Source organism: Bacillus sp. CZDM1 (genome assembly GCF_055502545.1).
In genome coordinates this window covers 115343-171695 of sequence record NZ_JBUESO010000008.1, presented here as the reverse complement: position 1 = coordinate 171695, position 56353 = coordinate 115343, and the positions used below count along the sequence as shown (strand labels likewise).

Annotated in this window: 60 protein-coding genes and 1 riboswitch (2 of these 61 cut by a window edge); of the genes, 21 read left to right on the top strand and 39 right to left on the bottom strand. The window is 37.4% G+C overall.

Going from position 1 to position 56353, the window contains the following annotated elements; all coding sequences use genetic code 11:
- Positions 1 to 466, top strand: the 3' portion of a protein-coding gene (locus ACY3XC_RS18885; protein ID WP_464869899.1) for a DegV family protein. The gene continues 395 nt to the left of window position 1, outside the view; only the last 466 of its 861 coding nucleotides appear in the window; its start codon lies off the left edge, out of view; it ends in the stop codon at positions 464 to 466.
- Between the two features lie 32 nt (positions 467 to 498).
- Here ACY3XC_RS18885 and ACY3XC_RS18880 read toward each other — a convergent pair whose 3' ends face one another.
- Together ACY3XC_RS18880 and ACY3XC_RS18875 are read right to left on the bottom strand one after the other, a co-directional pair.
- Positions 499 to 630: a DUF3941 domain-containing protein gene (locus tag ACY3XC_RS18880; RefSeq protein WP_081810752.1), complete on the bottom strand. Its 132-nt coding sequence runs from the start codon at positions 628 to 630 to the stop codon at positions 499 to 501.
- 70 nt (positions 631 to 700) lie between these two features.
- Positions 701 to 1564, bottom strand: coding sequence for a CvfB family protein (locus tag ACY3XC_RS18875; RefSeq protein ID WP_179158299.1), 864 nt, complete (start codon positions 1562 to 1564; stop codon positions 701 to 703).
- Positions 1565 to 1700: 136 nt separating this feature from the next.
- Between ACY3XC_RS18875 and ACY3XC_RS18870 the strand changes: the two genes are divergently transcribed.
- Entirely contained in the window at positions 1701 to 2192 is a 492-nt protein-coding gene (locus tag ACY3XC_RS18870) for a YajQ family cyclic di-GMP-binding protein (protein ID WP_179158298.1), read from the top strand.
- A gap of 137 nt (positions 2193 to 2329) precedes the next feature.
- Positions 2330 to 3205 carry an SDR family oxidoreductase gene (locus tag ACY3XC_RS18865; RefSeq protein ID WP_179158297.1) on the top strand — a complete coding sequence of 292 codons (876 nt, stop codon included), beginning with the start codon at positions 2330 to 2332 and terminating at the stop codon, positions 3203 to 3205.
- Between the two features lie 55 nt (positions 3206 to 3260).
- Here the strand turns inward: ACY3XC_RS18865 and ACY3XC_RS18860 are convergent, their stop codons facing one another.
- Both ACY3XC_RS18860 and asnB read right to left on the bottom strand, forming a co-directional pair.
- On the bottom strand, positions 3261 to 4742 hold the full coding sequence (locus tag ACY3XC_RS18860) for an alpha-amylase family glycosyl hydrolase (protein ID WP_464869898.1): 1482 nt from the start codon (positions 4740 to 4742) through the stop codon (positions 3261 to 3263).
- Between the two features lie 62 nt (positions 4743 to 4804).
- Positions 4805 to 6655 carry an asparagine synthase (glutamine-hydrolyzing) gene (gene asnB, locus ACY3XC_RS18855; protein ID WP_464869897.1) on the bottom strand — a complete coding sequence of 617 codons (1851 nt, stop codon included), beginning with the start codon at positions 6653 to 6655 and terminating at the stop codon, positions 4805 to 4807.
- Between the two features lie 164 nt (positions 6656 to 6819).
- Here asnB and ACY3XC_RS18850 point away from each other — a divergent pair, with 164 nt between their 5' ends.
- A complete protein-coding gene (locus tag ACY3XC_RS18850) occupies positions 6820 to 7383 on the top strand; it encodes a DUF2777 domain-containing protein (protein ID WP_464869896.1) in 564 nt (187 codons plus the stop codon).
- A gap of 52 nt (positions 7384 to 7435) precedes the next feature.
- On the opposite strand, the gene ACY3XC_RS18845 is transcribed toward ACY3XC_RS18850, so the two are convergent.
- On the bottom strand, positions 7436 to 8464 hold the full coding sequence (locus tag ACY3XC_RS18845) for a ThiF family adenylyltransferase (RefSeq protein WP_464869895.1): 1029 nt from the start codon (positions 8462 to 8464) through the stop codon (positions 7436 to 7438).
- Positions 8465 to 8685: 221 nt separating this feature from the next.
- On the opposite strand from ACY3XC_RS18845, the gene ACY3XC_RS18840 reads away from it, so the two are divergent.
- Entirely contained in the window at positions 8686 to 10515 is a 1830-nt protein-coding gene (locus ACY3XC_RS18840; protein WP_464869894.1) for an aldehyde ferredoxin oxidoreductase family protein, read from the top strand.
- Between the two features lie 56 nt (positions 10516 to 10571).
- Here the strand turns inward: ACY3XC_RS18840 and ACY3XC_RS18835 are convergent, their stop codons facing one another.
- The 4 genes from ACY3XC_RS18835 to ACY3XC_RS18820 all read right to left on the bottom strand — a co-directional run bounded on the left by ACY3XC_RS18835 (position 10572) and on the right by ACY3XC_RS18820 (position 12289).
- Positions 10572 to 10844: a MoaD-like domain-containing protein gene (locus ACY3XC_RS18835; protein ID WP_464869893.1), complete on the bottom strand. Its 273-nt coding sequence runs from the start codon at positions 10842 to 10844 to the stop codon at positions 10572 to 10574.
- Between the two features lies 1 nt (position 10845).
- A complete protein-coding gene (locus ACY3XC_RS18830; RefSeq protein WP_179158290.1) occupies positions 10846 to 11118 on the bottom strand; it encodes a ubiquitin-like small modifier protein 1 in 273 nt (90 codons plus the stop codon).
- Positions 11119 to 11237: 119 nt separating this feature from the next.
- The gene (locus ACY3XC_RS18825; RefSeq protein ID WP_179158289.1) at positions 11238 to 11597 is read right to left on the bottom strand and encodes a YisL family protein; all 360 of its coding nucleotides are present in this window, start codon (positions 11595 to 11597) and stop codon (positions 11238 to 11240) included.
- A gap of 83 nt (positions 11598 to 11680) precedes the next feature.
- Positions 11681 to 12289, bottom strand: coding sequence for an ATPase, T2SS/T4P/T4SS family (locus ACY3XC_RS18820; protein ID WP_464869892.1), 609 nt, complete (start codon positions 12287 to 12289; stop codon positions 11681 to 11683).
- A 205-nt stretch (positions 12290 to 12494) separates the two neighbouring features.
- A riboswitch (cyclic di-GMP riboswitch) is annotated at positions 12495 to 12581 on the bottom strand.
- 247 nt (positions 12582 to 12828) lie between these two features.
- Here ACY3XC_RS18820 and ACY3XC_RS18815 point away from each other — a divergent pair.
- Genes ACY3XC_RS18815 through ACY3XC_RS18790 form a run of 6 tightly spaced genes read left to right on the top strand, consistent with a single transcriptional unit; the run spans position 12829 to position 14780 of the window.
- Positions 12829 to 13053: a spore germination protein gene (locus tag ACY3XC_RS18815; RefSeq protein WP_063253175.1), complete on the top strand. Its 225-nt coding sequence runs from the start codon at positions 12829 to 12831 to the stop codon at positions 13051 to 13053.
- Between the two features lie 18 nt (positions 13054 to 13071).
- Positions 13072 to 13311, top strand: coding sequence for a spore germination protein GerPB (locus tag ACY3XC_RS18810; RefSeq protein WP_179158287.1), 240 nt, complete (start codon positions 13072 to 13074; stop codon positions 13309 to 13311).
- A gap of 9 nt (positions 13312 to 13320) precedes the next feature.
- Positions 13321 to 13941 (top strand): spore germination protein GerPC, encoded by a 621-nt coding sequence (gerPC, locus tag ACY3XC_RS18805; protein ID WP_179158286.1) that lies wholly within the window; start codon positions 13321 to 13323, stop codon positions 13939 to 13941.
- Positions 13931 to 14101 carry a spore gernimation protein GerPD gene (locus tag ACY3XC_RS18800; RefSeq protein WP_179158285.1) on the top strand — a complete coding sequence of 57 codons (171 nt, stop codon included), beginning with the start codon at positions 13931 to 13933 and terminating at the stop codon, positions 14099 to 14101. Before gerPC ends, ACY3XC_RS18800 begins: the two co-directional genes overlap by 11 nt.
- 14 nt (positions 14102 to 14115) lie before the next feature.
- Positions 14116 to 14502, top strand: coding sequence for a spore germination protein GerPE (locus ACY3XC_RS18795; protein ID WP_464869891.1), 387 nt, complete (start codon positions 14116 to 14118; stop codon positions 14500 to 14502).
- A gap of 59 nt (positions 14503 to 14561) precedes the next feature.
- Positions 14562 to 14780: a spore germination protein gene (locus ACY3XC_RS18790; RefSeq protein ID WP_464869890.1), complete on the top strand. Its 219-nt coding sequence runs from the start codon at positions 14562 to 14564 to the stop codon at positions 14778 to 14780.
- A 41-nt stretch (positions 14781 to 14821) separates the two neighbouring features.
- Here the strand turns inward: ACY3XC_RS18790 and addA are convergent, their stop codons facing one another.
- The 4 genes from addA to ACY3XC_RS18770 form a co-directional block, all read right to left on the bottom strand.
- Positions 14822 to 18589 (bottom strand): helicase-exonuclease AddAB subunit AddA, encoded by a 3768-nt coding sequence (gene addA / locus ACY3XC_RS18785; protein ID WP_464869889.1) that lies wholly within the window; start codon positions 18587 to 18589, stop codon positions 14822 to 14824.
- The gene (gene addB, locus ACY3XC_RS18780; RefSeq protein ID WP_464869888.1) at positions 18582 to 22076 is read right to left on the bottom strand and encodes a helicase-exonuclease AddAB subunit AddB; all 3495 of its coding nucleotides are present in this window, start codon (positions 22074 to 22076) and stop codon (positions 18582 to 18584) included. Before addB ends, addA begins: the two co-directional genes overlap by 8 nt.
- Before the next feature lie 170 nt (positions 22077 to 22246).
- Complete coding sequence (gene lepB, locus ACY3XC_RS18775) at positions 22247 to 22801, bottom strand: signal peptidase I (protein ID WP_179158487.1); 555 nt, start codon at positions 22799 to 22801, stop codon at positions 22247 to 22249.
- Between the two features lie 5 nt (positions 22802 to 22806).
- Positions 22807 to 23460, bottom strand: coding sequence for a TVP38/TMEM64 family protein (locus ACY3XC_RS18770; protein ID WP_464869887.1), 654 nt, complete (start codon positions 23458 to 23460; stop codon positions 22807 to 22809).
- Between the two features lie 384 nt (positions 23461 to 23844).
- On the opposite strand from ACY3XC_RS18770, the gene ACY3XC_RS18765 reads away from it, so the two are divergent.
- On the top strand, positions 23845 to 24210 hold the full coding sequence (locus tag ACY3XC_RS18765; RefSeq protein ID WP_179158278.1) for a YhjD family protein: 366 nt from the start codon (positions 23845 to 23847) through the stop codon (positions 24208 to 24210).
- Between the two features lie 4 nt (positions 24211 to 24214).
- Here the strand turns inward: ACY3XC_RS18765 and ACY3XC_RS18760 are convergent, their stop codons facing one another.
- The gene (locus tag ACY3XC_RS18760) at positions 24215 to 24787 is read right to left on the bottom strand and encodes a competence protein ComK (RefSeq protein ID WP_256989042.1); all 573 of its coding nucleotides are present in this window, start codon (positions 24785 to 24787) and stop codon (positions 24215 to 24217) included.
- Positions 24788 to 24975: 188 nt separating this feature from the next.
- Between ACY3XC_RS18760 and ACY3XC_RS18755 the strand changes: the two genes are divergently transcribed.
- Positions 24976 to 25209, top strand: coding sequence for an IDEAL domain-containing protein (locus ACY3XC_RS18755; RefSeq protein WP_464869886.1), 234 nt, complete (start codon positions 24976 to 24978; stop codon positions 25207 to 25209).
- Positions 25210 to 25271: 62 nt separating this feature from the next.
- On the opposite strand, the gene ACY3XC_RS18750 is transcribed toward ACY3XC_RS18755, so the two are convergent.
- The 10 genes from ACY3XC_RS18750 to hemE form a co-directional block, all read right to left on the bottom strand.
- Positions 25272 to 26543 carry a M48 family metallopeptidase gene (locus ACY3XC_RS18750; protein WP_464869885.1) on the bottom strand — a complete coding sequence of 424 codons (1272 nt, stop codon included), beginning with the start codon at positions 26541 to 26543 and terminating at the stop codon, positions 25272 to 25274.
- Between the two features lie 93 nt (positions 26544 to 26636).
- Positions 26637 to 26945, bottom strand: a complete 309-nt coding sequence (locus ACY3XC_RS18745) for an AzlD domain-containing protein (RefSeq protein ID WP_179158275.1) — start codon at positions 26943 to 26945, stop codon at positions 26637 to 26639.
- Positions 26935 to 27666: an AzlC family ABC transporter permease gene (locus tag ACY3XC_RS18740; RefSeq protein WP_179158274.1), complete on the bottom strand. Its 732-nt coding sequence runs from the start codon at positions 27664 to 27666 to the stop codon at positions 26935 to 26937. Before ACY3XC_RS18740 ends, ACY3XC_RS18745 begins: the two co-directional genes overlap by 11 nt.
- A gap of 120 nt (positions 27667 to 27786) precedes the next feature.
- A complete protein-coding gene (locus ACY3XC_RS18735; protein WP_464869884.1) occupies positions 27787 to 29343 on the bottom strand; it encodes a fatty acid--CoA ligase family protein in 1557 nt (518 codons plus the stop codon).
- A gap of 165 nt (positions 29344 to 29508) precedes the next feature.
- Positions 29509 to 30729 carry an ATP-grasp domain-containing protein gene (locus ACY3XC_RS18730; protein ID WP_464869883.1) on the bottom strand — a complete coding sequence of 407 codons (1221 nt, stop codon included), beginning with the start codon at positions 30727 to 30729 and terminating at the stop codon, positions 29509 to 29511.
- Positions 30730 to 30912: 183 nt separating this feature from the next.
- On the bottom strand, positions 30913 to 31899 hold the full coding sequence (locus ACY3XC_RS18725; protein WP_464869882.1) for a lipoate--protein ligase: 987 nt from the start codon (positions 31897 to 31899) through the stop codon (positions 30913 to 30915).
- Between the two features lie 16 nt (positions 31900 to 31915).
- Positions 31916 to 32650 carry an MBL fold metallo-hydrolase gene (locus tag ACY3XC_RS18720; RefSeq protein WP_464869881.1) on the bottom strand — a complete coding sequence of 245 codons (735 nt, stop codon included), beginning with the start codon at positions 32648 to 32650 and terminating at the stop codon, positions 31916 to 31918.
- Between the two features lie 53 nt (positions 32651 to 32703).
- On the bottom strand, positions 32704 to 34125 hold the full coding sequence (gene hemY / locus ACY3XC_RS18715; RefSeq protein ID WP_464869880.1) for a protoporphyrinogen oxidase: 1422 nt from the start codon (positions 34123 to 34125) through the stop codon (positions 32704 to 32706).
- A gap of 33 nt (positions 34126 to 34158) precedes the next feature.
- Complete coding sequence (gene hemH / locus ACY3XC_RS18710) at positions 34159 to 35091, bottom strand: ferrochelatase (RefSeq protein ID WP_464869879.1); 933 nt, start codon at positions 35089 to 35091, stop codon at positions 34159 to 34161.
- A gap of 180 nt (positions 35092 to 35271) precedes the next feature.
- Complete coding sequence (gene hemE, locus ACY3XC_RS18705; RefSeq protein WP_464869878.1) at positions 35272 to 36318, bottom strand: uroporphyrinogen decarboxylase; 1047 nt, start codon at positions 36316 to 36318, stop codon at positions 35272 to 35274.
- A 278-nt stretch (positions 36319 to 36596) separates the two neighbouring features.
- Here hemE and ACY3XC_RS18700 point away from each other — a divergent pair, with 278 nt between their 5' ends.
- Complete coding sequence (locus ACY3XC_RS18700; protein ID WP_464869877.1) at positions 36597 to 37994, top strand: hypothetical protein; 1398 nt, start codon at positions 36597 to 36599, stop codon at positions 37992 to 37994.
- 26 nt (positions 37995 to 38020) lie between these two features.
- Here the strand turns inward: ACY3XC_RS18700 and ACY3XC_RS18695 are convergent, their stop codons facing one another.
- A complete protein-coding gene (locus ACY3XC_RS18695) occupies positions 38021 to 38653 on the bottom strand; it encodes a phosphatase PAP2 family protein (protein WP_464869876.1) in 633 nt (210 codons plus the stop codon).
- 135 nt (positions 38654 to 38788) lie between these two features.
- Between ACY3XC_RS18695 and ACY3XC_RS18690 the strand changes: the two genes are divergently transcribed.
- Positions 38789 to 39967 carry a M20 family metallopeptidase gene (locus ACY3XC_RS18690; RefSeq protein ID WP_464869875.1) on the top strand — a complete coding sequence of 393 codons (1179 nt, stop codon included), beginning with the start codon at positions 38789 to 38791 and terminating at the stop codon, positions 39965 to 39967.
- 21 nt (positions 39968 to 39988) lie between these two features.
- Here the strand turns inward: ACY3XC_RS18690 and ACY3XC_RS18685 are convergent, their stop codons facing one another.
- From ACY3XC_RS18685 to ACY3XC_RS18675, 3 genes are read right to left on the bottom strand one after another with little or no spacing between them, the layout of a single operon-like run.
- On the bottom strand, positions 39989 to 40711 hold the full coding sequence (locus ACY3XC_RS18685) for an EcsC family protein (RefSeq protein WP_179158263.1): 723 nt from the start codon (positions 40709 to 40711) through the stop codon (positions 39989 to 39991).
- A gap of 48 nt (positions 40712 to 40759) precedes the next feature.
- Positions 40760 to 41971, bottom strand: coding sequence for an ABC transporter permease (locus tag ACY3XC_RS18680; RefSeq protein ID WP_464869874.1), 1212 nt, complete (start codon positions 41969 to 41971; stop codon positions 40760 to 40762).
- Entirely contained in the window at positions 41964 to 42704 is a 741-nt protein-coding gene (locus ACY3XC_RS18675; RefSeq protein ID WP_179158261.1) for an ABC transporter ATP-binding protein, read from the bottom strand. The genes ACY3XC_RS18680 and ACY3XC_RS18675 overlap by 8 nt, the downstream gene beginning before the upstream one ends.
- A gap of 592 nt (positions 42705 to 43296) precedes the next feature.
- Here ACY3XC_RS18675 and ACY3XC_RS18670 point away from each other — a divergent pair.
- Both ACY3XC_RS18670 and ACY3XC_RS18665 read left to right on the top strand, forming a co-directional pair.
- A complete protein-coding gene (locus tag ACY3XC_RS18670) occupies positions 43297 to 43716 on the top strand; it encodes an HIT family protein (protein WP_464869873.1) in 420 nt (139 codons plus the stop codon).
- Positions 43717 to 43856: 140 nt separating this feature from the next.
- Entirely contained in the window at positions 43857 to 44384 is a 528-nt protein-coding gene (locus ACY3XC_RS18665) for a tryptophan transporter (protein WP_464869872.1), read from the top strand.
- 61 nt (positions 44385 to 44445) lie between these two features.
- Here the strand turns inward: ACY3XC_RS18665 and ACY3XC_RS18660 are convergent, their stop codons facing one another.
- Positions 44446 to 44634 carry a hypothetical protein gene (locus ACY3XC_RS18660; protein ID WP_179158258.1) on the bottom strand — a complete coding sequence of 63 codons (189 nt, stop codon included), beginning with the start codon at positions 44632 to 44634 and terminating at the stop codon, positions 44446 to 44448.
- Between the two features lie 266 nt (positions 44635 to 44900).
- On the opposite strand from ACY3XC_RS18660, the gene ACY3XC_RS18655 reads away from it, so the two are divergent.
- On the top strand, positions 44901 to 45476 hold the full coding sequence (locus tag ACY3XC_RS18655) for an HTH-type transcriptional regulator Hpr (RefSeq protein ID WP_179158257.1): 576 nt from the start codon (positions 44901 to 44903) through the stop codon (positions 45474 to 45476).
- 3 nt (positions 45477 to 45479) lie between these two features.
- Here the strand turns inward: ACY3XC_RS18655 and ACY3XC_RS18650 are convergent, their stop codons facing one another.
- Complete coding sequence (locus ACY3XC_RS18650; protein ID WP_464869871.1) at positions 45480 to 45818, bottom strand: DUF1878 family protein; 339 nt, start codon at positions 45816 to 45818, stop codon at positions 45480 to 45482.
- Positions 45819 to 46052: 234 nt separating this feature from the next.
- On the opposite strand from ACY3XC_RS18650, the gene ACY3XC_RS18645 reads away from it, so the two are divergent.
- Positions 46053 to 46232: a hypothetical protein gene (locus ACY3XC_RS18645; protein WP_179158255.1), complete on the top strand. Its 180-nt coding sequence runs from the start codon at positions 46053 to 46055 to the stop codon at positions 46230 to 46232.
- 82 nt (positions 46233 to 46314) lie between these two features.
- On the opposite strand, the gene ACY3XC_RS18640 is transcribed toward ACY3XC_RS18645, so the two are convergent.
- Both ACY3XC_RS18640 and ACY3XC_RS18635 read right to left on the bottom strand, forming a co-directional pair.
- Positions 46315 to 46446: a YjcZ family sporulation protein gene (locus tag ACY3XC_RS18640; protein ID WP_218781143.1), complete on the bottom strand. Its 132-nt coding sequence runs from the start codon at positions 46444 to 46446 to the stop codon at positions 46315 to 46317.
- Between the two features lie 16 nt (positions 46447 to 46462).
- Positions 46463 to 46552, bottom strand: a complete 90-nt coding sequence (locus ACY3XC_RS18635; RefSeq protein ID WP_179158254.1) for a YjcZ family sporulation protein — start codon at positions 46550 to 46552, stop codon at positions 46463 to 46465.
- A 328-nt stretch (positions 46553 to 46880) separates the two neighbouring features.
- Here ACY3XC_RS18635 and ACY3XC_RS18630 point away from each other — a divergent pair, with 328 nt between their 5' ends.
- The gene (locus tag ACY3XC_RS18630) at positions 46881 to 47744 is read left to right on the top strand and encodes a peptidylprolyl isomerase (RefSeq protein ID WP_179158253.1); all 864 of its coding nucleotides are present in this window, start codon (positions 46881 to 46883) and stop codon (positions 47742 to 47744) included.
- 45 nt (positions 47745 to 47789) lie between these two features.
- Here ACY3XC_RS18630 and ACY3XC_RS18625 read toward each other — a convergent pair whose 3' ends face one another.
- The 6 genes from ACY3XC_RS18625 to ACY3XC_RS18600 form a co-directional block, all read right to left on the bottom strand.
- Complete coding sequence (locus tag ACY3XC_RS18625) at positions 47790 to 47978, bottom strand: sporulation YhaL family protein (RefSeq protein ID WP_179158252.1); 189 nt, start codon at positions 47976 to 47978, stop codon at positions 47790 to 47792.
- 105 nt (positions 47979 to 48083) lie between these two features.
- The gene (gene yhaM, locus ACY3XC_RS18620; protein ID WP_179158251.1) at positions 48084 to 49028 is read right to left on the bottom strand and encodes a 3'-5' exoribonuclease YhaM; all 945 of its coding nucleotides are present in this window, start codon (positions 49026 to 49028) and stop codon (positions 48084 to 48086) included.
- A gap of 42 nt (positions 49029 to 49070) precedes the next feature.
- Complete coding sequence (locus tag ACY3XC_RS18615; protein ID WP_464869870.1) at positions 49071 to 52076, bottom strand: ATP-binding protein; 3006 nt, start codon at positions 52074 to 52076, stop codon at positions 49071 to 49073.
- Between the two features lie 12 nt (positions 52077 to 52088).
- Complete coding sequence (locus ACY3XC_RS18610; RefSeq protein WP_464869869.1) at positions 52089 to 53306, bottom strand: metallophosphoesterase family protein; 1218 nt, start codon at positions 53304 to 53306, stop codon at positions 52089 to 52091.
- Between the two features lie 112 nt (positions 53307 to 53418).
- On the bottom strand, positions 53419 to 54672 hold the full coding sequence (locus ACY3XC_RS18605; protein WP_464869868.1) for an ABC transporter permease: 1254 nt from the start codon (positions 54670 to 54672) through the stop codon (positions 53419 to 53421).
- Entirely contained in the window at positions 54665 to 55564 is a 900-nt protein-coding gene (locus tag ACY3XC_RS18600; RefSeq protein WP_464869867.1) for an ABC transporter ATP-binding protein, read from the bottom strand. The genes ACY3XC_RS18605 and ACY3XC_RS18600 overlap by 8 nt, the downstream gene beginning before the upstream one ends.
- A 114-nt stretch (positions 55565 to 55678) precedes the next feature.
- On the opposite strand from ACY3XC_RS18600, the gene ACY3XC_RS18595 reads away from it, so the two are divergent.
- Positions 55679 to 55864 carry a YhzD family protein gene (locus ACY3XC_RS18595; RefSeq protein WP_464869866.1) on the top strand — a complete coding sequence of 62 codons (186 nt, stop codon included), beginning with the start codon at positions 55679 to 55681 and terminating at the stop codon, positions 55862 to 55864.
- Positions 55865 to 55910: 46 nt separating this feature from the next.
- On the opposite strand, the gene ACY3XC_RS18590 is transcribed toward ACY3XC_RS18595, so the two are convergent.
- On the bottom strand, positions 55911 to 56353 hold the 3' portion of the coding sequence (locus ACY3XC_RS18590; RefSeq protein WP_464869865.1) for an enoyl-CoA hydratase. It continues 349 nt past the right edge of the window; 443 of the gene's 792 nt are visible here — the last part of the coding sequence; its start codon lies off the right edge, out of view; it ends in the stop codon at positions 55911 to 55913.

The following is a 56353-nucleotide window of genomic DNA, read 5'->3' as shown; positions in this document are numbered from 1 at the left end:
AGCAGCAAGGCTTGCAGCTGAAAATGTCTCAAAGGAAGAAATTTTAAATGATGTGTTATTTCGCAGTCAGCATATGGAGCATTTGTTTACAGTAGAGGACTTAGATTATTTAGCTAAAGGCGGTCGTGTATCGAAAGCTTCGGCTTTTTTGGGTGGATTACTGAATATAAAACCTATTTTGAATGTAGACGATGGAAAACTCGTTCCAATTGAAAAAATACGAGGAAAAAAGAAGGTTTTTCGTCGAATACTTGATATCATGAGAGAACGCAGTGACAACTTTAATGATCAAGTTGTCGGAATAAGTCACGCTGATACTGTAGAGACAGCCTCCGAAGTGAAAGCAATGATTGAGGAGGAATTAAATCCAAAAGAGGTTTTCATCTCTTCTATCGGCTCAGCAGTTGGTGCCCACACAGGTCCAGGCACAATTGCCATTTTCTTTTTAAATAAACTGCCATCATAATAAAAATAAGCGGGAAAACTCCCGCTTATTTCTTATTTATGGTCCGTTTTTTTCGAATATTGATTTTTACCTGCTTGGCGATTTTTTTCTCGCATCATGTTTTTCTCATGTCTTAATGCATTATTGTCTTGTGCTTTTTTATCATTATCTGATGTATGCGGCATATAAATACCCCTTTCAAAATTCCTTCAGTGGTTAGTTTCCGTCATTTTGAATTAGAGTATGTATCATATACTAATCTTTTTTCAAGTAGGTCCAGCTTCCTTCTTGATATACTCGACCGTCTTTCATTAGTTTTCCAAGTGCACGCTTAAAAGCACCTTTACTTAACTGAAAACGTTCTTGTATCTCCTCTGGCATACTTTTATCATTAAATGGCATGGCACCATTTCTGCTCATTAAATACTCATAGACACGTTCAGCTTCGAGATCCTGTGATTCCTGTTTCCTCGGCAGTAAAGAAACATTCACTGTCCCATCTTCCTTAACATCGATAATTCGCCCTTCTGCCATTTGCCCTAACCGCGGCTCTTTTTGTCTTTGAGACTCATGAATAAAGCCTTTATAGCCTTCAATGGTATAGATCCAGCTGCCAACCTTTGCTGTCCGATAGATATGCCCTTGAATATTTTTGTTAAAATCAGCCCTAGTCGCCTTTGTTGAAATTGATTCAATGACAGGGTCAGTTGCTAGCTTTGCATATAAAAGATAATTGTTATTTACCCTTAAGGTAACATAAACCAAATCCCCTGCCATAGGCCAGACTGATTTATGGACTGGAAGATCATCAATCCCTAATAATAAATCTTTTTTAATCCCAATATCCAAAAACACCCCAACATGAGGGTTGGAATCTACTACTTTAAGCCAAGCGTATTTGCCAATCGCTACTTCAGGTATGGTTGTAGAAGCAGACGTCCTGCCTTCGGAGTCAACATAAAGAAAAACCTCAACGGATTCATCTTCTTCATATTCTCGGTCAGCCTCATTTATATGCAGCAAAACATCTTCATTTCCATCTGTTAAAAAATAGCCGAAGTCGGCTTTTCGTGCTACCGTTAAAGTAACGGTTTGACCTATAAGTTCTTGTAAAGACATCTTAACTCACCTTTTCTCTCCTATAGTTGTCCATAGGGTTGTTTGACTTGCTATATTTTACTATAATGTAGCCATAAAGGGAAACTTTAGCAGGATTACATACCGTTATTAAAAATATATTGGAGGTATTATTACTATGGCCAAAGATGAATCATTTGATATTGTATCCAAAGTAGAATTTACTGAAGTCAATAATGCAATTACTGCAACAATGAAGGAAATTAAAACCCGTTATGATTTTAAAGGCAGTAAAAGTGAGGTTACACTAGATAAAGAAGAACTTGTTCTAGTTTCAGATGATGAATTTAAGATGGACCAGTTAAAAGACGTCTTGCTTGGCAGGTTAATCAAAAGAGGGGTTCCTGTGAAGAATCTTGATTATGGCAAAATGGAAAAAGCATCTGGGGGGACTGTTCGTCAAAGAGCAAAGCTGGTTCAAGGAATTGATAAAGAAAATGCAAAAAAAATTAATACGATTATTAAAAATAGCGGTCTTAAGGTAAAAAGCCAAATTCAAGACGATCAAGTCAGGGTTAGCGGTAAAAACCGTGATGATTTACAAAAGATTATTTCATTGGTACGAGAAGCAGACCTAACGGTCGATGTTCAATTTCTTAATTACAGATAATAACTCTCTAAAAGGTGAAAAGGAGATCTCTTTTCACTAGGTGAAAAGGAATTATTTCTTTTCACCTTTTTTATTTGCTCATATTTTCTTACATATTCCTCAAACTAAAATGGTAAATATCCTTGGAGGTAAAATAAATGACCAACAATAATCAACAACATCAAAAGAAGGCTTTCCCACCACAGCATCAGAATCATCAGCCTGGCATTGAAAGTGAAATGAATCCTCGTCCAATTTCAGTTGATTCGAACTATAAAAGTGCTGGGAAACTAGCTGGTAAAACAGCCATTATTACTGGGGGGGATAGTGGAATTGGTAAATCAGTAGCCATTTATTTTGCAAAAGAAGGGGCAGATGTTGCCATCTCCTACTTAGAGGAGCACCAGGATGCAGAAGAAACAAAAGCACTAGTTGAAGCAGAAGGCCGTAAATGCCTGCTCTTTTCCGGCGATATTGGCAATGAAGATTTTTGTAAGGATATTGTTAATCAAACAAAAGACCAATTTGGAAAAATTGATATTTTAGTCAACAATGCAGCAGAGCAGCATCCTCAACAGAGTCTGCTAAATATCACTTCTGCTCAGCTTGAAAAAACCTTCCGAACCAATATTTTTTCCTATTTCTATATGTCTAAAATGGTACTGCCTTACCTGAAACAAGGTGCCGCTATTATCAATACAACCTCTATCACTGCCTATGCTGGACATGAACAATTATTAGATTACTCTGCTACAAAAGGTGCCATCGTGACCTTTACACGTTCACTGGCAAAATCACTTGCACCACAAGGAATTAGAGTTAACGGTGTCGCACCGGGTCCGATATGGACACCGCTCATTCCCTCAACATTCACTGAAGACCAAGTCGTAAGCTTTGGAACCGATACCCCAATGGGCAGAGCAGGGCAACCCTATGAACTTGCCCCAAGTTATGTATATCTGGCGTCTGATGATTCTTCCTATGTAAGCGGCCAAATCATCCATGTTAACGGTGGAAAAATCATTAATGGATAGGGGATTCCCTTAGAAAAAATGCGATGCTTCCATTTAGGAGCATCGCGTTTTTTCGTTATTCTTTTCTTCTTTTCCTTACTTTTATTATGAATATAGTGAATAAGATGTAGACAACTACTAGTGAACCAATTAGTGTCAGATTAATTCCGCTCTTATTGGCTAACACATAAATCTCTGCCTCATCCCGGTCAATAATGAGATCATATTGGTTATCATCATTACTCCTGACCAGGTCTCCATTAAGCATACCGCGCAGTTCTTTTCCACCTTCAATATGTTCCTTGTTTAACGTCACATTTTGAGATTCACTTGTATTATTAATGGCAATAATCGCGGTTTCATCTTGGTAGACGCGTTTATAAACAGCCATTCCATTTTTTTCATAAAGCATCTCCATACTTCCCCTCGTCAAGGAAGGAAGCTGATTTCTTACTTCGCCGAGCTTTGTAATATAATCAATAAGTTCCTTTTCTGTCCTAAAATTCATTGGCTGCCGATTATCTGGAATCTCTCCGCCGTTTAAAGCAATTTCACTGCCATAAAAGACAACAGGGATTCCAGGAGTAGAATAAATATAGGTTAATGCAGTCCTCCAGCGAGCTCCTGGAAAATGTTTATTCTTTACGATATCATTCGTAAACCTCGTAGTCATTTCATTATCAAAAAATTGTGGCTGTAATTCAGGCTTTTGAACCTTATTTTCATTCAGCTCGCTAAAAGCTCGATTGGTCGTAGCGAAAACATTCCTTAACTGTTCACTATGTTGATAATCGGTAAGACTGTCAATGCCTGCATTCTTATATTTATCAGGATCAACATTACTGTTAAGAGAAGTAATCCCTAATAGAAAAAAGTTATCCTTTTCCTTTTTTACTTCATTTGAAAAATCACTCCAAAAGGCTTCGGGTACATGATTTACCTCAGGGAGTGTATACCCGTCTATATCCGTCTCATTTATCCACCACTTAGCCGCATCGATTAAATAAGCTTTTACCTCAGGGTTGTCCTGATTAAGATCAGGCAAAGCATTAGAATTACTACTATCACTTTTCTCATTAAACCAATTTTGCTTTGTTTCATCTTTCACCCAGGGGTGTTCTGTGGAGACATTATTGGTTACAAAATCAATGAGTACCTTCATATCACGTTGATGTGCTTCTTGCACAAGTTTCTTAAATGTCTTTAGAGAGCCAAAATGCTCATCAGGCTGATAAAAGTCATTTACCCAATAGCCATGATACCCACCAGCAGTATTATCGAATATGGATGTTAGCCGGATTGCTGTGAATCCCATGTCCTTAAGATAATCGAGCTTATCAATGACTCCCTGAAAATCTCCGCCATTATAGGCTAAAGGGTCTAAAGTATTAACATCAATATCATTCTTCGTATTAGCATTAAAAAAACGATCCACCATTATGGAATATACAGTTTCATCCTGCCATTCCCGGGTCTTCCCCACTGCGGCCCCGTAAGCTGGCACGCTTGAAAAAATAAAAATACAAAATAAAATGAGTGTAATCAAGGTTTTTTTCATCTTCAATCCCCTTCCATACACTCATTTTAATCTAATAAAGTTGTGAAACCAACTATAAACGTCTAGGCATTTACTATATTAATATTGTAATCTTTAAACCAAATATCTAATTGAATAAAATAGGCCAATAGCTGTGGTCCTGACATTAACTGACCAAACCATGGCTCTTTGAAGGAATTACCTCCGGATTCCACCAGTTCATTTAGTAAAGTTCGATTGAATAATTCGTATAGTACCGAGGACTTATCTGTTAATATCTCCTTCAATTGATGTTGAACAGCACGTGTATATTCTGGATTATGGGTTTTTGGATACGGACTTTTCTTACGATAGAGTACTTCATCAGGAATAATTCCTTCAAATGCTTTTCTTAAAATTCCCTTTTCCCTGCCATGAACCATTTTTATATCCCACGGTATGTTCCAGACGTATTCCACAAGACGATGGTCCGCAAAAGGGACTCTGACTTCTAGACTTGCTCCCATACTCATTCTATCTTTACGGTCAAGGAGCGTTGTCATAAAATGTGTCATATTAATATAAAAAAGCTCCCGCCGTTTTGCTTCTTCGATGCTTTCTCCATCCAATTTAGGAGTTTCCTGAACGGCTTGCTTATACTTTTCAATCACGTAATCCGTTAATTTAAGTCTTTGCTGCCAATCCGCTCTTAATAAGTTATTTCTTTCATTAACCGAACGCATCCAAGGGAAACCTGGTCTCTCTAAATCTTCCTTGCGGTGAAACCAAGGGTAACCGCCAAAAATCTCATCCGCACATTCCCCAGAAAGACTAACAACAAAGTCCTTTTTTATTTCCTTACAAAACCAAAGCAAGGAGGAATCAATGTCAGCCATACCAGGACAGTCACGAACATGAACCGCTTCTGTTAAGTCTTTCACTAATTGCTCCTGAGAAATGGTTTTAAAATGGTGCTTTGTATCAAACTCGCTTGTCACAATTTTAATCCACTTCTCATCCGCATTTGGCTGGAATTCGTTTGCTTTGAAAAAGCGGTCGTTTCCTTCATAGTCAATAGAATACGTATGAAGCTGACCTTTACCTTGGTTCTTAAAGCCTTGTGCAGCAATAGCGGTAATAATACTTGAATCAAGCCCGCCTGATAAGAAGGTAGAAAGCGGAACATCGGATACAAGCTGTCTTGTTACAGCATCTGTTACCAAATAACGTACTTTTTCAGCTGTTTCTTCTACACTATCCCTGTGCACATCACTCTTTACATTCCAATAGCGCCAAATCTTTAAGCCCTTTTTTGAAAATGTCATGGCGTGTGCCGGCCGCAGCTCCTTAATGCCTTTAAAAATTCCAGATCCTGGAGTCCTTGAAGGTCCTAAACCAAAAATTTCAGCAAGCCCCTCATATTCTAGCTCTGTTTTCATTCCAGGGTTCGCAAGAATTGCCTTTATTTCCGAAGCAAATACAATCCCATTATTTAATTCTGTAAAAAACAATGGTTTAACTCCTAATCGATCCCGTCCAATAAAAAGCTGCTCTCTCTTTTGGTCCCAAATAGCAAAAGCATAGATACCATTTAAATGATTTACGCACTCTTCTGCCCATTCTATATAGGCATTTAACAGAACTTCTGTATCAGAATGACCTTTGAAAGAATATCCTTTAGTAAGGAGAATTTTGCGGATATCTTCAGTATTGTACAACTCCCCATTGTAACAAATTGTATATTGTATACCATCTTTTTGTTTAGTCATTGGCTGTCTTCCCCCTTCAGGGTCCACAACTATCAGCCGCTTATGACCAAAGCCAACATGAGTTTTCAGCCAAAGGTTAGTCTCATCTGGCCCCCTTTTCGCAAGGGTATTTGCCATTTTTTCCAATGTATCTTTTTCACTCTTAATATCTATTGTAAAATCAACCCACCCTGTTACTCCGCACATAATAAACTCTCCTCTCTCCAGTTTATAAGCTGGATAAACGTTACATGTTTTATAGTATTCAGCCCAATTTATTTGGTAAATTGTCCAAATTAAAGATAAACAAGTTATAAAATCTCATAAAGATGTCTACAAAGAAAATGAAGTATTAGGCACGGAGGTTAAACATGAATCGACAACAAAGAACGAAACTTTTGGATTTTCAACTGAGGGCCTATAACGAAGGAACAGTTGAACAAATAAGTGATCAATGGATATTTTTTGATCAAGAAACAGAAGAAGCAGCAATGCTGGATGACTTTCTTCAACAAGAGATTGAAATATTTCGCGTTAATCGATGGAAGAAAGGAATTTTAATTGAAACTGGGAAGATACGAAGTGGAAATGAGGTCATTATGCTTCGTGACCATGATTTGGTTAGAATAAGGAAGCATTTAATCTACTCGTTGGAAAGACTTTTAGAGGGAATGAATGATGACGCCTTTTTTCAATTTGTCACAACATTAAACTCGTTAGATTTTTCTATATATGATTGTATCTATTGTTACAATCACCTATCTTTCTTATCAGATGAAAAACGTAGAGATGGGGTAAATTTTATTGTTTTCGATAACCAGGAACAAATCTGTAATGTGCAGCATCATTTTTGTTATTTTGAAAAAGTCAATGATCGGTTTGAATTCACCTTAAATACCGGAAAACGATTGGTTATCGAAAAGATGATCTCTTAATAATTAAAGGTGTGTTTTCATAAAGAAGAAAACACACCTAATTTTTATTTAGTTAGTTTCCTATATATTTTGAATAGAGGGATTTTGCTTTTACGATGTCATTTGTTCCATGGACAAGAACTCTACCATCCTTGAATACGACGATTATTGTTTCTGGATCAGGAGAGAACCGAAGTAAAAATTGGTTTCCGGTAACTTTTCCATTCTTTTTTAAGTGTTCACTAAGTTTTGTTAAGTCTCGTTCGCGCTTTTCTCTAAAATAGATTTGCACGGTATCTCGACCGCAAAGAGAACTATAAGCTTCTTGAAGGGCTGACGAACGATCTAGAAAGTCATATTGATGGTGTACACATGCAGGACATTGTGGATTTTTCCCTGCACTTATATCCATTGAAAAAAAGGTAGTATCCCATATATCAATTTGCTCAAGGTTAGAACTTGTGGAGGCTCCTATTAATAGTTTAATTGCTTCCATTGCTTGAAAGGAACCAATTATATCTGTTATTGGTGACAGAACACCAATCGTGTCACAGGTTTCACCCCTGCCAGCTGGCACATGTGGAAATAGACAGCGATAGCACGGAGTAATTCCAGGTTTAATAACGGCAAACATTCCTCTTGAGCTGACGGCTGCCCCATGGACCCAAGGAATCCCATACTTAACAGCAACATCATTGATTAAGTAACGGGTCACAAAATTATCCGTACCATCAACAATGACATCAAACCCTTCTAATAATTCCTCTGCATTATCAAGGTTTAAATCTGTGATAACGGCGTCAACAGTAACAGTAGAGTTAATCGTTTTCAGCCTCTTCCCCGCTGCAACTGCCTTTGGAAGATTTAGATTAACATCTTCTTCGTTAAAAAGTGATTGACGCTGCAGATTGGAAAGGTCAACTACATCTCTATCAATTAACCTTATGTATCCCACACCCGATCGGACCAAATGATTGGCACATACTGTTCCGAGTGCTCCAACACCGACAATAGCCACCTTGCTTTTCAGCAATTTCACCTGTCCCTCTTTCCCTATTCCTGAAAAAAGAATTTGTCTTCCGTATCGTCCTAAATCGTCCATATGTGATCCTCTTTTCTATATTAGTAATACATACTAACGAGTCACGTAATCTACGTTAATTTTAATTTAAATTTAGAAAACTTTAAATATTAAATATATAAAAATAATTGTATAATAGGAATTGGGTTTATTTATTAATTTTGAGAGGAATATCCTATTAATAATTTTTACTATAAATAGGAGATAAACTTCAATTTATTAATGAAAGAGAGGGAAAAACATTGAATTTAGGTGGTTTCTTAAACAAAGAAGTGGTAGTTGATTTAACAGCAGGTACGATTAATTACAGACCTATTAACGAAGAAGCTGCTACAAAGTACATTGGCGGCCGAGGTCTTGGAGTTAAGTATGTACTTGATAACGGTCCTGAAGTGGAGCCATTATCGCCTGAAAACATGCTTTGTATCATGACTGGTCCTGTAACGGGCTCACGTTCTTCCATGAGTGGACGTCTTTGTGTTGTTACGAAGTCTCCGTTAACAGGTACTGTCACTGATTCTCATATGGGAGGATGGACCGCAGCACGTTTAAAGTGGGCAGGGGTCGATAATATCATCCTTACAGGTAAAAGCGACAAGCCTGTTTATCTTTATATCGAGGATGGTAAGGCGGAACTGCGTGATGCATCAGAACTTTGGGGCAAAGGAACAAGAGAAACAGTAAAAACGATGCAGGCAAGATACGGTGAACAAGATCTTAGTGTCATGACGATTGGTCAAGCCGGTGAAAACACAGTTAAGTTCGCCTCTTTTATTAACGAGCATGACCGAGCTGCTGGACGTGGCGGAACAGCCGCAGTTGCAGGATATAAAAAATTGAAAGCGGTTGTAATTAAGGCACCTCAAAAAGGGAATATGCCACAGCCTAAATTAGAAACTGAATATAAAGAAGCGAACAAAAAGGCGGTAAAGGCAATCCTTGACGGAGGATTAACAGCACCCAATAAAGGCGGCCTTTCCGTATATGGCACGAATGTTTTAACCAACATTATCAATGAAGTCGGTGCACTTCCTACCAAGAATTCTCAGTTCACACATTGGGAAGAAGCAGAAAAGCACAGTGGTGAATATGTAAACCAGCATTTGCTTGTTAAAAACAATACATGCCATGCTTGCCCTGTAGGCTGCAAAATCGAGGTTGAAGTAAAGGATGGCAAGTATAAAACAAGAGTCGAAAGCTTTGAATTTGAATCCTCCTGGTCACTTGGCTCGAACTGCTTATTAAGTGATGCGGAAGCTATCTCTTATTTGATTGACCAGTGTAATGAGTATGGACTTGATACTATAGAGCTCGGCCATTGCTTCTCTGTTACAATGGAAGCCTACGAAAAAGGGTTAATCACAGAAGAACTCATCTGGGGCGATGCCGATTCTATGATTGATTTAACAAAGAAAATTGCATTCCGTGAAGGCTTTGGCGGCATCCTTGCAGAGGGTCCTGCAAAAGCAACAGCTTCTTGGGGTGCACCTGAGCTTTCTATGTCTGTAAAAGGACAGTCGATTCCTGCCTATGATCCACGTGGAATTCAAGGTATTGGTCTTGGTTATGCAACAAGTAACCGCGGTGCCTGCCATTTACGCGGATATACGGTTGCGAGTGAGATTGCTGGTATTCCAGAACCAACAGATCGTCTTAAGCCTGAAGGAAAAGGTGAGTTATTAAAAATATTCCAAGATATGCTTGCATTCTCTGATTCTATGAATATTTGTAAATTTTCCTCCTTTTCTGAAAACGCGGAGCATTATGCAGAACAATATAGTGCGATGACTGGTATTTCGATGACAGCTGATGATGTGATGAAGGCTGGAGAAAGAATTTATAACCTAGAGCGTTATTATAATAACCTCGCCGGGTTCGATAAGGAAGAAGATGACTATCTTCCAAAACGATTCACTGAAGAGCCTGCCTCTGGTAATAGTGCTGGGGAAGTTAGCAGAATGGATATCATGCTTGGAGAGTACTATCAAGTACGCGGCTGGGAAAACGGAAAAGTTACCGAAGCAAAACTTCGGGAGCTTGAAATCATCGATTCGGAAAATCAGTTAGTATAATAAATATTCGAAGGCTTCTGCATATTTTGCAGAAGCCTTTTGTTTTAGAAATTTAACTATCCGCCTATCCTCCTGGTTTTCACCCGATATCTATTGATAAGCTCTTTTAGCGTCATATCATCTGAAGCATTAAAGCGAATATGTACAGAATTGACTTTAAATGTAGAAGTAATTGAAAGCTCTTCTTCCCTAACTATTTCTCCGCACCATTCATTAGATTTATAAACATAGGGGAAATCATCTGTCATTTGTTTTCCGCCTAACTCTTCAAAATACATTCCAAGATGCTTCCGATTGATTCCACGAAACTCCAATTCCTGCTCTGGCATATTAACCACCTGCAACTGGAGGAAATAACGCAAATTGATCGGTTTCTTTTACTATGGTTTCAAGACCCTCCAAATGAATAATATTTCTTCCGTTTATAAAAACATGAACAAATGGAAGCAGTTGTTTTTCAAGTGTAAATATTTCATTCTTTAAATCAGGAAACATTTCAACCATTTTATCTAGTACATCAATAACACGTTGACCATCCGGGTTAACCTCTACTCCAACTCCGCCGCAAATTTCCCGGAGATTAGCAAAAACTCTAACTAGCATATGAGACACTCCTCTCCCCTTACTTAAATAGTAAAACTATTTGCAATTCTTGTCATCCTTTTTTGTGCATAAAAAAGGAGCTGCCAAGAAACCGGACAGCTCATTTAAATAAACAGATATTATACATAAAAAATGGACATTGGTAATTTATCAAAACCTAAGTAGAGTACAAGCAAGAACGCGATAGCAAACTGTATCCACAAAACGGAAGTTTTTCTGTTTTGTGCAACCTTACTAAGGATCATTTCAAAAAGGCCAATTACCCAAATCCCTACGACTGCTTTTAGTATATACAACAAATCAATATTGGAAAGCATGAATAGTAGTCCAACACCTGTTGCAATTATCAATAAATAAAGAACTCGCAGTATCATTTGGACAATTTTAGCGCCCTTTTCTTTTCCGCCTTTTAGTAAAAATATAGCGACAATAAATAAAATTAATGCCAAAACCCAAGCTGTTACGTGACCATGAATCATTTATTCTTCCTCCTATGTATGCAATGCTTATAGCAACACTATCATACCATAGGCATCCCTAAAATCCTAAAAAAAAGAAGGTTCTAATAATAAGAACCTTCGAGAGGATTAACAGAAAAAATATCTCTAAGCACAATATTTTCCCCTTCGATTCCCTGAACCTCTGTTATCTTCGTGATTTTTCTTGTTCCATCATTTATTCGTGAAAGGTGGACAATGATGTCAATAGTACTGGCGATTTTTTCCCTAATCGCTTTGATAGGCAAATTCATCCCCTCAAGATAGGCAATGATTTCCAAGCGATCAATCATATTACTTGGACTGCTGGAGTGTCCTGTTGCAAGAAAACCATCAAGTCCTTTATTCTCTGTCCGGAGTATTTCACGTCCTGCCTTTTCACGAACATCTCCAATCATATTCCTTTCCGCTTTTGGGATGAAAGTGGAAAGAGCATTGACAAGGGTTGTTTTACCAGCCCCTGTTCCCCCGCTTACTAGAATATTTAATCTAGCTTTAACACATGTACAGAGGAAGAGAGCCATTTCTTTTGACATGGTCCCATTACGAATTAGATCCTGCAGCTCTAAAGGTTTCCATGAATTCCTTCTATTAGTCAGCCTTTTCGACTGGTACAATTTGTGCTCTGCACCTTGTCCCTGATTATTTTGTTGAACCTGTTTTAATAGTCCCATACAATGCCACCCGCCTTATTCTAGTTTTTTTGAAAACCGCTTTGATCACAAAACATAAAGAAGAAACGATCGGTTTGGCAGGGTTGTTGAATTAGAATAGAAATAACCCCGCCTTTACCGAAAGGGGGGTTAACAATGTAGTACAACAATCCACATAGACATCCCTATGTATATATTGCTGCAGCATAGTAAAACACCCTGTTCTTTCGGTAACTGGCTGGCGTAGTGCAAATGCACCTTAGCCCCTTTAGCTTTGCGTCACTGATTTTCACCAGTTTTGCCTTTATCGAGAATCAGTGTTTTTATTTTCCGACTGACCTCTTAAACACATCATAAGTCCTTTTCTCTTTATCTTATATCCTACTAATATACCATTTTTGATAATTATATAGGTATTTATACCTAATCCTATTATTTTCCCAACATACAACGGTAATATTTTCAAAAGGAACACTTTTTACTTTTATTGGGCGAATGAATCACATTACACCAACCCATACATACGATATTAGGAGAAAAAAAGGTGAAGGGTGTTGTTTATGCCAGCGATTGTAGGAGTTGCTCAAGTCATTTCACTTGGCAGCAGTTCAGTTTTTCATATTGGAGATGTCTATAAAATCATGCCATTTTCATCCGCAAGAACTTTCTCCGGGGCTGGGTCCTTTAATACGGGTGAAAGTTTAAATGTTCATAATAATAATTTAAGTAATACGAACACAAATGATTCAGACGGTATTGATCAAGGAATCTTCCTTAATGCCTAAGGAAAGGTTGGTTTTTAAATGAATTTTTATATCCAGCAATCCATTCAAATAAATTTCATTAAAATTAACAGTATTACAAATTCCTCTGTTCTGCAAATTGGCAGCGCGGGAATTATTAAACCTGCTTCTTATCTATATAACACTGGCGGTTTTAAAGCTCCAGCCCCGACAGCAGGAGGCCCTCAAACAACAAACGGGCAAACTAGCAGTGTTGCAGTACCTTTGGGCGGCGCGGGAAGAGAAGAAGCTAAACAGTGAGGTGATGGTATGTATCAGGATTATTCACAACTTCTTCAATGGGTCCAAATGACTTTACAAACACAGGAAAAGAGAATTGCCATACTGGAACAGACCATTCAAAAACTACAGGAAGAAATGAAGCAATTAAAGGATAAGCCTAGTATTAAGGTTGATAAGATTGAATATAAATTCGATCAATTGAAGGTTGAAACTCTTGACGGAACATTAAACATTGGGCTAAACCCATCGGATTTGGCAAATATTGAAGATTTCGCTGTTCAAAATCAATCGATAAATACACCCATACATCCTAAGGCACAAATGCAGCGGTCTATGAAAATAGAAGAATCTATTTATCATTATTTAGAAACCGACCTGCCAGCACTATTTAAGGAAACTCAAAATCAATTAAATGTAAGTTTAGACGACTCCTATTTAGACTTTATCAAACAAGATATCTTGAAGCAGCTTCCAGCTAGGATAGATTATCATATTCAAAATTCTTCAGCCTCTAACCGTGAAGGTGAAGTTCATACAGAGGAAAGTATAGTTGAATTAATTAAACAGGAAATCAGAAAAGGTATTTTAATATTTATAAATCATTTACCAGAGAACGTGAAAGGAATGAATACACAGAATGAACTTTGAAGTATATAATCGTGAACTCAATGTAGATACCATAAGAATTATGGGAGTAGCAAGTTCTTCACTCGTATTTGTTGGCGACACCCAAACCATTCAATTAGCTTCCACCTTTGACACTCCTGCAGAATCACTTATAATCGGACCATTTGTCCCATTATTTTAGGCAGGCTTAAGAATATGCTCCAGAGAACTTCTGTAGTAAATGCCATTAAAGTGAACTCGGCTTCCTTTGCCTCTACCATTCAACTCGGAGATTCCCGAATCATTAATGGTTTTTCACGAGCCTTAGCTGTTCAACGGGAAGCTGATGTATTCTATGCCAAAGAAGGAAATTTTTCAAGATTTCCTGTTTTTTCAGAACCAATTCCTTTACTGCCAATCAACGAAAAAATAACAATTTCCACTCATAATACTCTTCCTGTCATTAAGGTCAATAATATCTCCATCCTCGCAATGTCTTCCGCTGCCATTCTTCATGTCGGAAACAGTGAAATCGTCTCAATGGAAGCCAGGGTTAAACATATCAGGCAGCTATTCCATAAAGACAATGAACAAGGCAATTGACTTTTGAATAGGATATCACATAATTTGTAAGTGTTAATAATGAAAAGGATGTATTAAAAATGCCAGCGATAATTGGTCCAGTTCAGATTGTTAATGTAAGCGGTGGAGTTGTACAGTTCGGGGATACAGTCTATATCTCTCCAAAAAGTGCCTCAAAGACCAATGCAGGTTCTGGGGGCTTTAATACAGGGGGAATTATCTTTACAGCCAACGGAATAAGCGGTACAAATGTACTTGATGCCAATTTGCTCGACCAGCCAATAGGCGGGAATAACTAATTAACGACATAAACCACAGTAGGTTTATGTCGTTAATTTTATTATTCTAAATTTAGAATATGAGCGCCGTCAAAGAAGAATAGATATCTTTCATTGACTTTTCGCTTCCAGATTTGTTCCAATGCTTTTGTATATAAATTGATTTGCAATCGGTATCGCTCTTCTAGTATTGGTTTAGCTTGAATAAATCCACCCTTGTAACGGTCAGAAATGCCATCTGATTTAAAGTCAATAAGTACAAGTCCATTCTCATCCTCAAAAACACAGTCGATTATCCCTTGTACAAAAACAGATTCATCTTCATCTTTCCATGCTGGATAGACTTCTGATGCAGGCAATGAAAGAGTAAAGGGTATTTCTCGATTGACCACTTTTGCATTCATAATCCTTTTGCCTAAATCTGACTCGAAAAATTCTACAATTAGCTGGGTATTAATGGCCTCTGCCTGCTCAACCGTTAACAGTTCATCGGTAACCATCCGCTCTACTTGAGCCTCAATGTTCTCTAACGTAACAGGTCTTGTCAAATCGACATGCTGCATGACCATATGGAGGGCTGTCCCTCTCTCAGCAGGGCTCAAGGACTTTTCCTGCATAAACTTAGGACGTTTCGTGATTGATTTTTTAAACTTACTCAGCAATTCGGTACCGCTCTGCTCATCAGACATTTCCCGCTGACGCTTCATTTCTGAAACGGATTGCTTGGAGCGATGTGTCGAGGCATTGGCAAAGGAATATTCCCATGTTAATCGAGACATAATTTCTTCCCCAAAGGGAGAAGTTTTTGGAATAATTTCCTTTTTTTCTACCCGCTCTAGTATAGTGTCTGTTTCCATATTCTTAATGATTTCCTGGCTTTTTACTTCTTCAGCACTCATTACTGTCATTTTCCATGCCGAAGGGTGACAGGTAATCTCGGTTGGAATAAGCGTATTATCAGATTTTCTGAATTCTTGGCTATCCTGATGCCGAATAAGCGCTGGCCCAATCCAATCCATATAACAGCCGGCCGCTGCTCTTTCATAATCCTTAAGAAGCCAATCTGTATTCGCAGTTACATCATTCCACTGTTCTATTTTTTTATCTGCATCCTTCAAGGTGCCTATTAAATAAAGCTTTTCTTTCGCCCGAGTCAAGGCCACGTATAGAACCCGCATTTCTTCTGCCAGCATTTCCATTTTCTTTCGACGCTTAAATGCGATTTGAGGTAAAGATGGATAAGAAATTCTCTTTTCTATATTTACATATTTTGCTGCTATGCCGTACTCTTTATCAAGCATATATGGTTTACGGATATCAGACATATTAAAGTTCCGCGACAATCCTGCAATAAATACGACTGGAAATTCAAGCCCTTTACTGCTATGAATGGTCATGATCCGAACAACATCTTCCTGCTCGCCAAGCGCTCTTGCTGCTCCCAGGTCGTCTCCTCTTTCAATCATTCTCTCAACAAAACGTAAAAAGCGGAATAACCCTCGAAATGAAGTCTGCTCATATTGCCTAGCCCTATCGTACAAAGCACGTAAGTTTGCCTGCCGCTGTTTCCCGCCTGGAAGCCCTCCTACAAAGTCATAAAACTGTGTATCCCGGTACAGCTGCCAAATTAGTTCTGAAAGTGAACCCTGGCGCGCCATGGAACGCCATTCGTCCAAATTATCATAAAAATGCCGGACCTTTTCGTATACCTGCTCATTCTTTTCGGTAGGTGTGCTTTGACAGAACCTCTTAAGAGACTCCCAAAAAGTTCCCTTATTGTGCAGTCGTATTTGTGCAAGTTCCTCCTCGTTTAGCCCGACGATAGGAGAGCGCAAGACAGAAGCCAACGGAATATCTTGGAATGGGTTATCAATTACCCTTAACAACGACATCATAATCGCAACTTCAGTTGCCTCAAAATATCCAGAGGAAAGGTTAGCATAAATCGGGATTCCTTGTTGTTTGAACTCTTCGATTATTTGAGGTGCCCAAGTCATGGAACGGAGCAGAATCACCATATCCCGATACATTACTGGTCGGTATGATGCTGTTTTTGGATTATAAACTTTCGTTTCATTTGCAATTAATTGTTTAATCTTTGAAGCCACCACTCTAGCTTCAAGCTGCGACTTTTCTAAATCCACCTCATCAAATTCTGAAGGTACGGTTTCTGTTTCAGCAGCCTCTGGTGCCAATTCTTTACCATCATTATTTTGATTTATCAACAATAGCTCGATTGGAAATGGTTCATCCTCAGGGTATGGCGCACCGGGCCGGAGTTCAGCGGCTTCATCGTATTCTATTTCCCCAACCCTTACACCCATGATTTGTTTAAATAAATAGTTTGTTCCTTCAAGGACCTCTTTCCGGCTTCTAAAATTACGGGCAAGATCAATTCGTAATCCAGTCCCATTACCGTCCTGCCTGAAACGATTATATTTTCCCAAAAATAGATTTGGTTCTGCTAAACGAAACCGATAAATCGACTGTTTGACGTCGCCGACCATAAACAGATTACCATTTATCTCATCTTCTTTTGCAACCAGCCTTAAGATAGTTTCCTGAACCATATTGACGTCCTGATACTCATCAACAAATACTTCATTAAAATGGTTTCTATAGGCTAATGCAGCTTCTGAGGGGAGAAACACTCCATTAGAGCTGATTTCCCCCGTTAAAATGGCTAGACAATAGTGTTCCAAATCTGCATAATCAACCAATCCCTTTTCACGTTTTGCTTTCTCAAAGCGCTCAGAAAAAGCAGTAACCAAATGGACAAGAGTTTGTATGAGAGGGCGCATTTGGTCCATATCACGTAAGAAGCCTTCAGGCTTTCTTAAAAAAAGTTCTTCTTTAATATCTTGAATCTTCTTTTTTGCTTTATCGCGGAGTTTTTGAGCTTTCTCAGTCAACTCTTTATCAAAATGCTCCCCTTTTACTTGTTTTGCTCTTGAGAAAGACCATGTCTGCATGGCATTGTAAAGTGCTGACCATGAATCGCGATTTGCCTGTATAAGCGTATCAATGACATTTAGATCATCTAGAAAATTCTCTGCCCTTGGTGCCGGACCACCTGGAAGCTTTGTTACTTCCAATCCACGCTGTATCATTTCCTTTGCACCATCTAGTTGAAGCTCAATATCAAACAACAGTGCTTGAATAAATGGTAAATCTTCTAGATTCGCTGCCTTAGTAGTATCATACATATCAATCATGGACTGTAAATAGTTACTTGGCATAGGATTCGACACAGCAAAATCATAAATATCCCGGACGATATCCATTAAAGCACTATCGCTCCGATCGCTGGTAAAAGAATCAACTAACCGAAAAAATGGCTCATTATCCTTTAACCCATATTCCTCTTCAAACAGCTCATCCATTACTTCATCCCGAATCAATTGTGCCTCTGTCTCATCGGCAATTCTAAAACCAGGATCTACATCAATGAGATAATAGTATTTTCGGATAACCTCCATACAAAAGGAGTGCAAGGTCGAAATGGATGCTTTATTTAGTAAGCTTAGCTGTTTTCGTAAATGCCTTGATTTTGGGTCTTTATTTATCGCCTTTTCCAACGCTTCGCCGATTCGATGACGCATTTCAGCTGCAGATGCGTTCGTAAATGTTACGACTAATAATTCATCGACATCAATCGGGTCATCTTCCGAAAGAATTTTTTGGATAATCCTTTCTACCAAGACAGCCGTTTTACCAGAGCCTGCTGCTGCTGCGACAAGGATATCTTTATTTTTTTCCATAATGGCTTTCCATTGGTCATCTGTCCAAGTTGCCCCTTCTGGTTTAGGCGGTATTACAAAACTACTCATTTACTCCTGCCTCCTTTCTTATTAATTCAAAGATTGTTTCCTTTGGCTGCGGTGTTAGAATTCGGTAATGATTTTCAATTGACTCATCAAATTGGCAAACAGATTTGTAGGAACAAAATGTACAAGGTGTTTTGTCCTTCAGTTTAAAAGGAGAAATGGAAACTTGACCATCAATAATAGCGTCTCCCGTAGTTTGATAGAGCTTTCGAACATAATTCCTTAGGCCATCAAATTCATTTAAGCTCGCTACTTTTGATTTCTTCGTAAGGTTGCCATCCTTTTTAATACCCGCAGAAATAATTTGTGAGTCACCCGATTCAAGGGTTTGGTCCATTAACTTAAGAACATTTTGGTCGCCGACCATTAACCCATTCATCTTAAACTTTTTCATGATTTCCTTTTCTATTTCATCAACCGTGAGCAATTTGTTCGTGCTTATCATTGGGTTGTGAACATGGAAATAAAGGACTCCCGCGGGACTTGCTTTCATTTCTATCAGTTCGTCCGAATGCGTAATGACGATATCTAAGTAGGTTAACATTTGGAGGGCAAGTCCATAATATACCTCGTTTAAATTAACATCCTTTTCACTCGATTTATAATCAATGACACGTAAATAAGTATTGTTATTTTCACCTTTTGCTTGATCGACCCTATCAATTCGGCCAGCCAATTCCATTCGTTTTCCATTTTTTAATGAAAAGGTTAATGGCGGGAGCTTGCCATTCTTTCCAAAGCTCAGCTCTAATCCAATTGGCGAGAAGCCACTTACTTTTGCGTGATCACTTAAAACTTGAGATGCCCTTGTAATAATTTGTTCTAATTTACGCTTTATATAATGATGACGCTCAGAGCTTAGGAGTATTTCGTTTTGGAGCTTAGGAGCTAAAGCATTCACTGCCTCCTTGGCCAGTTCTTCACATTGCTTCTTAGAAAGAGAATCCCAGCTAAGTTTTTGCTCATTGACAAAATCAGATATATACTTTAAGGCCGCGTGAAATAGCTCACCTATGTCAGGAGCTTCCAGCCGATAGACTTGTCGTTCACGAAGCTTTAGCCCGTGTTGTGCAAAATGAGAAAAGGCACAGCCATTATATAGTTCCATCCTTGAAACACTTGCCTGTATGGTTTCACCATACAATTCATCAGCAGTTTCCTTAGATAGCTGAACGGTCTGGTTGGTATAAAAGAGAGAAGAGAACACCTTCTCTGCCCTTGTCTTCCACTCATTTGTGATATAAAAGTTATATACATCCCACCACAGGTCTGAAATGGGATAATTACGCTTTTTCAACTGAAGCTGTGAGGTCAAGAAGGACAGTGTTGTTTTGTGGTTAGTAACAAAGTTCAACTGCTCCTTTTCTGATAACTCAGCAGGATCTGTACCATAAAAATGCTCTTCTAATTCTGGATACATATCTTTCAATCTCTTAATAAACGATGAAGGTATTAATGCTTTTCCCTCATCATTTGCAAGCGGGTAGCTGACATAAAGAGCTTCTGAAGGTGTGGTTAGTGCTTTGTAGGCAATAAAGTTCTCATCCAATAAACGTGTCCTGCTGCTGGGTGCCACTGTTAAATCTGCGCCTATTAACATTTCACGCTCTTCATCAGATAATATCCCTTCATCGGCAATTTTAGCAGGTAGTATTCCCTCATTTACACCAACAACAAAGGCTGCCTTTATATCTGTTAATCTAGATTTTTCTAAGTCTCCGATTATTACCTGATCCAGGGCCGGTGGAATGAGTGAAAAGTAAAGAGATTCAAATCCTGCTTCTAATATAGTGGAGAATGACTTTAAAGAAACATTTTCATCCCCTAATATTTCAACATACTGATCTAAGAGATCAATACATGCATTCCATACTTGTTCATGTTCACGCATATTTACTAGATTGCCTTTTTGTTCAGCTTCTATTTTTAAATTTTCTAGTTTTGAAGGAATATCTAATTCTTCTAAATATAAATAGATTGCCTCACAAAGCTTTCTCCCTGAATCAGCTTTTTTCAGCCTTCTAGACAAGCGCAGAATCGGGGCTGATATCATAAGTTTCAATTCATTCAATTGCTGTTCCATTTCTTTTTCAGCATCTGTTTGGACATTCGCTTCCATTTCTAAGCCCTTGAAACGGCGATACGTCCAACGTTCTTTTTTCGTCCATTTACTCCCTTTAATTCCATATGCGAGTACATAGTTTTCTAACCTATCCATTTTCTCCCGCATTTTATCTGGATTTTCCTGAAGTGGATATAACAATTCTGTTTTAATTACCCTAAAAACAGGCTCATAACGCCAAAATGACTGAATCACTTCAAGGGTTGACCGAATTAATTCAATTAATGGATGATTCAGCATGGTTCTTTTTTGGTCAATAAAATAGGGAATTTGATAATCGGAGAAAACAGGCTCTACGATTTCATGATAATCACTGCCATTTCTAATCAATAGCGCAACATCCTTGTAGCGAAGGTTCTTAGTCCGAACTAACTGGAGAATTTCACGTGCAATTCCCTCAATTTCCGCTCTACGATTAGCAGCTTGACCAATATGGATGTCTGCTTTTCCATAATAAGGGGAAGCTGGTCTAGTATCGAAATTCCGCTCTAAATGACCTAGAGATGGATTATTCCATTTTTGTTGATGGGATAGGAAGGTTGGATTCTCCATTTCGATTCCTTCAGATTTCGCCAATTCCTGTATTGCGTAACTTGCCTCCGTCGACAAGCGAAACAAATCTAATTCATCCGGAGGTGCTGTAAAGGAATCTCGATCTGTCGTCATTGTAATTGTCACTCTCGGACAATGTTTCATTAATTCTTTCATAACAAGTAATTCCTGTGGGGTAAAGCTATTAAAACCATCTATATAAATTTCTGCATCTTTCAAGTAAGTCGATAGTGAGATCTTTTCTGCAAGCAAACGAAAATAGTCTTCGGAATCGATGTATTTCCCAAAGACCTCATCTTCAAATTGTCGATAAATAATTTCTAAATCATTCAGCTTATCCTGCAAGGCTCTTGAAGCTGTTTCACCATTTCCATTATTCTTTTCAGCCTCTTGCGTCAGTTCTTCTGGTGTAATGCAATACCGTTTAAATTCAGTAATCATCTGTTCAACTTGCTGAACAAAGCCGTTTTTATCAGCTGCACGCTGAAACAGTCTTAATTGGTCTTTCTTTTCTTCAATAATTCTCCGAATGAGCATGCTTATTCCAACACTGCTTAGATGATAACGGCTAATACCGCCAGTCTCCTGCAGTATTCTCCAAGCTAATCGTGAGAAACTGTACACCTGTGCACGAATCATTCCACCAAGTATGGGATTCGTCGCCAATCGATATTCTGTTGAAAACGTCATCTGCTCTGGAACGATATAAATAATTGGTGCTCCCTCTGGATTTTCCAGCAGCCGGTCTTGTATTTCGTTCATACACAATTGAGTTTTACCGCTTCCCGACCTTCCAGTTATCATTCTTAAAGACATGTTTCACCCCCGCTTTCCGATTACCTCTCTATCATTTAATACACTCATTTTATCACAAAAAGAGCACAAACGTTTGGAACACTTCATAGAGATTAAAACCAGTAATGGTAATTTTTAAACAAAAAAAAGAGACGATATCCTATCATCGTACTCTCAGATTTCTATTCTAATTAGAATTGTACATCCATTTCGTTAAGCGGCCAGTAACGGAGGTCAACTTTTCCAACTACCTGGCTGACTGAGATGAAACCAAAATGCCTGCTGTCCCAGCTGCCTAAGCGGTTATCCCCAAGTACAAATAACTTTCCTTCTGGTACAGTACTTTCTCCCGTAATCTCCTTCAAACTAAAATCACCTGTAAGTTTAATTCCAGGTATTTCCTGCTTATAAACAGATAAAAACGGTTCCTGGTACTTTTGTCCGTTGATATATAATTGATCGTCTCTAAATTCAATTTTGTCCCCCGGGAGACCGATTACGCGTTTCACAAAATCCTCTTTCTCATTGGCATGGAATACAATGACGTCAAAACGACTCAAATCACTAATTTGGTAGCCTAGCTTATTGACTACTAATTTGTTTCCATCCTGAAGAGTAGGCATCATAGATTCTCCCTCAACAACATAGTTAGAAAAGAAAAATGTTCGTATAAAAGCAAAAATGATAATTCCAATTGCAAAAGCTTTAATCCATTCAATCCCCTCTTTTTTCCATTCAATATTCATCATTTTCAGCTCCTCCTTTTCTTCCATTCTTTCCCTCTATTTATCTCCTCATTATGGTCATTTTCCATGCTCTTATTCAATCTTACTTCAATTCTTTTTCCAACATACCAAAGAATAAAAATAACTAGAAAAACAACTGCTGTACGGTAAGGCTGAGTAATCAAAGAATGAAGATCATAACCCACAAAACTCATGGTGAAAATCATCACCATTTTGCCAATTGCCACGGCAAGCATATATTGGTAAATACTGATTTTTGAAAGAGCCGCTACAATATTTACAATAACTGAGGGTGTGAACGGGAAACATAGCAGCAAAAAGAGCGGACCGAAACCGTGACGATCAACCCAATCCATCAACTTTCTAACCTTTGGGTGTTTTGAGAAAAATGAAAATACCCTTTTTTGTCCATATTTTCTTATAAGTAAAAAAAGTATTAATGCCCCTATACAAGACCCCAGCCAAGAATACAAAAAACCCAGCCAGAGCCCAAAAGCACTTGCATTCGCCATTACAAATAATACCAGCGGCAGAAACGGCAAAAATGCTTCAATCATGGGCAGCATGATCCCTGGTAATGGCCCAAAGGAACGATACTCCTGAATTAAGTCCATTATATTTTCTAGTGTGAACCATGCCTTAAATGCTTCAAAGTCCATATGATTGCTCCTTAATTTAATGCTTTGTACTGTTTGTTTTCTTATTGAGTTAAGAATTGGTGAAAGGCCTCTTTATTCTCCTCTAAATCTAACACCAAAACAGCACCTTCCCCTTTTATATTTGCATCTTTATATCCATTCTCTTCTCAACTTCACCCTTCTATGTAATATTTTTAACCCCTAATGGAATTTTACATCATTTAATGTGTCTATATATAATTCATTTTCCCCGAGTTAATATCCTTCTATCAAAAACTTTCTCATACAAGTACCAAATTTTGCAAATAAAAAACGCAAGCTTTTTTAGCATTGCGTTTTCAACAAGATTTTTGTATGATAAATAGGAACACTTGTTCTTACAGGTAGAAAGGAGCCGATAATGGGATGACCAGAATTCCAGAGGATGATCGTAATATAATGGAAAAAGCCATCTATTTGCCAATGGTATTAATTATCTTAAATCGGGATTTGTCCGTTGTGGAAAAGAGTCCATTTAAATTAAAAAAACCCTATATAGTACTAATTGAAGAAACAATGAAAATCATTCAAAAGGAATTAGCAGAAGTTAAACAATATATGAAGAAGAATAACCTCAAAGTAATCGAAACCAAACGTGACGATGCTTTTACCATGTATATGTTTTTATATAAAGGCTATGAAGAAGCTCATAATTACTTTAATCCAAGAATACGCAATAAAGTTCAAGAATTAATGGAATTTTATTATCTCAAACAGCACCCGTCTTTATAAGCTGTTAATGTTTATCCTTAATCTTCTTTTTACCATATTCGAAAGATTCTTCTGATGCTTCCAGAGACTTGGGACGCTGCAATAAATAAAATGACTTTCTTTCATTATATTCAATTCTTTGCATTAACTTTGTCCTTAAATACGATGTCCTCTCCAGTTGAGAAGTAATCGAACTGCACGATACAGGTAATTCAAATGATTGATTATTATTAAAAAGGATTAAAGTTTCTTGAGGATTAATTCGGACCGGCTTTTTTACGTGTTCATGAGAAATCCAAATACACTCTTGACGGTTTGGTGATGTGGTAGGGAAGAAAAAAATGCGGTTGGTGGGATCAATCGCAATCGGAATTTTATGTGCATAACCAACTAACTGTTTTGTACCATTCCGGCGGCCTTCATAATCACATCCATAATACTCACAACTATTTTTGATAATATCGAGCGGTTTAAAAGGGGATAAAAATTCATCTTCTACTTCAATAATCTCTGAATAAATTTTACTGCCATACACGATTGGTTTTATGAACATCGTAAACGGGTTTACTTCATATTCTTCAATTTGCTTCAGCTTCAAAATCTTCAACTCCATTTAGCAATTTTACCCATCATACCATGATTAATTTATGGTTTATTTATTTTTCTGAATTGTTGCGAATATATTCACAAAGTTATTACAAAAATATATGTCAGAAAATTATAAATAACCATTGATATTATCAAAAAAAATCCATATAATATTAAAAAGCATCAGAGGTGATTTTGATGAATGAGAAATCATACACGGAATTAATGAAACTTGGTGCCATGAAACGTCAACGAAAAGAGAATTTTGTCCAGGATTTGTACATTGATATGCTCTTATCAGAAATTCAGTTAACGGTTGAAAAAGAAAAACTTCTTAAAAAAATTGATTGTGCTATTGACCATCGGGATAAAATGGACTTTTACCTTTTATCCAAACAGCTTATCGAGATAAATAAACGATTTGGGACGTAAAGACACATTTAAAAAAGGAATGGGAAAGGAGATCACTCTCTCCTTTCCCATTCCTTTTTTGGTTATTTATTCTTCAGTTTTACTTCATATTCTTCCAGCATAGAAATTCGTTCAAGCATAGTAGGATGACTGTAACGGAAAATCTTCACCAATAATGGCGGATTGACCTGACTTAAGCCTGAGCGGGTTAATTCTTGGAAAGAAGTTATTGCAGCGTCAGGGTTCCCAGTCATATTTATTGCATATCTATCAGCCCGTGTTTCCTCATACCGAGAAATTAAATTTGAAAAAGGACTGGCGGTAAACAGTAACATCGAAAGAATCATGAAAAAAAGTGGCAGGGATCGAATATCTCTTGCATCTGGGATTTTTAGTTCTTTCCCAAAACGTACAATCACCCAATTCATAATTCGATAGGTCAGATATAAACCTAACAGTGATAACAGTAAATACAAGGCTATTCCAATATAAATATGATTTTCAACATAGTGACAGATTTCATGTGCCATGATAAATAAAATTTGGTCATCCGATAATTTATTTAAGGTTGTGTCCCATAGTACGATTCTTGCATTTGCACCAATACCGGTTACATAGGCATTTAATGAATTGGTTTCGGCAGACATATTCACTTCAAAGACATGTTCTGCTGGAATTTGAGCCTTGTCTGCTAATTCTAATATCTTTGTTTCTAATTCTTTATTTTTTAAAGGATAAAAATCATTATATAACGGATCGATAACAACAGGCTGTAAAAACATCATGAACAGTGTAAAAGGTATCGATAAAGCCCAAGCATAGAGCCACCAGCGTTTAGCACTTTTTTTCATCAGCCAATATAATACCGGAACAATGATCAGTAACGTTCCGTAATTGATCCAAAAGTCGATTAGTTCCTCCTTCATCCATAACGCAAAGCTTTGAGTTGAGATGTTATACGTTTTTGACAAGGAATAACTAATATAGCTTAAAGGGAATGTCGCCACAAAAGCAAAAAACGAAAGCCATATAAGGTAAATAGCCGTTTGAAGAAGCTTGTACTTAGACGAACTATCTGCCCATTTTTTAAACGCCTTCGAAAATCCAAATAATAATATAAAAAAATAGAAAAGCCATTCAAAAGGTGTTGAAAGAAAGAATAACAAATTCCTTATTCTCGAATACTCTTCACTCAACATTAACTCTCTGCCATTTAAAAAAGTTGCTGGGTCTGCTTTTGTTCCTTGATATTCAAAAGGCAGGCTTGAGTCTGCGAAGTGAAATAAATACCAGTAGAAAAATACCCCATATAATACATAGGCCAAGACTGCATAAAAACCCATTTTTCTAACCATTTAATGTGTTGTCCCTCCTTTTTGTACAACCTCTCTATACATAGTTTAGTTATAAAGATCATTTTTAGAACAAAAAAAGCCGGATTTACCGACTTATAGAAAATAAGAATATAGGGCAAGAACTGTGATTGAACCTAATACCACAATAATGACATTTGCCCCTAAGAAAGCAGCAGCAAAGGCGGCGGCAGCACCTGCTATTCCATACCAGATATCATCCTTTTGCAGCAAAAGGATTGCTGGGAAAATTAATGCTCCCAATGTTGCATATGGGACGTTTTTTAGCACGCCTTGGATAAAGGGAGGAAGCTCCTTACCTTTAAACAATACAAATGGAAGCATCCTTGGTATATATGTAACTAACCCCATCCCAATAATCATCCAAAGTATTTCACTTTTCATCGTTAACACCCCCATGCTTCGCCTTCACCATTTCAATCAACTCCATCAAAACAGCAGACAGAATCGTTGAAGTCACAATTGACCATCCTTGTGCCATCATGCCGCCAAGCGTAAAAATCGAATTAAAGATTGCGGCAAGTGCAGCTAGAAATAACACCTTACCACTTTTTTTCAAAGATGGTACCAAGAGACCAACAAACATCGCATAGAGGGCAATTCCCATACTTTCTTGTAACGTTTGAGGAAGACTTGCCCCTATCAAATGACCAACCCCAGTAAATATAACCCAGCTTGAATACGCCAATAAATTTACCCCAAACATGAATCCAGTCGAAGCTGTTCCTTCTTTGGTAGCCACGACTGAAAATGTCTCATCGGTAATTCCAAATGAATAAACCATTTTATTCCCAAGATGGTCATCTTCACATTTTTCATTTAAAGTTGTCGACATTAGAAAATGGCGAATGTTTACGATAAAGGTTGTTAAAACAATTTCAAGTATCCCAGTCCCATAGGCAATCAAGCTTAATGAAATATATTGTGAAGCGCCTGCAAACACAATCATACTCATCAACACAGATTCATATATAGATAGTCCAGTTGTTTTAGCAAGGAGACCAAAAGTCAATGCAATCGGAAAATATCCAATCCCAATGCTTATCCCTGCATGCAGACCCTTTTTAAATTCAGATGATTCCTTTCCAATAGCAAACTCAGACACTTTATTATCCCTTCTCTCTGCATAGTTCAAAAATAAATTTTATCAAATTTTCAGAAAGAATGAAATAAAAAAACATGGCCAGGATTCAGCCATGTTATTTTCCTTATATCTATCATGTCTTTATACGGTCTGAGTAATTTGAGTTTTTAGTGCCCTTCGCAAAATTTTCCCGGTTGTGTTTTTTGGAAGTTCTTCTAAGAACTCAATCGAAGAAGGAACTTTATACTTCGCTAAGTGTTCTCTACAATACTCAAGTAAATACTCTTCGGTTGTATTTGGATTTTTCCTTACTACAAAGCATTTTACTGATTCACCGAGATCCGAATCTGGTTCCCCGAGTACGGCCACTTCTACTACATCTGGATGGTTATAAAGGACTTCTTCGACCTCACGAGGATAAACATTATACCCGCCTACTATTATCAAATCTTTCTTTCTATCAACGATATAGAAATAGCCCTCTTCATCCATTCTTGCCAAGTCCCCTGTATATAGCCAGCCTTCACGGATGGCTGCAGCAGATTCTTCCGGCATTTTATAATAGCCTTTCATGACATTCGGACCAGAAACAATTAATTCACCAACTTCTCCAACAGGAAGTTCCTCCCCAAGTTCATTAACTATTTTGTTTTCAACATGAAGAATAGACGTTCCAATAGAACCAGCCTTTCGCGGGCGATCTAGCGGATTGAAACAGGTAACTGGTGAAGCCTCCGACAAACCATAACCCTCTGATACCGTGACATTAAATTTCTTTTCAAAATTAGTAAGCAGCGCAACAGGTAAGGAGGCACCTCCAGAAATACATAACCTTAATGATTTGAAATCATCTGGATTAGCCTCTGGATATTGATAAAGGAAATTATACATGGTTGGTACTCCAGCAAAAACAGTTGCTTCATACTCTCTTGCCAAATCAAAAATTTCCTTAGGACTAAATCTTGGTGCGATCAAGATGGTTGCACCACTCAACAATGGTGCATTTAAAGCTACAGTTAAGCAGAATACATGGAACATAGGAAGAGTCGTGATGACGCGGTCTTGTTCATTCATCTTTAAATAATCGCCGACATCACTGGCATTGCTGTATAAATTTTTGTGCGTTAGCATTGCACCTTTTGGTTTCCCTGTGGTTCCAGAGGTATAAAGAATAATGGCGGTGTCATCATCCAGCAGCTCAGGTCCTTTAAAGGAGAGGTCACCTGACGCAACCATTTTTGTAAACGATTTCATTTTAGGGTAAAGGGTAAGTGATTCAATATTATGCTTAGCCATTCCATTTTCACTAGTTTCACAGAATACAAAATTCTCTACCTTAGGCAAGAAGGCATGTACTTTTTCAGCTAGAGGGATGGCCATATCCAGCGCGACTACAAGCTTTACATCACCGTTATTTAATATATATCCAATCTCATCTGCTGTGTATATAGGATTAACAGGAATCACTGTAGCCCCTAACCGTAATGACCCGTATAAACCAATAACAAAATGCGGTGTGTTTCCCAGTAATAAAGCAATATGGTCCCCTTGCTTTACTCCTAATTTTTCTAAGCCAGAAGCAAACTTTGTAATCGCTCCATCCAATTCAGCGTATGTAGTACCTTGTCCCATAAAATAATAAGCTGTTTTGCTGGCTGACTCTCTAGCAGTTTCTTGAAGTTTTGATGATATATTCATAATTTCCCTCCTTTTGTGAATGAATACTCATTCACCTAATAATAATAATTTTCTAAATATATTATATTTAAAGAAATTTAAGTATACAAGCATAAAATTTTAGAGATTTCATTCCTTTCCCACTTCCACTAAAAAAGAACCCCATACTGATTATGGAGTTCCTTTTTATTCTTGTTTTAAGTGAAAGGTTATTTCATTGGCTGCTTGCTTCGCTATAATTTGGGCTTCTTCCATCGTAGTTCCTTTTGCAATAACATATGCATAACGGTGCCCCATAGATAAGGGCGGTGTGAGGTAGGTTCCTATTGTTGGCTTTACATATACTTCTTCCACTCCAGGTGTATCCGCTGCCCTTCCCTTACCTGTGACCTTTTCTAAAATGCCGCTGGATTCAAGAATTAGATGTTGAGTATAAACGAAATAATTTGTGCGCTTGTCTAGTGATGGGGATTCTCCAACTAACATTTTTAGCGTTTCTTCTACTAAGCTATAACCAAAAGCTGTTTGGATCATCTTGTTCATCGCCCCGCCAGAAATTCTCGGATTAATTTCAATAAGTTTCCAGCCTTCGTCCGTTAATCTTAACTCTAAATGAAAGGCACCTGTTTTAAGATTTAAGGATGAAACAATGGCATCAATCACATCCCGTAAACTTTCTTCAAAATACGAAGGTACTTCTGCCAATACACCGTACCCGGTAACAATAAATCGTCTCCCCTTTGTTATTTCCTGCTTTATTATAGCGCCTATTAGGATTTGCCCCTCGGAAACAAGGACTTCCACTAAGTATTGGTCGCCTTCTATATATTCTTCAATAAGAATGGTTTCATTAGGATTTTTCGTTTGCAGTCTGACCACACAGTTCTCTAATTTCCTCATGTTTGATGCAAATAGAACATCTTTTGATCCAGTCGATGAAGCACACTTTACTACGACTGGAAATTTTAATTTACGATGGGAAAGCATAAATGGCAGCTGAATATCCTGCGAAATTACTTTAAATCTAGGTGTAAAGGATTGGTTTGAGAAGAAATTTCTTGTATTTTCCTTATTTTCCATAACCGCAATGGCCTCCGTTGATAAAAGGTTATCACAAAATTCATCAGCGAGTGCAGAAGCGATTCGAACATAGCTATCGACAAAACTAGTGATTAAGACAATTTCATTTCCACTCTCCTGCAATAAACTTATTGGTTCTATTAATTCTTCCCTATTAATGGGATTCACAAGAGTGAGTTGATGAACTTCCTGATATTCACTTCTTTGCTCGATTTGTTTTTCCTGATCAGTAAAAACAACTGTATAATATCCTAAATCCATTGCAGCTTTTACCGCATCTCTGCTGGACCCGGATTTATTTAATCCGATAAAAATGATTGTTTTCATTCTCCTCACTCCGATTTCCCCTGAAAAAGATTAATGCCCTATATGTTATGAAGGATATATAGATTTGTTTATGACCATACACAACATTTCAAATAATTTGTAAAGTAGAACAGTAAACATTATTCAATTAACACTAAAATAGGCAAGAAAACACGATGATTTATTCTCACCGTGTTTTCTGCTTTAATAAATTAAGTTGATGAATTCTTCTTTTGAAATATTTCCAAAATAATAGGATGTGTCAATATCGTTAAGTGCTGCTTCTAATTCTACCTTTTCGTAGCGAACATGCTTCAGTTTATTCTCAATCTCACTTACATCGCCAACGCCAAAAAAGTCACCATATATCTTACAGTTTTCAATAACACCTTTATCCACATCTAATCGAACATCAATTTGCCCCACAGGGAACCGGTGGGAATGCTGGAGATTAAACTTTGGCGATTTCCCATAGTTCCAGTCCCAATTTTGATAGCGTTCTTTAGAAAGCTGGTGAATTTTCTCCCAATCCTCTTCCGTAAGCACATACTCCGTTACTTCTTCGCCTTGAAAAATAAACTTCAACAAGGCAGAACGAAACTCTTCAATAGATATTTTCTCTGTCAAAAATTCTGAAATATTAGCCACTCTGCTGCGGACTGATTTAATTCCCTTAGATTCAATTTTATCCTTTTTCACCCTTAAAGCGGAGACAATATGATCCATTTCCGAATTAAAAAGGAGTGTTCCATGAGTGAACATTCGGCCCTTTGTTGAGAATTGGGCATTCCCGGATATTTTCCTTCCTTCAGCTAAAATATCATTTCTGCCGCTTAATTCTGCATTTATCCCTATCTGTTTAAGAGCTGCAATAACCGGTTCTGTAAATTTGCGGAAATTGTGAAAGCTGTCTCCGTCATCTTTTGTAATAAAGCTATAATTTAGGTTGCCAAGATCATGATATACCGCTCCGCCGCCAGACAATCTGCGTACCACATGTATACCATTGCTTTCAACATACTCCGTATTGATTTCTTCTATTGAATTCTGGTTTTTCCCAATGATAATCGACGGCTCATTTATGTAAAATAATAAATACGTTTCATTGATATCAAGATTTTTCAAGGCATACTCTTCAATGGCGAGATTTATACGAGGATCGTTGATGCCTTTATTATCGATAAATAACATACTATCCTTCCCTTTCCTATAGTGAAATGGTTTGAAATTCTTCTGCAAGTTTTATTATACCAGCATATTCAGAGCTTGCCTCACTGATAAGCTTTGATAGATCTCCGTAATGTGGAAGATGGGTTAGAATTAATTGTTTAACTCCTGCTCTTGCTGCAAATCCCCCTGCATCCATGCTATTCATATGACCTGCAGACTTCCCATTTTGATGCTGATAGAAATTACATTCACATAATAATAAATCCGCATCTTTACCAAACTCAATAAATTCTTCTTTGAAGGAGCTGTCACCTGTATAAACGATTGATTTTCCATTTACCTCTATTCTCATTGCATAGCAAGGTACTGGATGGTCTGTTTTTAAGAAGGAAACCTGAAATGGTCCGACAGTAAGAACCTCATTAGGCGAATAGGCCATTCCCTTTGTGATTTCTTTATAGGTTAATTTTGCAAATTCTGTTTGGTCATAGGAATGTCCATAGATAGGCAGGGTCGGAAAACTCTTGCCTAAAAAGCCCTGAATTAAGCGGGCATGCTGTAATACACCAATATCTGCAATATGATCTGGATGATAATGGGAGATTAACAACGCATCAAGCTCTTCAGGCTCAACAATATTTTGCATTTTCGCAAGAACACCACTGCCACAATCCATTAATAGTTTAAAACCTTCATGTTCAAGTAAGTATCCAGAACTTGCACCATTTTGTTTCGGATATCCGCCCCAAAAACCAATAATTGTCAACTTCAACTAAGTGCCTCCTTTTTATAAAAAAAGAAGCTATTATTAAAACAGCTTCCGGTTCATTGTTTTACGTTTAGATACTCTAATACACCTTTTACAGCTTCCTCACCCTGGTCTATACAATCAGGAAGTCCGACACCGCCGAAGGATGCACTGGCTAAAAAGACTCCAGGCAGTTCAGATTTAATATGGTTTCTAATGGACTCGAGGCGCTGTTTATGACCCACAGTGTATTGCGGCATTGAATCTTTCCAGCGTGAAACGATGGCAAAATCAGGCTGCATTCCAATCTCCATTGTCCTGCTTAAATCATCAAGTACAATCTTAATAATCCTATCATCAGAAAGTTCAACGATTGTTTCGTCCCCGGCTCTTCCTACATAACAGCGCAGCAGCACTTTCCCCTTCGGAGTAGAGTGTTCCCACTTTTTATGTGTCCAAGTACAGGCAGTAATAGAATAATCACCATTCCTAGAAACAACAAATCCTGTTCCATCAATATCCTTTTTTATGGCTTCTTCAGGAAATGCAAGGGCCACCGTGGCAACAGATGTGGACGGGACTGACTTAAATGGATCAAAAAAATGATAGTCTGAGAACATCGATTGCGTAATTTTATGCGGTGTTGCTGCAACAACACAATCAGCAGCTAATGTTTCACCGTTATTTAGATAAAGCTCATACTGCTTATTTGGCTTTGTTATTTTATCAACCCGATGCCCTTTCAGGATGGAATTAGGGTCTAGCTTCGCTTCAATCGCCTCAGCAAAGGACTGCAGGCCAGATTTAAAGGTTAAAAAAACACCCTTATTCTTCTCGGCAGGTTCTTGTGTTTTCGGTTTTGCAGGTGTTGCCTTTTTCATCCCTAAAATGAGGCTCCGGTGTTTTTGTTCCACCTCATAGAATTGTGGGAAGGTCGACATTAAGCTCATTTGATCGATATCACCGGCGTAAATTCCCGATAATAACGGTTCAATTAGATTCTCAACCACCTCATCGCCTAACCTTCTTCGAAAGAATTCTCCTAAAGACTGGTCCCTATTACCTGGTGATCTCGGTAATATAAAATCTGCAGCTGCTCTGACCTTCCCTGGAATCGAGAATAACCCTGTTGTAATAAAAGGCCCTATTTCAGTTGGGATTCCCATTATTGAACCCCCAGGCATTGAATGAAGCTTGTCATCAACAAGGACATAAGATTTCCCTGTTGAATTAGAAACTAATTGTTCCTCCATTCCTACTTCCTTTGCAAGTCTAATCATGCTCACTTTTCTAGCAAGGAAGGAATCAGGACCTCTTTCAATGGTAAAACCGTCCCTTATCACGGTTTGCATTTTACCTCCGAGACGGTGAGATGCTTCAATAAGTTTGATTTCGATAGGCAGCTTTTTTTCATTGATAATTTTTTGAAGGTAGTATGCTGCAGTAAGCCCGGCAATTCCTCCCCCAATGATGGCTACCTTCTGTTTTTCTTCCGCCACGGATATCGACCTTCTTTCTTTTTGCGATTCTGATCAGTTGACTATTCTTTTTAAAATAATAGTAGACATTGCATCAATTAGATCATCATGTGCGTTTGGCATTGCAGGACGATAATAACTCGCCCCAACTTCCTCAGCTGCTATTTTGCATTCATAGTCGTTATCATAGAGTACTTCTAAATGTTCACAAACAAAGCCGACAGGTGCATAAACAAATGCTTTGTATGGGTGTTCTTTCGCCAAGTCCCGAGTTAAATCCTGAACATCTGGTCCCAACCAAGGATCTGGTGTATTTCCCGCACTTTGCCAGCCAATCGCATACTTACTTATTCCAGCTTGCTTTGCGATTAAATCAGCTGTTTCTTGAAGCTGACTTGGGTATGGGTCTCCAAATTGCAAAATCTTCTCCGGCAGACTATGAGCGGAGACAATCATCATAGCATTATCTTTTTCTTCTTGAGGCATTTGCTCATAAATTCCTTTTATCTTTTCTACCCAGTAGGTAATAAACTTAGGTTCATCATACCAGCTGTCAATGGATGTGATGTTAATGCCACCGAGTTTTTCGGCTTCTTCCTTTGCTCTGTTATTATAAGATTTAATACTAAACGTTGAAAAATGCGGTGCTAAGACAATACTAACAGCCTCATTAATCCCATCTGCATGCATTTCCTTAACAGCATCTTCGATAAATGGTTCTATATGCTTTAGGCCAAGGTACATTTTAAACTCTATTTCATCCTGGATCTGATTTAAATGTTCTTCTAGTTTCTTAGCCTGCTCTATTGTAATCTTTGCAAGAGGTGATATACCGCCGATTGCTTCATAGCGGCTTCGTAACTCTTCAATCATTTCTGGAGTGGGCTTTCTGCCATGCCGTATATGTGTATAGTATCGTTCTAAATCATCTAAATGATATGGGGTTCCGTATGCCATTACGAGTAATCCCATTTTCTTTTTAGTCATTATCCGCACCTCGCTCTTAAGTCTTGTTTCCCTATCCACATCATAAGACCTTGTCCCTTTAAAAATGGCCTCATTCGGATTTAGAGGGCCGCTAAGTGTTTAGGGCCCTCTTTTTTCATGCATATTATATTGTGCCAAAAAAACAGCTTTCTTACCAATATTAACACTCAAATAGCGGTTTTATCTGCTGCGTTTTGCTGCGGAATACTCATGAACAAATGAGGTTAATCTTTTTAAGGTTTCAGGGTTAACGGACGGGAATACGCCATGGCCAAGATTAAAGATATAGCCTCCCTGAGCCATGCCTTGATCTAGAATGACTTTAGCTCTTTCTTCAATCACTTCCCAAGGTGCTAACAGGATTGCTGGGTCAAGATTACCTTGAACGGTTTTTTGAATTCCTAATTCTCTAGCTTGTTGAATCCGCAAACGCCAGTCTAATCCAACGACATCAAGTGGAAGGTCATTCCACTCTAAAGCAAGATGACTCGCTCCTACGCCAAACATAATAAGTGGAACATTCTCTTCTTTCAGTTCTGTGAAAATTCTATTCATGACCGGCTTAATAAAGTAGCGGTAGTCTTCTACATTCAAGGCACCAACCCAAGAATCAAAGATTTGAATCGCTTTAGCTCCAGCCTTAATTTGTGATTTCACATATGTAATAATCATATTAGCAAGTTTATCCATTAAAGCGAACCATGCTTTCGGCTCAGAATACATAAAAGCTTTTGTCTTATTATAGTTTTTAGAAGGTCCGCCTTCGATCATGTAACTTGCAAGTGTAAAAGGTGCGCCAGAAAATCCAATTAACGGAACAGACAATTGTTCTTGAGTTAATAATTTAATCGTATCTAAAATATATGGTACATCCTGCTCAGGATGAATTTCACCAAGTTTTTCAACATCTGCTAATGAAGTGATTGGGTTATCAATAACAGGACCAATCCCAGATTTTATTTCAACCTGCATTCCAATCGCTGGAAGCGGAGTCATGATATCTTTATATAAAATAGCCGCGTCAACATTGTACTGCTCAACTGGAAGACGGGTAACATACGCACACAGTTCAGGCTGGTGAGTAATTTCAAACAAAGAGTATTTTTCTTTAATCTCTCTATATTCTGGCTGCGAACGTCCTGCCTGACGCATAAACCAAACAGGTACATGGTCCGTTTGTTCCCCTCTTGCTGCTTTTAAAAATGTTTCGTTGATTTGCTTCGTCATCTAAATAAATCCACCTTTCAAAAGACATGTCTAATTATATTCTAATATATGTAGCATAAAATTAAAAACTTCAAAGAGAACATAACACAGTTCTCACTATATCGATTAATCCTATTTGTGTATAGCTTACGATGAAAAGTGTCAAAAAAAAGTCGTTTTTACGTTTAATATTCATTCAAAACTCTTTCACCACTTTAATGCAGATTCATATTCTGTATTACATCTGCGGGCGTATACCTATATTCGTCCTTTTGATGAAGATGAAAGGGGGTCATTTTATGCTTATTGAGCTTTCAGCTCTCCATTGGATATATGTTGTCTTTATTGCTCTTATTATCGGATTTATGGTCAAGCGAAGAGATACCACGCTTATCTGTATCGTCGGGATATTCCTGATTGCGATTACGGCAACGGGATCATTAAGCAGTTCAGTTAGCAGTATTTTCAACAGTTTTATATATGCGATTACAGAGCTGTTATCAACCATCCTAGTCATTTCCATAATTGTTTCTATGAGTAAAACCTTAACTTCTACCGGGATAAACGATGTAATGATTTCACCTTTTACAAAATTAATCCGTAACCCTGCACTCGCATATTGGACCATTGGTATACTAATGATGGTCATTTCCTGGTTCTTCTGGCCGTCCCCAGCAGTTGCCCTTCTAGGAGCAGTGCTTCTTCCAGTTGCCTTACGGGCGGGACTTCCAGCCTTGGGTGTTGCGATGGCAATGAACTTATTTGGACACGGTATAGCTTTATCAGGTGACTTTGTCATACAGGCTGCCCCGAAATTAACTTCAGATGCTGCTGGAATTCCAATCGGTGATGTCATCAGTGCTAGTATACCCTTAGTATTTGTAATGGGGATTGTAACAACGATTGCTGCCTTCTATTTCCTAAGGAGAGATATGAAAAACGGAGTATTAAAGCCAACTCCATATGTACCTATTGAGACAAATGAAGAAACCGCAGCCGAGAAAAATCTCCTTACTATTGGCCAAAAACGATTCTTTGCCATTCTAGTTCCGATATTATTCGTCATTGACGTTGCAGCTATGTTTGTCCTTGACCTGACAGGCGGTGACGCAACAGCATTAGTTGGTGGAACATCGATTTTTATCCTTCTCCTAATCACCATGGTCAGCCATAAAAATAAGGGTCTTGAAAAAACAACAACCTATTTAATTGAAGGATTTACCTTCGGGTTTAAGGTCTTTGGCCCAGTTATCCCAATCGCAGCCTTCTTCTATTTAGGTGATGCCGGTTTTGGAAAGATTATCGGTGACTTTTTACCAGATGGGTCTCAAGGTATCGTGAATGATCTTGGTATTGCGTTAGCCAATATTGTTCCATTAAGTAAAGTGGTCGGAGCAGTGACGCTAACCACCGTAGGAGCAATTACAGGTTTAGATGGCTCTGGATTTTCAGGAATCTCCCTCGCAGGGTCTGTCGCCGGCTTGTTTGCAGTTGCAATCGGTAAAGGTGTCGCCACTCTAACTGCACTTGGTCAAATTGCAGCCATCTGGGTTGGGGGCGGAACTTTGGTCCCTTGGGCATTAATCCCTGCTGCCGCTATTTGTAACGTTGACCCATTTGAGTTAGCAAGGCGAAATTTACTTCCAGTCGTAATCGGTCTTGTTGTCACTACTATCGTGGCAATGTTTCTAATATAAAAAAGAGGCAATAGCCTCTTTTTTTGTTACTTTCTTAATTTCCTTTTAAAGAAGCTGTAAATAAATATAGATGCCAACACCCAAATATAGCCAAATGCAAAGCCGCCAATAACATCAGTTGGGTAATGGACTTGAAGAATGATACGGCTTGCACCAATCAGCAATAGTAACAATACAGTTACAGTCATGACGATTCTTTTCGCTGCCGCTGAATTCATCCCTTCTATAACGAGATAGGCAATAAAAAAGTAAAACGTCAATCCAACCATCGCATGTCCACTAGGAAAACTTAAACTATCAACATGTGCCAAATGTTCGAGTTCTGGCCTTGGACGTGCAATCCAGTCTTTTAATAGCTTATTCACTTCATTTCCCAGTGCTGTTGATAAGGCAATAGCGGCTGCTCCCAAGAAGTGCCGTTTTATCAATAATAACCACACTAAAACAATCAACGCGACTATACCAATGCCCTTCTTATCTCCCAATTCAGTTAGCAAAAGAAAAAAAGGGTTTAGAGCGTCGGGTACATAGGCAAATATGTCCGCAAGTTTATCATCCAACCAAAAGGTTTGTTTAGCAGCTACTTTAATAGAAGTATAGATTGCTATGAGAATAGCAAAACCTAAAAGTAAGTATGTATAACTATTTCCTTTTTTCATCGTGTACATTATCCTTTCTCGCTGTCAAAACTCTATAAAATTATAAAGAAAACAAACTTAAAAATCTATATAATAGTGTAAAAGTGTTAAAATAGTTAGTAAATACTACTACTATGTTGTTGGGGGGGAATTTTAATGATTAATCAATTGTTTTCTAAATTAGAAGGTTACTATGAAGAGATGGTAGCCATTCGCAGGTTTATGCACCAGCATCCTGAATTGTCCTTTCAAGAATATAATACTGCACAGTTTATCCAGACATTTTATGAAAAGCTTGGAATAGAAGTAAAAGGAAATGTTGGTGGTAACGGGGTTGTTGCGAAAATATACGGCAAAAAGCCTGGTAAAACGGTAGCATTAAGAGCGGATTTTGATGCGCTCCCTATCCATGATGAAAAGGAAGTCCCTTATAAATCATTAGTTCCGGGGGTCATGCATGCCTGCGGCCATGATGGACATACAGCCACGCTTCTTGTACTCGCGAAGGTACTAGATGAATTGAAAGATGAGTTAGAAGGTAATTATGTCTTTATCCATCAGCATGCCGAGGAATTTGCACCAGGCGGAGCCATCACAATGATTGAAGATGGCTGTTTAGAAGGTGTTGATGTTATATTTGGAACTCATTTATGGGCAAGTGAACCAACCGGTACCATCCAATATCGCACAGGTCCGATTATGGCGGCAGCTGATCGTTTTGAAATTGATATTCAGGGTAAAGGCGGACATGGTGCACAGCCTCATAAGACAAAGGATGCCATTGTCACCGCTTCACAGCTAGTATTAAATCTACAACAAATTGTCAGCAGGAAGGTGAATCCAGTTGAGTCCGCGGTTGTTACGGTAGGAACATTTATGTCTGAAAATGCGTTTAACGTAATAGCAGATAAAGCAAAGCTTGTTGGGACCGTCCGAACCTTTAATGATGATGTTCGTCAATACATTGAAGAAGAAATGGAGAGAACTATTAAAGGAACTTGTTACTTATCAGACAGCACCTATAAATTCTTGTACGAAAGAGGTTATCCAGCAGTAGTCAACCATGCAAAAGAAACAGATTTTCTTATTTCTGCAGCTAAGGAAGTTCCTGAAGTTCTTACCATCGAAGAATCTGAACCGCAAATGGGTGGAGAGGATTTTGCTTATTATTTAAAGAAGATACCAGGCACCTTCTTTTTCACAGGTGCTAAACCTCCTGGTTCCGCACCAGGCTACCCTCATCACCATCCGAAATTTGATATCGATGAGAATGCGATGTTAATAGCTGCAAAAACACTAGGTACTGCAGCAATTAAAATACACCAAGAAGATTAATGCAAAAGCCCCTGAACGTGATTAAAGTTCAGGGGCCTTTTTTAGAATTCTTAATCGATAAACGTTCATAGCCGTCTCACCTAATTGTTTCAACAAGTTGTTATTGGCATATGCACCCACAAATGCACCAATGCCCGGCACTAACTGGAACATCTTAACAAGGTCAATATAATCCCTATATTCCTGTTGAAATTTGCGCCAATCCATTTCCACCAGTGTCTGCTTTCTCTCTTCCCAGTTTTCAATGTCAGATAAGGTTTCTCGACGAATATCATCACTTGAGAAAGCAAGCTGGAAGATATGCAGTAAAAATAGCCGTTCTTCAAATTCCTTTGTGTTAAATCCGTAAATAGCAGCTGCTTCAAAAAGAAATTTCATTTTTATGGAAAGCAGTAATGGAAAATCGGCTAGACCCAGCAGTATTCCCCCTGCGCCCGTCCCTGCCCCCTCTATGAGAGCAGTTTTCTGAAATACAGCACACTTTTTTCTCATTAATTCATCACGTTCTTCTAGGGTAAGACCTGCAGCTTGATTTTTGTTAGTCGTGAGTTGGGACCCAAATAAGGTGGTTTTGACCATTCCCTTTATGCTTTCTGTCATGACCTCGTGGACCTTTTCTGGGATCATTTCATTAATTTTCCCTTGAGCCTTTTTGGATATTCGATTCATCATCCCTGAACGTCTTGTTAATTTTCTTTTCCATTCAACCACTTCACCGTATACCTTTAACTCATATTCATTCATACCCTCACTCCCCTCAGCAAAAGAATATTAGATAGTTTCCGAATCCATTCATGCTTTTAGTCTTTTCTTACTATAAACATTTACAAATAAAAAACTAAACAATAATCCTGAGAGTAGAACTGCTAACGAATAGACCCATTCCCCTTTTATCAAAACAATCAAGGTAAAAACGGTAGATTGAATATAGAGAATAGTTTTTAGAATGGATTGGAATGCAGCCATTTTGTGCTTTTTTGAAACAGGATATAATTCAATCCAAAGCTTGTTTTGGTGATGATTCCATAAGGGCAGCAGTTGAAATCCAGTTAAATAAATAAACAAGAGTGACAGAACTATTTGCCCCCACCCAAAGGAAATAAAGTAAAGTGCTAAAGCGCCAATTACAGTTAGACGAATAAATAGACCTAGATAATCAGATGCTCTCATAAATGTTCGTGCAAGTAAGTAATGATAGGTTTTATTCTGTAAAAAAGAAATGGATTGAATAAATACGTCCAGCCATTTTCTTCTCTTAACAGTATCCTTTAATTTCGGTACATCTGTGAATAAATTAGCTAGTCGATAAAAGGAAGCCATTCGCTTCTCTTCTTGAGCAATAAGTAAATCCCACTTCAACCCCATTCTTTTCGTTCTAACATAGAAGGAATGATAGTAAAATGCCAAAATGAAAGCAAATATCAGTAAGAAAAGTATATTGGCGCTGCTAAATAATAAAAAGGTAAAGATTACATTAATGAAATAACGGACGAACATGTCCCACATATAAACCGAGGGCTGAACATAATAGTGAATTCTCCAATTAACGGCAAGATTCCATGCTTTTATTATTAACAGTACCAATAAAAAAATAAAAAATGATTGAAAACCATTTGAACTCACGTGTGCATACATTGGCATCAAAATGGCTAACACCATTAATAAGATATATCCTTGAAAAACTAAACTTATTAACCCAGAGCGCAAGAAATATCCCTTTAACCTAGTTTCAAGTGGTATCAAAAATACCTGATCAGCTTCAAGTAAAAAAGTATATACAGGGCTATGTGTTAAAAAAAGCCCTATAATAAAAGCAATAATAATCTCCGCAGGAAACTCAGTTGATAAATAACTTATCCACTCTTGATAATAAAAGGCAGCCGTACCAATTAGAAATAGCAGGACAACAACCAGATGACCATTTAATATATAACGAAGATAAACCCCAAATTCTTTTAAACGTTGGACAGATCTTTCTTTCCACAGCTTTTTCTCATCAAACATATTTTTCTTCCTTTGTTAATTGGATATATAAATCATCTAATGAAGCTGTGGGCATTGAAAATTCCTTTCTGAGATCAACAAGTGTCCCTTTGGCACGAACTTTTCCTTCATGCAGAATGATAAATGAGTCACAGTATTTTTCGGCAGTGGTAAGAATATGGGTTGACATTAGTATGCCTGCACCGTTTTCCTTCATTTTTTTCATTAGATCAAGCAATGATTGAATCCCTAGCGGGTCAAGACCAACAAATGGCTCATCCACGATATAAAGAGATGGCTGCACCAAAAAGGCACACATAATCATCACTTTTTGTTTCATTCCTTTGGAAAAATGAGCTGGAAACCATTTCAGTCTTTTTTCCATTCGAAATTCAGCTAATAATTTCTCAATTCTTGTTTTATATGTAGTCTCATCTAATCCATATGCCATTGCCGTTAATCTTAAATGTTCCTCGAGGGTGAGTTCTTCGTATAAAACAGGCGTTTCTGGAACAAAAGTAAACATTTTTCGATAAGCTTCTTTATCTTCGGTTATTGTACGTCCATTTATTTTCACTTTTCCGCTATGCGGTTCCATTAACCCAATAATATGTTTAATCGTTGTACTTTTACCAGCACCATTTAGTCCAATTAATCCAACCAATTCTTTTTCTTTTACTTCAAAGGATACATCTTTTAGAACTGGGTTTCTTGTATAACCGCCAGTTAGGCCTTCAATTGATAATAAAGACATGATTTCCGTCCTTCCTATATCATGATTTCCTTACATTTTACCAAATCGCAGTTAATAAAAATAGGAATTCAAATTTTTGATATTTTTTTGTATATTTCATCTCAAACGGGTTATCATAATATTCGAAGGGGAAACACCTACTACTCGATGAAGTGATTCATCAAAAATTTGAAATGAGGTGTCTGTCAAAGACATTTAACTTTTCAAACAAGTAGCTTCTAAACGTTTCAAATAAGGGGATGGTTGTTTTGCACAAGTTGCCTTGTAACCATTTAGAGTTCAAATAACACCAGCTATTTATCAAAAAAATAAATGAGGTGTTTACTGCAGATTATCATCCGTTTTTATAAGTTGGGAAAACTATAAAAACACATAGGGGATGGTCAGCTTGAACAATGATTACTGTTTATAAAAAACACTAAATTGTCAAATGAGGTGTTTATCAAACGTAATTCCTGAATGAACGTATAAAATGAAGCAATGCCCCTTCGAGAGGACAGGATTCCATGCGGATCCTGTCTCTTTCTTTTTTTATTGCTGATACATATGGTAAAATACGGATATCAAAACTAATAAAGGGGTTGTCTATTAAATGAGCGATTGTATTTTTTGTAAAATAGTTAATGGTGAAATTCCCTCGGCAAAAGTCTTTGAAAATGATCATGTTTTGGCCTTTCTGGATATCAGTCAGGTAACAAAAGGACATACACTGGTCATTCCTAAAGTACATAAAGAAAATTTGTTTGAACTAACTCCCGACATCGCTAAAAACCTTTTCGAATCTGTTCCAGCGATTGCAAATGCATTAAAAGAAGAATATAAGCCACTCGGCTTAAACTTAGTTAATAACAATGGTGAACAAGCGGGTCAAACGGTATTTCATTTCCACGTGCATTTAATTCCACGCTACGGTCAAGGAGATGGATTTGGAGCCGTTTGGAAATCAAATACAAGCGATTATACTCCACAAATGCTAAAAGAGATGGCAGCAAATATCAGTAAGCATTTCTAAAAGAAAGAATAAATTATCTGAAAATTATATCTTTATTATTTTTATATACCTGTGCTATAATGATATAAAGTTTTTCGCTGTAGGCATTAGCGCACTACAGGAGGAACAAATAGCTGAGTTCAGCAGAGGAGAGATGAGAAATGAATACAAAGAATCTAGTAGTCCTATCACTTTTGGCGGGAATTGGGGTAGTCTTGCACACGGTTATGCCAGCCTTTCTTACCATTAAACCAGATATGATGCTTGCAATGATGTTTTTAGGAATTATTCTGATTCCAGATATTAAAAGTGTTATGCTGTTGTCCATTGTGACCGGAGCATTATCTGCACTAACTACTGGTTTTCCAGGAGGCCAGATTCCAAATATCATTGATAAGCCCATTACAGCATTGGTCTTTTTTGGTTTATTTTTGGCATTAAAGCAATACCGTAATTCTATCATAAGTGTTGCAGTTTTAACTGCTATTGGGACATTGGTTTCAGGCTCTGTCTTTTTAGGATCAGCCCATTTCATTGTTGGCCTGCCAAGTTCTTTCGCTGCACTTTTTGCTGCAGGTGTCTTACCTGCAATTGCCCTGAATACAATTATTATGGTTATTTTGTATCCAGTTGCACTTTCAGTTGCCAAAAGAACGAAGTCGTCATCATCTATTATCATTTCCAAATAATACAGAGAGAAAAGAACCTAAGAAAGGTTCTTTTCTTTCTATAAATCCTGACAATAATTAATTAAAAACTTGATAGTATAATAGCCACTATCAAAAAAACACCTCCACCTCCTGCTAATGCTGAAGCTCTTTTCTTTAAGACTTGCTTAGGTGGGTAAAACCCTGGTCTTTTTAAGGCTAACGTATTCCAAATAGCACCAACAAAGAGCAATACACTTAGTAAAAAAAGAATCGTACTTACGCTTTTCATATCCTACCCCCTATTGAAGACCCAAGAGTTGATACTTTCATTCATATGTTTTAGTGTCCATCTCTATGTAGAATATTCAAAAGGTTGAAATTATTAGGAGGAAAAACGAAATAAAAAGAGAATAATTGTTATAGATTTTATTAAAAATTAAATTTTCAAGTAGAAAAATACGTAATTTCTAAAAATTTTGTGAATTTACACTTTATTAATTTTTATTTTATTGGCATAATGTTAATAGAGAAATAAAAAAGTAGGTGAAATTGGGGATGTCGGAGAAACAGTATTCAATGAAAGAAGCAATGCTATTTAGCCAACGTATTGCACAGTTAAGCAAAGCCTTGTGGAAATCAATTGAGAAAGATTGGCAGCAATGGATAAAGCCTTTTGATTTAAATATTAATGAACATCATATCCTTTGGATTGCATACCATTTAAATGGGGCTTCCATTTCCGATGTGGCGAAGTTTGGGGTCATGCATGTCTCAACAGCGTTTAATTTTTCAAAAAAGTTAGAAGAAAGAGGATTGCTTCAATTTTCAAAGAAAGAGAACGATAAAAGGAATACGTATATTCAACTCACCCCTGAAGGTGAAGAGATTTTTCTTCGTATAATGGAATCCTATCAGCCAACCGGCAATGCTGCATTTGCTGGAGCTTTACCGTTAAGAGACCTATATGGGAAGTTTCCCGATATTATTGAAATGATGGCCATTGTACGCAATATCTATGGTGATGATTTTATGGAGATCTTTGAGCGTTCTTTCCATAACATCGAAACAGAATTTAACGAAGATGCTGGTAAACTCAGGAAGTCCGAAAAAACTGAAAAAGAACTACTTTAATGTTTAAAGGTATTTATGGAACTCTCTAAAAAGAGGTTCGAAAAGTCGTTGATTTAAACAAGTTTGAATGACTTCCTTCGCGTCAAATTTTGCTGGCAACGAATATTGAAACTCATTGAAAAGCGGATGAAAATTAATAAACCCTTCCGCTTTTTGTTCTTCCATTTTTTTGTTCATTTCCTCACAAAGTTTATTGAAGGCTTGTACTTCCTGTTCTGATATTCCATTTTCAATGACCAATCTATAGAATTCGAGATTTGGAGCAGATAACATTTTTAAAAGCAACCTTTGATGATATTCAAGAAGATTCACTCTAGATTGTAATTCGGCAAACTTATCCATACACTTCGACCTCCGAACATTCTTATACATTTCTTATATTCATTATTTACCTTATTAAGCCAGAGGTAAACCTTTTTCTTAAATGGTTTTGTTCCTTGGTAAACACCATTGGTAAACTTTATAGGCAGCTATTTCAATTTATTTCCTACTTTTCTACCAATCCTTTTAACTATCTTTTTTTGTAAATTTTTGATAATGTATTAACATAAATGAACATCAGGGAGGGAATCGTTGATGATCCCCACTTTTATTGTCTTGGCCATTTTTATTTTATATTATGTAAACAAAATGACCAATTCCCTTTGTATTCAAAAGGATATTCCAGAGGAACGTCAGCACAAAGTATTTCGCACAATAAATGTACTTGTTACGATATTACTGATTTCATCCTATGTAGAAATACTGTATACATAGGCTTACTTCATTCAGTTTTATATTGTAACAGAAAAATAGAAGCGATGAGAATTTTCTCATCGCTTTTTATTTTGTCTTCAGGTTATAGCCAAGAAGCCCCAATAATTATTAACAGGATGAAAAGAACTACGATTAACGCAAATCCTCCACCGTGGAATCCAGTACCAGACACACAATTCTCCCCTTTCTTAAATGGTAAAGCTGTTGTCTGCATCAGGTGTTACCCTTTATTAAAACCAAGATGCTCCAACAATAATCAATAGAATGAATAGGACTACAATCAATGCAAATCCTGCTCCGTATCCGTGTCCACCACTCATCGTAATACCTCCTTTATGATTTTCTACGATATACTATTCAAGCTGGATTCATTTCGACTAGGCTCTTACCTTATTTTCTTATGAAAAAGTCCACCTTTTTCATAATGGGTAATCATCTATTATGAAATTTCAGCTTTATCACTGGGCATTGAATAGTATTCTTTTTTCTTACATTGTATCGTATGTACAAATTCCGAAATCGCGATAGGTATATGCCCAAAATTCTGTAAACAACACAGGAAATATTTTTGCAGTGGTTACCATTTATGTTATAGTATAGTTTGTGGACAAAAACCCACAAGAATTTACTGTTTAGGAGAGGTTCCTCATGAAAAAATGGATGTTAGCCCTTACATTAGCTGGCGGGGTTATTGCCTTAAGCGCATGTAATCAAAGTGGTTCTACTGTGGCAGAAAGCAGTGCTGGAGATGTTACACAGGAAGAACTTTATGAAGCAATGAAGGAAAAGGTGGGGGCACAAGCATTACAGCAGCTTGTCTATGAAAAAGTCCTTTCCGAGAAATACGAAGTAACCGACAAAGAATTAGATGCCAAGGTTGCTGAATTAAAAGAACAGCTTGGAGAAAACTTTGAAGCTGCACTAGCACAATACGGCTATGCGGATGAAGAAGACTTTAAAGAAACGATGAAACTCGGCATGATGCAGGAAAAAGCTGCTATGAAGTCAATCAAAGTAACTGATAAAGAAGTAAAGGAATATTACGATAACTATAAGCCTGAAATTAAGGCTCGTCATATTCTAGTTGCGGATGAAAAGACAGCACTAGAAGTGAAACAAAAGCTTGATGCTGGAGAGAAATTTGAAGATGTAAGCAATACATATTCTACGGATGAGGCAGCTAAAGCAGCTGGCGGAGACTTAGGATGGTTTGGTCCGGGAGCAATGGATCCTGTTTTTGAAGAGGCAGCATATGCCCTTAAAAAGGATGAAATCAGTGCACCTGTTAAAACTTCATTTGGATATCATGTTATTCAATTAACGGACAAAAAAGAGAAGAAATCCTATGAAGAAATGAAAGAACAAATGGAAAAAGAATTAAAATCTTCAAAATTAACCACCGAAAAGATTAACGAAATCATGCAAAAAGAAATTAAGGATGCAAAAGTGAAAATAAGTGATAAAGACTTAGAAAACGCTCTTGATCCACAAGCTGCTGTACCAGCACAATAATTTAGCAAAAAGAAGGAACTCTGATTAATCGAGTCCCTTCTTTTTTTATTCCGCAGTGGCTCTATCTCCTTCACGTCTTTCTTTTTCTTGTTCTAGACGGGTTAAATAAATCTCTCCCTCTTTTTCGATATTCTCCATTTCTAACAAACGTTCTTCTCTGCCTGTTTTGATTGCCATCAACGCACTTATTACAATACCAACCACGACTGCATATACCCAAATAGGAATAGTCATTTATTATTGCTCCCTTCGTTAGTGGTTGTCCACTTTTTATACAACATATTCGAGTAATAAATAAATATTCTGTGAGCTCAAAAAAAATAACCCAATTGGGTTATTTTATTTATGAAAGATTGGCTTATAAAAGGAGCGGTTATCTAAGGCATATACTCTTTCTGTAAATTCTCCAGGTTTCACTCTTTCTAAGGCACGATCGAGCATGTTCATTTTTGCGTCAAGATTATCAATATAATGAAGAATTTCAGCTTCCTTAATTAACGGCGGCTTCGGACTTCCCCACTCCGCTTTTCCATGGTGGCTTAAAACAAGGTGCTGAAGAATTAAAACTTCCTCACCAACTATTCCTAGCTCCTCAGCGGCTTTGCCGATTTCATTTACCATTATCGTAATGTGACCAAGTAAATTTCCTTCGACTGTATAAACAGTAGAAATGGGTCCTGATAATTCCACGACCTTTCCCATATCATGCAAAATCACGCCTGCATAAAGTAAATCCTTATCGAGACTAGGATATAGTGTTGCAATGGATTTGGCCAAATCAAGCATACTTACAACATGATAGACTAGTCCTGATACAAACTCGTGATGATTCTTCGTAGCTGCTGGATATTCTAAAAAAGCCTGCTGGTGCTTTTTTAATAGATGACGGGTAATTCTTTGGATATTTGGGTTTTTCATGTCAAAAATATATTGTGTCAGTTTACTTGTCATTTCCTCTTGGCTTAATGGAGCCGTAGCTAAAAAATCTTCCAACTTTACTGTATCACTAGGTCCTGTTCTTCGAATCTGGCGAATTTTCAGCTGGCTTTTACCTCGATAGTTATGAGTATCCCCGATAATTTTAACAATTTTTTGTGCAATGTAATTCTTTTCATCCTCTTCATTAGCGTCCCAAAGTTTTGCTTCTATCTCACCGCTTTGATCTTGAAGAATAAGGGTTAAGAATGGCTTTCCATTACTCGCTATCCCTTTTGTGGCGCTTTTGATAAGTAAATACAGATCAACCTGTACGCCAAAATCATAATTTAGAATTCCTTTATTCATCTTGCTCGCTCCTTCCCATTAGTACAAGTATAACATTCTCTATCAAATTACTTCGACTGCACCTTTATGAAGATACAGAACTTTTTCAGGTTGAACGTATTGAAGTAAATGTGTATGACAGGTAAAGAATAAAATTTGATTATGTTCGAGTGTTGTTAATAGGTCCATCACCTTTTTTGTACGGCTTGCATCAAAATTTACAAAGCTATCATCGATAATGATCGGAAAGTGATACTTTTCATATAGTGTAGTGGCAAGCGCAAGTCTAATTGAAACGTATACTTGCTCTGCAGTAGCTTGACTTAATTCATTTGCTTCAAATAAAGTGTGATCACTTCTTTCAATCAGAAAACCAGATCCGGACTGCTGCAGATGTATACGCTCATATTGTTCCTCAGTAAGAAAAAGCAGGTATTCCTCTGCTTTAGCCAGCATCCTAGGCAAATGGACGGTTTTATATTTTTCAACCGTTTTGGATAGGATGTTTTGAGCTAAAGAAAAAGCGGACCATTCCTTTGCTGCTTCTTCTAACTCAAACTTTTGCTGTTTATAGTGGTGAAGGATCTCAGAGTAAGATCCGCCCTCTTCAAGAATTTGAATCTGGTAGTTAGCTGCTGCTTGTTTTTCTTGCAGTTCATTTAATCTAGAGGATAAGGTTTCTTTCTCCCCATGATAATGGATTAATAGTTCTTCGACATTATGAATTTGAATGAGTCTTTCTATCTCGTCTTCCTTTAGGAAAGAATATTGGACCTGCTTACTTAAATCTGCAAGCCTTTCGATCAGCTTACTCTTTTTTTCTACTTTTTTACCAAGCTCATAGTATGCCTCTTCTTCCTCTACATGGGCTTCTTCAAGGAGCTTTTTCTTTTCCGAAATGAGATGTGCTTGCTCTTGTTTTATTTGATTTAGGTCTGCTTCAAGGTCATCAAGCTTTCCTTGCTTTTCTTGAATTTTTATTAATTTTCCATGTTCTTCCTTTAATTTATTCCGCAATAAATAGGCAATTTTTGAAAAATCACTACCCTCATCGGCTATATATTGTTTTGAATAATATGTGAGTATTTCTGTAATGTTTGCCTGCTCCAGATTAATCTTTTCCAACCTTGCCAGCAAATACTTTTTTTCTCTTCCTACAAGTTTATATTGTTCAATTAGCTGAAATGCTTCCAGGAAAAATGCTTGGGCAATATATTCAGGTATATGAAGTTCACTGCTCAGTTTCAATAACATTTCCTTATTTTCTGCGGCTTCGATTTCCCAATCCTCAAACTTCCTGATTACTTTTTCATATTGTGATTGCTGCTGTTCGAGCTTAATTTTTAATAACTGATACTGCTCTTTCCGAAGATTATCTTGATTCAATTTTTCTTGAATGGCTGGGATGTTACTATTTTTATATTCCTCAAGTTTTTGAATTAACTTTTTTTCATTTTCTAACAACTGACTTAGAGCCTGATGGATCTTTGTTTCATTTTTTCGGGTAAAGCTTTTACTAAGATAAAAACCAATTAGTAAACTTCCTAATACCCCAACAAATAACAGTGTCCATTGCTTTGTAACCAAACCATAAAGTGATAGAACCAGCATTATCGCTCCAATGGTTAGAAATTGAATTTGTTTTTGCTTGTTTATCTTTGCAAATGTTTTTTTGTCTTGCTCATGAGTATGTTGATAATACTCTATTTTATCTTGGACTGCCTTAAGTTCATATTCTACTTCCCTTTTTTCACCTTCCTCATCAACTAACTTTTCAAGCCTTGATCTTTCATGAGCTGGGATTATTTGTGTCACTGCAATGCGAACTTTTCCTTCAAGCTCCTCAAGAGTGCTTTTTTCTTCACGAAATTTCTCTTCAAGATCCTGCTTTACTTCTAAAAGCTTTTGCTTTTTACCTGCTGTCTGCTCCACTTGATTTTTCATATAGATATTGGTGTTTATCGTTAGGACCTCTTCTTCCTTTAAAGGAAGGTGCAGTTTTTCGGTTATGATGGAGATTTTCTCTTCCAAATCCACCAATTTCAATTCACATTGTTGTTTTTCTATGGTCAGCTGTTCATATATGGGTATTTGTTCTAATGAAGCAAGAAGCTGGGATTCATCAGCAAGAAATTGCGCTTCAGGTTGTATCGTGGCAATTTCTTTTTTTAAATGAGTGATTCTTTCCATTAAACTTGAAATCTGAGCATTATAAGGGTAGATTAGCTGATTTACTTTTTCCAGCCGTTCGACCCCTCTAACAGGGAATGAACTATCCCCTATTAACTTGATTTCAGTAGTGATCCATCTTTCCTCTTTGACAAGTGAATGAATCCTTTGCCATTCATTTAATTTTTCAACCTCGCCTTTTACTTCCTGCAGAGAATTATTTATCCTCTCTATTTCCTTTTGTAAATTTTCTTTATTTGAAATTAGAGCTTCGTATTCTTGATTTTTAGCTGCAGCCTTTTTTAGCTCGCCATTAAGTTCGTGAATGGCTTTTAGTTTTTCATTGACCACAGGCTTCTTTCCGCTTGGTTTAAAACGGGCTTCTAATTCCTTCTGGAGCTCTGCCTCTGACTTTTGCAGCCGTTCTGTTCCGAGTGTACCAGTAGAAAATAAAAACTTGCCCAATTCCTCCCCTTTCATTTGGTGGATATTTTGCAGCCCATGTATATTGAATGAAAAAATGGCTTGGAATAACCCTTTATCCATGTTTCCAAGTAATTGCTTAAGTAGAGTCTCATCGCCTGTTGTTCCGTCCGCAAGCGTTACCGTAACCTCCCCAGAAGCTTTTCCTCTAACTCTCTCAATGGTGACAATTCCAATCTCATCAAATAAAATTCTTAGCTTCCCGCCATAATTCGAACCGTTTTTTGGCACATAGCGAAGTTCTGAAGATTGCTTCGTTGGGAACCCAAATAGTATTCCATGAATAAATGCCATAATCGTGGATTTTCCTGCTTCATTTTCACCATAAAATACTTGATAATCAGATAGGTCTTTTATGACCGTATTATTTAATTGACCATAGCCGTATATATGTATCTCCTGGATTTTCAGGCCCATCATCTCCCTTCTTTATTGATACAATAACCCAATTAACAGCTTCTCAGCTTTTTCCAATAATTCTTTCTGTTCGCTTTCTGATAAACTATTTAAATATTTTCTGCCCATTTGATGATCGTATAATGGGGCTATTGCAGCATCAGGATTCTGATAGTCATCAATAGTTGCAAACAACTCAGAAAAAAAATCTGCTTCTTTCATTAAATTTTTTCTATCAAGCTGCTGGTTATCCTCTAGGGATAAATTAACAATCCAAACAAATGATTCTTCATCATTTTCATAATCTAATAGTAATTCTAGAAGTTCAGTATCTAAAACTCTTTTCTCTTGGTAATCATCCAATTGAACATTTTTTAGGTTCAAGGTAAGCAGAGTTCCAATACCGGCTTTACGAAAACGTTCCATGGTAATTTGACATAATTGAAAGATTTCTTGAAAGCTTTGTGCCAAAGCAGCATCGACAGAAACTTCTTCCCAAACCACATCTGAAGTTGCAACAAATTCCTTTTTTGCCTCGAATTCATTCAACGTAATACAATAGCAGCCTTTTACTCCGACTTCCTTTTTATTACGTCCTTGGAGGTTTCCTGGATAAATGATTGGCGGCGTTTCAGATAATAATGTTCGTTTATGGATATGTCCTAAAGCCCAATAATCAAATTCTTTCTCATGCAGGTCCTTGATAGTAAATGGGGCGTAATTATCGTGGTCAGTACCGCCGCCTTCATTTCCATGGAGTATCCCGATATGAAAATCTGCACGCTCTTGTTTATGATAGTCATCAATTCTTTTATCAAGAATATGTCTTTGTAGATAACTGAAGCCGTATAAATGGACCTTTTCACCACGTTTTGAATGGAATGTTTTCATTTCGACATCACTGCTAAATACATGTACATTCGAGGGCATATCTAGGTGTACCCATGAGCCATTTAAATGATCATGGTTTCCATGAATAACATAAACAGGAATATCCTTTTGTGAGAGCTTTTGCATTTCATTCCGGAAACGTGATTGTGCACGTAAGCTCCTGTCTTCACCATCATATAAGTCTCCAGCTAAAATAACAAAATCAACGTTGTTATCAATTGCTGCTGCTGTGAGCTTCTCTAAAGCTGTGAAGGTACTCTCTCTCACTCTTGAAAGGATGTTAGCAGGCAAATGCTTTAAGCCAACCATTGGGCTGTCCAAATGCAGGTCAGCAGCGTGAATAAACGTTATCTGTCTCATAAGAGCTCCTTTCAGTAAGTTTTCTTTTATTGTAACATCTCAAAAAAGCGAATGCACGTTCTGAATAGAAATATTAAAAAAGCTTTGCCAGTTTTGACAAAGCCTACACTTTTTATTCTTTTTTGGTTAATTGCAGTGCCTTTTTTATATCCTTAAAGGAATTTGATTTTCCGTACATTAGGACTCCCCCACGGTAAACACGGGCACCAAATACGGCTAAGAAAGCTATAGTTGAAAGCAGGATCGCAATCCCTAATGCTGTTTCCCAGACTGGAATATTCAGCATACCAACACGTAAAAACATAATCATTGGGGTGAAGAATGGTATATAGGATGTAATGACAATAAAAGGCGAATCCGGTTTACCAAGACCAAACATCGCAATCATAAATCCTCCTACAACGAGTAATGTCATAGGTGTAATCATTTGCTGCACATCTTCAATCCTGCTGACCAATGATCCTAGAAAGGCGGCAAGGGTAGCATAGAGGAAATACCCTAAGATAAAGAAGATAACCGCATAAGCGATGGTTGATAACGAAATATTACCAAATCCAAAGTCGTCAAAAAAACCACCTTCTAATGAGGACATATTCCGTTTAATTGAAAAATAACCTACTGATAAAAGTACTGTAAGCTGAGTTAAGCTTAACAGACCAATACCCAGTATTTTTGCAAACATCTGCTTGATTGGTGATACACTGGAAATCAGGATTTCCATCACCCTTGAAGACTTCTCTGTAGCAACTTCCATGGCAATCATGCTGGCATACATAATAACAGCAAAATAGATGACAAACAGGAGAACATAAACAAGTCCTCTAGCTTGATTCAATTCTTCCTCCGTTTTCGCATTTTCTTCAAGAGCAATTTTCTCAAAAGAAACGGGTTCATAAAGCTGCTGAAGCTGCTCTGGAGTTAGATTAATTTTCGAAGCCGCAAACATGGTTTTCATTTGTTGAAGTCCTGCCTGAAGATCAGTAAATAATGATGAATCCGCTACACTCATTGCTTTATATGTAGCTTCTGGTAAATCCTCTGCATCATAACGCAGCTGGACAACTCCTGCATATTCTCCTTCTTCTACTGCCTTTTCAGCCTCTTTTTCTGTGCCGTCGAACTCTGTCAGTTGAAGGTTTTTATTTAAAGCACTCATTTGTTCTTTAAGCGGTGCATATAGCTGACCTGTTTCATCTAGAACAGCAACCTTTTCTTTACCGCCGCCTTTATCAAAAACTTCTATGATACTATTCATATTGGTCAAGGCTAAGGTGATGATTAAAGTCATCAATGTTGTGATTAGAAATGATTTTGTCTTAAATTTATTTACATATGTATGAATTAAAATAATCCAAAATTTATTCATAGGAATCACCTACTTTCTCGATAAAAATATCATTTAAAGAAGGCTCTTCAAGATCAAATTTTCTGATGAATCCTTTGTTTACAATATCTTTAAGTATCTTTTCTGCAATATATTCTCCCTCGATTTGCAAATGGATTCCCTCTGTTGTCGATTTAGTCTTAACCACTCCTGGATAATCCTTCAAAGAATCCAATGGAAAATCTGCATGAATAACAAGGTTCTTTTTACCAAAAGCACGTTTTATTTCTTTTAACGAACCATGTACAACCTGAGTTCCTTTATGCATAATACAAAGATGCTCACACATCTCTTCTACATGGTGCATTTGGTGGCTTGAAAAAACAATGGTCGTTCCTTTTTCCTTTAAAGAGAGGACAGCCTCTTTAAGCATTTCAACATTAACCGGATCCAAACCGCTGAATGGTTCATCGAGAATTAATAATTTTGGTTTATGTAAGACTGCTGCAATAAATTGTATTTTCTGTTGGTTTCCTTTTGAAAGCTCTTCTACTTTTTTATTTTCATATTCTGGCACTTTAAATCTTTCCAGCCAATATTTTAATTCAGAAAGTGCTTCACTTTTAGCCATGCCTCTTAATCTCGCAAGGTAGACAATTTGTTCGCTGACCTTTAATTTTGGGTATAAACCTCTTTCTTCAGGCAGATAGCCAACTAAATGGCTGGTTGAATAATTGATAGGTTTCTCGTCCCAGGTAATTCTGCCATCACTAGAATCGAGCAGTCCTAGGATCATTCTAAATGTTGTTGTCTTCCCTGCACCATTTGCGCCTAAAAACCCAAACATTTCTTTTTCAGGTATTTCAATGGATAAATCCTTAACCGCGATAAAATCACCAAACCGTTTTGTTACATGTTCAAGTTTCAAAACCATACGAATTCCTCCTCTCCAAAATTACTACGTATTTCCATATAAAAAGTTTCACCTTTACAATATATCGCTAATTATGCAAATATTATAATATCAATATTATCGGGAGGATAAAGGATGAAGACTTACAAATTAACTGCCTTTGAAGCAAATGGGGAAAAAATAGTAGATGAGGCATTCCAGGCTGATCATGATGAGGCAGCAAAAGACTTAGCTGAAAAACTTTTAGCTGAAAAGAATTTACTAGATAAAACACATCGCTGCACATCGCCAAGTGGAAAGCTTTTATTATTCCATTCCTAGTCTTTAGAAAGAAAAAAGAAGCAGCAAATGCTTCTTTTTCTCTTAATTATTTTCCTATAAATTTCGCTGGTCTCTTTTCTATAAATGCTCTAATTCCTTCTTGGTGATCAAAAGTTCGACGCATATTTAATTGCCCTTGTTTTTCTAGTTCTAATATCTTAAGTAATTGCGGGCGGTTACTATCTGCTAATATTTTTTTCGTTTTTATCATTGCCTGAACTGGGCGGCTCAGCCAATCAGATATTCTTGCTTCTAACGTTTCTTCTAGATTTCCTTCGGCCACTTCCTGGACCAGCCCTAATTCTAAGGCTTCTTGTGCATTCATCATTTTTCCATCCCAGATGACCTGCTTCGCTTTTATTTCGCCTAATCTCTTTTCTAAAAAGAAGTGGGAACCACCATCTGGTATTAACCCGATTCCAATAAAATTCATTGCCAGTTTGCTTCTATTGTCGGCTATGATATGATCAGTAGCCAATGCTAGACTGA

Excerpts from the sequence above, each read along its gene's own strand:
- ACY3XC_RS18880 (WP_081810752.1), bottom strand. The coding sequence starts at position 630 with ATGCCGCATACATCAGATAATGATAAAAAAGCACAAGACAATAATGCA.
- ACY3XC_RS18875 (WP_179158299.1), bottom strand. The coding sequence starts at position 1,564 with ATGTCTTTACAAGAACTTATAGGTCAAACCGTTACTTTAACGGTAGCA.
- ACY3XC_RS18870 (WP_179158298.1), top strand. The coding sequence starts at position 1,701 with ATGGCCAAAGATGAATCATTTGATATTGTATCCAAAGTAGAATTTACT.
- ACY3XC_RS18865 (WP_179158297.1), top strand. The coding sequence starts at position 2,330 with ATGACCAACAATAATCAACAACATCAAAAGAAGGCTTTCCCACCACAG.
- ACY3XC_RS18860 (WP_464869898.1), bottom strand. The coding sequence starts at position 4,742 with ATGAAAAAAACCTTGATTACACTCATTTTATTTTGTATTTTTATTTTT.
- asnB (WP_464869897.1), bottom strand. The coding sequence starts at position 6,655 with ATGTGCGGAGTAACAGGGTGGGTTGATTTTACAATAGATATTAAGAGT.
- ACY3XC_RS18850 (WP_464869896.1), top strand. The coding sequence starts at position 6,820 with ATGAATCGACAACAAAGAACGAAACTTTTGGATTTTCAACTGAGGGCC.
- ACY3XC_RS18845 (WP_464869895.1), bottom strand. The coding sequence starts at position 8,464 with ATGGACGATTTAGGACGATACGGAAGACAAATTCTTTTTTCAGGAATA.
- ACY3XC_RS18835 (WP_464869893.1), bottom strand. The coding sequence starts at position 10,844 with ATGCCAGAGCAGGAATTGGAGTTTCGTGGAATCAATCGGAAGCATCTT.
- ACY3XC_RS18830 (WP_179158290.1), bottom strand. The coding sequence starts at position 11,118 with ATGCTAGTTAGAGTTTTTGCTAATCTCCGGGAAATTTGCGGCGGAGTT.
- ACY3XC_RS18825 (WP_179158289.1), bottom strand. The coding sequence starts at position 11,597 with ATGATTCATGGTCACGTAACAGCTTGGGTTTTGGCATTAATTTTATTT.
- ACY3XC_RS18820 (WP_464869892.1), bottom strand. The coding sequence starts at position 12,289 with ATGGGACTATTAAAACAGGTTCAACAAAATAATCAGGGACAAGGTGCA.
- ACY3XC_RS18815 (WP_063253175.1), top strand. The coding sequence starts at position 12,829 with ATGCCAGCGATTGTAGGAGTTGCTCAAGTCATTTCACTTGGCAGCAGT.
- ACY3XC_RS18810 (WP_179158287.1), top strand. The coding sequence starts at position 13,072 with ATGAATTTTTATATCCAGCAATCCATTCAAATAAATTTCATTAAAATT.
- gerPC (WP_179158286.1), top strand. The coding sequence starts at position 13,321 with ATGTATCAGGATTATTCACAACTTCTTCAATGGGTCCAAATGACTTTA.
- ACY3XC_RS18800 (WP_179158285.1), top strand. The coding sequence starts at position 13,931 with ATGAACTTTGAAGTATATAATCGTGAACTCAATGTAGATACCATAAGA.
- ACY3XC_RS18795 (WP_464869891.1), top strand. The coding sequence starts at position 14,116 with ATGCTCCAGAGAACTTCTGTAGTAAATGCCATTAAAGTGAACTCGGCT.
- ACY3XC_RS18790 (WP_464869890.1), top strand. The coding sequence starts at position 14,562 with ATGCCAGCGATAATTGGTCCAGTTCAGATTGTTAATGTAAGCGGTGGA.
- addA (WP_464869889.1), bottom strand. The coding sequence starts at position 18,589 with ATGAGTAGTTTTGTAATACCGCCTAAACCAGAAGGGGCAACTTGGACA.
- addB (WP_464869888.1), bottom strand. The coding sequence starts at position 22,076 with ATGTCTTTAAGAATGATAACTGGAAGGTCGGGAAGCGGTAAAACTCAA.
- lepB (WP_179158487.1), bottom strand. The coding sequence starts at position 22,801 with ATGAATATTGAATGGAAAAAAGAGGGGATTGAATGGATTAAAGCTTTT.
- ACY3XC_RS18770 (WP_464869887.1), bottom strand. The coding sequence starts at position 23,460 with ATGGACTTTGAAGCATTTAAGGCATGGTTCACACTAGAAAATATAATG.
- ACY3XC_RS18765 (WP_179158278.1), top strand. The coding sequence starts at position 23,845 with ATGACCAGAATTCCAGAGGATGATCGTAATATAATGGAAAAAGCCATC.
- ACY3XC_RS18755 (WP_464869886.1), top strand. The coding sequence starts at position 24,976 with ATGAATGAGAAATCATACACGGAATTAATGAAACTTGGTGCCATGAAA.
- ACY3XC_RS18750 (WP_464869885.1), bottom strand. The coding sequence starts at position 26,543 with ATGGTTAGAAAAATGGGTTTTTATGCAGTCTTGGCCTATGTATTATAT.
- ACY3XC_RS18745 (WP_179158275.1), bottom strand. The coding sequence starts at position 26,945 with ATGAAAAGTGAAATACTTTGGATGATTATTGGGATGGGGTTAGTTACA.
- ACY3XC_RS18735 (WP_464869884.1), bottom strand. The coding sequence starts at position 29,343 with ATGAATATATCATCAAAACTTCAAGAAACTGCTAGAGAGTCAGCCAGC.
- ACY3XC_RS18730 (WP_464869883.1), bottom strand. The coding sequence starts at position 30,729 with ATGAAAACAATCATTTTTATCGGATTAAATAAATCCGGGTCCAGCAGA.
- ACY3XC_RS18725 (WP_464869882.1), bottom strand. The coding sequence starts at position 31,899 with ATGTTATTTATCGATAATAAAGGCATCAACGATCCTCGTATAAATCTC.
- hemH (WP_464869879.1), bottom strand. The coding sequence starts at position 35,091 with ATGACTAAAAAGAAAATGGGATTACTCGTAATGGCATACGGAACCCCA.
- hemE (WP_464869878.1), bottom strand. The coding sequence starts at position 36,318 with ATGACGAAGCAAATCAACGAAACATTTTTAAAAGCAGCAAGAGGGGAA.
- ACY3XC_RS18700 (WP_464869877.1), top strand. The coding sequence starts at position 36,597 with ATGCTTATTGAGCTTTCAGCTCTCCATTGGATATATGTTGTCTTTATT.
- ACY3XC_RS18695 (WP_464869876.1), bottom strand. The coding sequence starts at position 38,653 with ATGAAAAAAGGAAATAGTTATACATACTTACTTTTAGGTTTTGCTATT.
- ACY3XC_RS18690 (WP_464869875.1), top strand. The coding sequence starts at position 38,789 with ATGATTAATCAATTGTTTTCTAAATTAGAAGGTTACTATGAAGAGATG.
- ACY3XC_RS18685 (WP_179158263.1), bottom strand. The coding sequence starts at position 40,711 with ATGAATGAATATGAGTTAAAGGTATACGGTGAAGTGGTTGAATGGAAA.
- ACY3XC_RS18680 (WP_464869874.1), bottom strand. The coding sequence starts at position 41,971 with ATGTTTGATGAGAAAAAGCTGTGGAAAGAAAGATCTGTCCAACGTTTA.
- ACY3XC_RS18675 (WP_179158261.1), bottom strand. The coding sequence starts at position 42,704 with ATGTCTTTATTATCAATTGAAGGCCTAACTGGCGGTTATACAAGAAAC.
- ACY3XC_RS18670 (WP_464869873.1), top strand. The coding sequence starts at position 43,297 with ATGAGCGATTGTATTTTTTGTAAAATAGTTAATGGTGAAATTCCCTCG.
- ACY3XC_RS18665 (WP_464869872.1), top strand. The coding sequence starts at position 43,857 with ATGAATACAAAGAATCTAGTAGTCCTATCACTTTTGGCGGGAATTGGG.
- ACY3XC_RS18660 (WP_179158258.1), bottom strand. The coding sequence starts at position 44,634 with ATGAAAAGCGTAAGTACGATTCTTTTTTTACTAAGTGTATTGCTCTTT.
- ACY3XC_RS18655 (WP_179158257.1), top strand. The coding sequence starts at position 44,901 with ATGTCGGAGAAACAGTATTCAATGAAAGAAGCAATGCTATTTAGCCAA.
- ACY3XC_RS18650 (WP_464869871.1), bottom strand. The coding sequence starts at position 45,818 with ATGGATAAGTTTGCCGAATTACAATCTAGAGTGAATCTTCTTGAATAT.
- ACY3XC_RS18645 (WP_179158255.1), top strand. The coding sequence starts at position 46,053 with ATGATCCCCACTTTTATTGTCTTGGCCATTTTTATTTTATATTATGTA.
- ACY3XC_RS18640 (WP_218781143.1), bottom strand. The coding sequence starts at position 46,446 with ATGCAGACAACAGCTTTACCATTTAAGAAAGGGGAGAATTGTGTGTCT.
- ACY3XC_RS18635 (WP_179158254.1), bottom strand. The coding sequence starts at position 46,552 with ATGAGTGGTGGACACGGATACGGAGCAGGATTTGCATTGATTGTAGTC.
- ACY3XC_RS18630 (WP_179158253.1), top strand. The coding sequence starts at position 46,881 with ATGAAAAAATGGATGTTAGCCCTTACATTAGCTGGCGGGGTTATTGCC.
- ACY3XC_RS18625 (WP_179158252.1), bottom strand. The coding sequence starts at position 47,978 with ATGACTATTCCTATTTGGGTATATGCAGTCGTGGTTGGTATTGTAATA.
- yhaM (WP_179158251.1), bottom strand. The coding sequence starts at position 49,028 with ATGAATAAAGGAATTCTAAATTATGATTTTGGCGTACAGGTTGATCTG.
- ACY3XC_RS18615 (WP_464869870.1), bottom strand. The coding sequence starts at position 52,076 with ATGGGCCTGAAAATCCAGGAGATACATATATACGGCTATGGTCAATTA.
- ACY3XC_RS18610 (WP_464869869.1), bottom strand. The coding sequence starts at position 53,306 with ATGAGACAGATAACGTTTATTCACGCTGCTGACCTGCATTTGGACAGC.
- ACY3XC_RS18605 (WP_464869868.1), bottom strand. The coding sequence starts at position 54,672 with ATGAATAAATTTTGGATTATTTTAATTCATACATATGTAAATAAATTT.
- ACY3XC_RS18600 (WP_464869867.1), bottom strand. The coding sequence starts at position 55,564 with ATGGTTTTGAAACTTGAACATGTAACAAAACGGTTTGGTGATTTTATC.
- ACY3XC_RS18595 (WP_464869866.1), top strand. The coding sequence starts at position 55,679 with ATGAAGACTTACAAATTAACTGCCTTTGAAGCAAATGGGGAAAAAATA.